Genomic DNA, 56,299 nt, shown 5'->3' with positions numbered 1-56,299 from the left:
ACGAGGTCGGTGGGGGTGAGGGCGTCGATCCAGTCGAGGGGGCGGTCGGGGGTGAGGCTCAGGCCGCCGCGGAGGGGGATCGGGGCGGCCGGGTCGGCGGCGGTGCGGCGGAGGTCGAAGGCGGGGACGCCGTGGCGGACGCGGTCGGTGCCCCAGACCTCGGTGACGACGGAGACGTCGAAGGCGCGGATGCCGGGGAAGGTGAGGAGGGCGATGCGCTGGGGGGCTGGCATGGTGTGGCAGTAAACCATCGATCGCCGGCTTCCGTACCTCTGGGGCGGGCGGTCGGGCCCCGGCAGGATCGTGGTCATGGAGATCGAGGAGAACGCGGCGCTGATCGTCATCGACGTCCAGAAGGGCTTCGCGTACGAATTCTGGGGACGGCGGGACAACCCGGAGGCGGAGGAGAACATGGCCGCCCTGATCGACCGGTGGCAGGAGACGGGCCGGCCGGTGGTGTTCGTACGGCACGACTCGCGGCAGGCGGGGTCGCCGCTGGCGCCGGGGACCCCCGGGAACGCGTTCAAGGACTTCGTCGAGGAGCGGCGGGGCCGGGGGGCCGGGCCCGAGGTGCTGGTGACGAAGACGGTGAACTCCGCCTTCTACGGGGAGCCGGACCTGGACGCGTGGCTGAAGGGCGCGGCGATCGAGCAGGTGGTGATCGTCGGGATCCAGACGAACATGTGCAACGAGACGACGGCCCGGATGGGCGGGAACCTCGGGTACGACGTGCTGTTCCCGCTGGACGCGATGCACACCTTCGACCTGGCGGGGCCGTTCGGGTGGACGCGGTCGGCGGAGGAGCTGACCCGGGCGACGGCGGTGTCGCTGCACGGCGGGAGGTTCGCCCGGGTCGTGACGACGGCGGAGGTGCTGTCCGCCGCTTAGCCGTTGCCGGAGGCGAGCTCGCGGCTGCGGTCGCGGGCGGCCTCCAGGGCGGCGATGAGGGCGGCGCGGACGCCGTGGTTCTCCAGCTCGCGGATGGCGCTGATGGTGGTGCCGGCGGGGGAGGTGACGGCCTCGCGGAGCTTCACCGGGTGTTCGCCGCTGTCGCGGAGCATCACGGCGGCGCCGATGGCGGCCTGGACGATGAGGTCGTGGGCCTGGGCGCGGGGCAGGCCGAGGAGGATGCCGGCGTCGGTCATGGCCTCGACGAGGAAGTAGAAGTACGCGGGGCCGGAGCCGGAGAGGGCGGTGGCGGCGTCCTGCTGGGACTCGGGGACGCGGAGGGTCTTGCCGACGCCGCCGAAGATCTCCTCGGTGTGGGCGAGGTGCTCGGGGGTGGCGTGGCTGCCGCCGGAGATCACGGACATGCCCTCGTCGACGAGGACGGGGGTGTTGGGCATGACGCGGACGACGGGGGTGCCGGGGCTGAGCCGCTCCTCGATGAAGGAGGTGGGGATGCCGGCGGCGGCGCTGACGACGAGGCGGTCGGCGGCCACGTGGGGGCCGAGTTCGTCGAGGAGGCGGCCCATGTCCTGGGGCTTGACGGCCAGGATGAGGGTGTCGGCGCGCTTGGCGGCCTCGGCGTTGGTGACGGCCTCGACGCCGTAGCGGTCGTGGAGCTCGGCGGCGCGCTCGGCGCGGCGGGTGGTGACCAGCAGGTGGGCGGGGCGCCAGCCGGCTCGGATCATGCCGCTGAGGAGGGCTTCACCGATCTTGCCGGTGCCGAGGACTGCGACGGTCTGGGTCATGGCTCTGTTCACCTCGCCGGAGGGGGTTACGTGCCGTCATCCTCGCACCGGCCGGGCGGCCGGTGCGCGGGGTGTCCGAGGGGCGGTCACGGGGTGCGGCGGCGGAGGGTGGCGGCGCCGAGGGCGAGGACGAGGACGGCGCAGCCCGCGACGACGAGGGCGTCGCGGACGAAGGCGGACGTCACGTCGGGGTGGCGGAGGACCTCGTTCATGCCGTCGACGGCGTACGACATGGGCAGGACGTCCGAGATCGCTTCGAGGGCGGGGGCCATCCTGTCGCGCGGGGTGAACAGGCCGCAGAGGAGGAGCTGGGGGAAGATCACGGCCGGCATGAACTGGACGGCCTGGAACTCGGAGGCGGCGAAGGCGGAGACGAAGAGGCCGAGGGCGGTGCCGAGGAGGGCGTCGAGGAGGGCGACGAGCAGGAGGAGCCAGGGGGAGCCGACGACGTCGAGGCCGAGGAACCAGACGGCGAGGCCGGTGGCGAGGACGGACTGGACGACGGCGACGAGGCCGAAGGCGAGGGCGTAGCCGGCGATGAGGTCGGCCTTGCCGAGGGGCATGGCGAGGAGCCGTTCGAGGGTGCCGGAGGTGCGTTCGCGCAGGGTGGCGATGGAGGTCACCAGGAACATGGTGATGAGGGGGAAGATGCCGAGCAGCGAGGCGCCGATGTCGTCGAAGGTCCCCGGGCTGCCGTCGAAGACGTAGCGGAGCAGGAAGAGCATCACGCAGGGGACGAGGAGCATCAGGGCGATCGAGCGCGGGTCGTGGCGGAGCTGGCGCAGGACGCGGGCCGCGGTGGCGAGGGTGCGTGCGGTGCTCATGGGCGGGGCTCCTCGTGGGCGGCGGGGCCGGCCGGCCGGGCGGCGTGGGCGGCTGCGGTGTCGACGAGGTGGAGGAAGGCTTCTTCGACGGTGTCCGTGCCGCTCCGGCGGCGGAGGGCGTCGGGGCTGCCTTCGGCGAGGATCTCGCCCTCGCGCATCAGGAGGAGGCGGTGGCAGCGCTCGGCCTCGTCCATGACGTGGGAGGAGACGAGGAGGGTGGTGCCCCGGTCGGCGGCGAGGCGGTGGAAGAGGTCCCACAGGTCGCGGCGGAGGACGGGGTCGAGGCCGACGGTGGGTTCGTCGAGGACGAGCAGGTCGGGGCTGCCGAGGAGGGCGACGGCGAGGGAGACGCGGCTGCGCTGGCCGCCGGAGAGGCGTCCGGCGAGGGCGTCGGCGTGGTCGGTGAGGTCGACGTCGGCGAGGGCGGCTTCGACGGCGGTGGCGCGGGCGGGGCGGTGGGCGCGGCCGGGGAGGAGGACGGCGGCGAAGTAGTCGAGATTCTGCCGGACGGTGAGGTCGTCGTAGACGGACGGGGCCTGGGTGACGTAGCCGATGCGGGGGCGGAGGCTCGGGTGTCCGGCGGGGCTGCCGAGGACGGTGAGGGTGCCGGTGACCTTGGCCTGGGTGCCGACGATCGTGCGAATGAGGGTGGTCTTGCCGCAGCCGGAGGGGCCGAGGAGGCCGGTGACGCGGCCGGCGGGGACGGTGAGGTCGAGGGCGCGCAGGACGGCGCGGTCGCCGCGTACGACGGTGAGGTCGCGGGCGGTGATCGCGGGTTCCCGGTCGGGGGGTTCGGGCTCCCCCGCGCTGTAATTCATCATGTGATGAATTGTGGGGACGGAGAAGCCCCCGCGTCAAGGATCGCGGGGGCTCGGGTGGGCCGGGTCCGGGCGCGCCGGACCGTGCCTCAGGAGCGCTTGGGCTTCTTGCGGGCGGCCGGGTTGCCGGTACGGGCGCCGCGGCGCTTCTCGTGGCGGGCGCGGGCCGTCTCGTACTCGGCGCGGCGGAGCTTCTCGCCGGGGGCCTCCATGAGGCAGCGCAGGGCGTAGGCGAGGAGCGTGCCGATGAAGCCGATGGCCTTGAGGCTCCGGAGGGAGTCCTCGCGGGCCTGGTCGGCGGGGCGGCGGCCGAAGCCCTCCCAGGTCTTGGTGAAGGCGATCGCCGAGCAGATCGCGAACATCAGGATGACCAGGGTGTTCACGAGGCCGCCCACCGCCGCGACCTGGAGTCCCTCGTAGGCGAAGCGCAGCACGAAGGCGCCCGCGACGGCCGCGGCGAGCGCGCCGGCGGCGAGGCCGGCGCGCCGCAGTCCGTAGTGGGCGCTGTGGTCGACCCAGGTGGTCCCGAAGAAACGGATCTCCTCGGGGCGGGGTCCGCTCGTGCCGGTTCCGGGGTGCTGCTTGTCCTCGCTCACGAGGTCGATTATCCCCGGTACGGCGCTGCGAGGGCCGAGGCGAAGGTCCTCAGGCGCAGCGCGGCGCCACGTAGTCGTCGCTGCCGGTCCTCACGTACGCGTCGGAGACGTACTGCCCCGGGGCGATGCTGTCCCAGATGCGGGTGGTGCCGTACGGCCCCGTGACCCACTCGCCGGGCTTCTGGCAGTGGACCGGGACGGTCGCTCCCTCGGAGAGCACCCGGACCACCGGGTACTGCGTGCTCGGGCCGGAGCGGACGTTGAGCCGGTAGCCCGGGGCGACCGGGTAGTACTTCACCGCCATGATGTTCTCCCCCTGGTTTCACTCTGTGCGACGCGCGCAGGCTAGCAAGCGCCGCCGACATCGCGGGGGCCATCGACTAGGCTCCGTCGCGTCGCGCAGGTGCGCGCGGACCGGACGGACGCGGAACCACACGGGGGTGGGAGATGCCGCCGTTGAGCAGGACCGATGCCGACCGGGACCCGGGGGGTCCCGAGTACGCCGGGGAGTACCGGCTGCAGGCGGTGCTCGGCGCGGGCGGCATGGGCGTCGTCCACCTGGCCTCCTCGCCCTCCGGGCTGCGGCTCGCCGTGAAGGTGGTGCACGCGCGCTATGCCGAGGATCCCGACTTCCGGGCCCGCTTCCGGCAGGAGGTGGCCGCCGCCCGCCGGGTCAGCGGCGCCTTCACCGCGCCCGTCGTGGACGCCGACCCGGACGCCGAGCGCCCCTGGATGGCCACCCTCTACGTCCCCGGCCCCACCCTCGCCGACCAGGTGCGCCAGCGCGGCCCCCTCTCCCCCGCCGAGCTGCGCCGGCTGACCGCCGGGCTCGCCGAGGCGCTGCGCGACATCCACCGCGCCGGGGTGGTGCACCGCGACCTCAAGCCGAGCAACGTGCTGCTCACCGACACCGGGCCCAAGGTCATCGACTTCGGGATCTCCCGGCCGGTCGACAGCGATCTGCGCACGGAGACCGGGAAGCTGATCGGCTCGCCGCCGTTCATGGCGCCCGAGCAGTTCCAGCGGCCGCGCGAGGTCGGACCGGCCGCCGACGTCTTCGCGCTGGGCTCGGTCCTGGTGCACGCGGCGACCGGGCACGGCCCCTTCGACTCGGACAGCCCGTACATCGTGGCCTACCAGGTCGTCCACGACGAGCCGGACCTCAGCGGGGTGCCCGGCGAGCTCGCGCCGCTGGTCGCGCGCTGCCTGGCGAAGGAGCCGGGCGACCGGCCGACGCCGGCGCAGATCATGGCGGCCCTGCTTCCGCCGTCGTACGAGGCCGAGGCCTTCATACCGACCCAGCGGCGGCGCCCGGTGCTGCCCGCCGACCCGTTCGCGCCCGACGGGCGACCGTACGCGCCCGACGGGCAGCCGTACGGGGCCGACGACGCCCTGGCCGCCCAGGGCGGCTCCGGCGCGACCATGACCCGGGCCGCCGTGCCCGCCCCGCCCGCGCGGCGCCGGCGGGGGCCGCGCGCCCCGCGGCTCACCGTCTCCGCCGCCGTCGTGCTCGTGCTCGCCGGGGCCGGGGTGTACGCGGCGCTGCGCCCGCCGGCCCGGCCCGCCACCGAGGCGCCCGCCCACCCCGCCGAGGTGGCGACCGCCTTCGACGGCTGGCACACCCGGCTCCAGGAGCACGGCGGGACCGCGGCGCCGGCCTGTCTGCACGAGGCCGGCTCCCTCTACTGCACGGCCCGGGGCGTCGCGCTCGCGCGGCTCGACCCGAGGACCGGCGAGGTGCTGTGGAAGCGGACCGGGCCGGTGGCGGCCGATCCGCCGCTCGCGCCGGTGCCGCTGGCCGGCGGGACGGAGCCGCTGGTCGGCGTCGCGACGGGGACCGGGCCGCTGCGCGCGCACGCCGTCGAGGACGGGGCGCCCGGCTGGACCGCGCGCGCCGACGTGGCCGAGACCTTCCGCCCTGCGGGCGGGGTGGTGGTCCTCACCGACGGCCACGGCGCGCTGCGCGGGATCGACGCGCGGACCGGGGCGGGGCGGTGGTCCCACCGCCTGACCGGGTTCGACAACCCCGTGCTCGGCGCCTACGACGCCCCGACCGGGCTCCTCACCGTCTCCGAGACGGCGGGGGACGGGCGGAGCAGCCGGATCGGGGCGGTGCTGCCGGCCACCGGCGAGCTGGTGTGGAGCCGGGTGGTGCCCGGGGACGCCGCTCCCGTCGGCCGCACCGGCGACGGCACGCTGGTGCTCGCCTCCCGCTACCAGGGCAGCCTGGTCGACGCGCTGGTGCTGCTCGCGCCGGGCGACCCGGACGCCCCGGGGAGCGGGCCGGACGCGGGCTCGGTGCGGCGGGTCGGGATCCAGGAGCGGATGCTGCTCGCCGGGGTCGCCGTGCGGGGCTCGGTGGCGTACCTGCTCTCCCTGGACGGGCGGCTCGTCGCCCTGGACACGGCGCCGGAGAAGGGCAGCCGGCGGTGGGAGCTGGAGACGGGGGCCTCCAACGTCTCGGCGCCCGTCCTCGGCCCCGACGAGCGGCTCTACCTCTCCGCGGCGGACGGGCGGCTGTTCGCCGTGGACACCGCGCGCGGCGCGGTCGTCGGGCAGACCCGGCCGCGCCTGGAGAACGGGCGGCTCGGGTACGCGCCCCAGGTGCCGGCGCCGCTGGTCGCCGGGGAGCGGGTCTTCGGGACGGCCCCGGACGGTTCGGTGTTCGCGGTGCACGCGCGCGTGGCGGAGTCCTGGTAGCCCGGTCCCCCGCGTGCGTCAGCCGCAGTGCTCCCAGGGGCTGGTGTACGTGTACGTGCCGACCCCGGCCTCGATCATGCCGCCCCAGCTGACGCAGCGGCCGGCGGCGTAGGCGCGGACCGGGCCCGCGTAGGAGCCGTACAGGCCCTGGTCCTTGCGGGTGGTGGATCCCTTCGGGGTGAGCCAGGCGCCGGTGGGCAGCCGGAAGCCGGCGGTGGCGTCGGTGTGCACGGTGACGACGCAGTTGTAGCCGGTGGCGGCGTTGTAGAGCAGGTGGACGCGGGCGAGGGCGGTGGTGGAGTTCCGCAGGGTCTCGACGTCGACCTGGGTGTAGCCGGAGCCGCAGAGCGAGGCCGGGGTGGCCGCGTGCGCCGGGACGGCGGCGAGGGCGGCGAAGGCCGCGGTGGCGGTCGCGAGGACGGCGGAGCGTCGGACCGTGCGGCGTACGGAGTCGCGCATGCGGATCCCCTCACTGGCAGGCGTGGACATGACACGTCATCGAGCGAGGCGCGAGCGTAGCGCGTGCGCACACGCGCGGGGAGCGGGCTTTTCGGCCCACCCGCGCGCGTGCGACGGGAAATCCCCCCTCACGCGCGCGTGAGGGGGGATTTCCTAGCGGCCCCCGGTGCGGGGCCGGTGTCAGCCGAGCTTCGAGACGTCTCGGACGGCGCCCTTGTCGGCGCTGGTGGCCATGGCGGCGTAGGCGCGCAGCGCGGCCGAGACCTTGCGCTCGCGGTTCTTCGGGGCGTAGACGCCGCCGAGGGCCTCGCGGCGGGCGGTCAGGGTCGCGTCGTCGACCAGGAGCTCGATCGAGCGGTTCGGGATGTCGATGCGGATCCGGTCGCCGTCCTCGACCAGGGCGATGGTGCCGCCCGAGGCCGCCTCCGGGGAGGCGTGGCCGATGGAGAGGCCCGAGGTGCCGCCGGAGAAGCGGCCGTCGGTCACCAGGGCGCAGGTCTTGCCCAGGCCCCGGCCCTTGAGGAAGGAGGTCGGGTAGAGCATCTCCTGCATGCCGGGGCCGCCCTTGGGGCCCTCGTACCGGATGACGACCACGTCGCCGTCCTCGACCCGCTTGTTCAGGATCTTCTCGACGGCCTCCTCCTGCGACTCGCAGACGACGGCCGGGCCCTCGAAGGTCCAGATCGACTCGTCGACGCCGGCGGTCTTCACGACGCAGCCGTCGACGGCGAGGTTGCCGTGCAGAACGGCGAGGCCGCCGTCCTTCGAGTACGCGTGGGCGGCGTCGCGGATGCAGCCGCCGGCCGCGTCGGTGTCGAGGCTCGCCCAGCGCTCGGACTGGGAGAAGGCGGTCGCGGAGCGGACGCAGCCGGGGGCCGCGTGGAACAGCTCGACGGCCTCCTCGGAGGCCGCGCCGCCGCGCACGTCCCAGGCGTCCAGCCACTCCTTGATGGAGCGGGAGTGGACGGAGTGGACGTCCTCGTTGAGCAGGCCCGCGCGGTACAGCTCGCCGAGGATGGCGGGGATGCCGCCGGCCCGGTGCACGTCCTCCATGTAGTACGTGCGGTCCTTGGCGACGTTCGGGGCGACCTTGGCGAGGCAGGGGACGCGGCGGGAGACCTCGTCCATGTCCGGCAGGCCGTAGTCCAGCTCGGCCTCCTGGGCGGCGGCGAGCAGGTGGAGGATCGTGTTGGTCGAGCCGCCCATGGCGATGTCCAGGGCCATCGCGTTCTCGAACGCGGCGCGGGTGGCGATGGAGCGCGGCAGGACGGAGGCGTCGTCCTCGTCGTAGTACCGGCGGGTGATGTCGACGACCGTGCGGGCGGCGTTCTCGTACAGCGCCTTGCGGGCGGTGTGGGTGGCGAGGACGGAGCCGTTGCCCGGGAGGGAGAGGCCGATGGCCTCGGTCAGGCAGTTCATCGAGTTGGCGGTGAACATGCCGGAACAGGAGCCGCAGGTCGGGCAGGCGCTCTCCTCGATGCGGGAGATGTCCTCGTCCGAGATGTTCGGGTTCACCGCGTCGGAGATCGCGTCGACCAGGTCGAGCGTGCGGACCGAGCCGTCGACGAGGGTCGCGCGGCCGGACTCCATCGGGCCGCCGGAGACGAAGACCGTCGGGATGTTCAGGCGCAGGGCCGCCATCAGCATGCCGGGGGTGATCTTGTCGCAGTTGGAGATGCAGATCAGGGCGTCGGCGCAGTGCGCCTCGACCATGTACTCCACGCTGTCCGCGATCAGGTCGCGGGAGGGCAGGCTGTAGAGCATGCCGCCGTGGCCCATGGCGATGCCGTCGTCGACGGCGATCGTGTTGAACTCGCGGGCGATGCCGCCGGCCGCCGTGATGGCGTCGGAGACGATCCGGCCGACCGGCTGGAGGTGGGTGTGGCCGGGGACGAACTCGGTGAAGGAGTTCGCCACGGCGATGATCGGCTTCCGCCCGATGTCCGCGCCCGGTACACCGGAGGCGCGCATAAGGGCGCGTGCGCCCGCCATGTTGCGGCCGTGGGTGACAGTGCGGGACCTCAGCTCGGGCATCGTCGCTCGCTCCTCGTGATGGATGTGCTTGCTTCGAGCGTACGCCGACGCTCCAAGATCTGGACAGCCCGTCCGGTATGCGGGACGGGATTCCAGGGGGCGGTCAGGGTCGGGCCGACGTCCCTCAGGCTTCCGTCAGGCCCCCGCCGGGCCCCCGCCGGGCCCCCGCCGGGCCCCGGTCAGGCTTCCGTCAGGTACCGCTGGAGCGTCGGGGCGACCTCCGCCACGATCGTCTCCGGGTCCGCCGAGGCCAGCGGCTCCACCTGGAGGACGTACCGCAGGATCGCGATCCCGATCATCTGCGAGGCCGCCAGCTCGGCCCGGAACTTCGGGTCCGGTACGGCGAGACCGGAGGCGACCCGCTCCAGGAGCCGGCGGAGCACGAAGGTCCGCAGCACCTTCGCCGCCGCCTCGTGGGTCACCGCGGAGCGGATGACCGCGAGGAGCGGGGCGCGGGTCGCCGGGTTCTCCCAGACGCCGACGAAGAAGCGGGCGAGGCGTTCGCCGACCTCCTCGCGCGGGCCGTCGAGGAGGGCGGGGACGACGAGCGTCGGTTCGAAGGAGACCTCGATCGCCGCCGCGAAGACCTCGTCCTTGGTGCCGAAGTAGTGGTGCACGAGCGCCGGGTCGACCCCGGCGGCCTTGGCGATGCCGCGGACCGAGGTCTTGTCGTAGCCGCGCTCCGCGAACTGGGTCCTGGCCGCCGTCAGGATGCGCTCGCGCGCGCCGGGGGCGGTGTCGTCTGCGGCGGCGCGGGCCGGGCGGCCGCGGCGCCGGGGGGAGGCCTCGCTCACGCGCGCGTGCCCCGGGCCGCCGAGGCGAGGTGGAGCCGGGTGAAGGCGAGCGCCTCGGCGAGGTCGGCCTCCCGTTCGGCGGCGGACATCGCGCGCCGGGTGTTGACCTCGATGACGACGTGCCCGTCGAAGCCGGTCACGGCCAGCCGCTCCAGGAGCTCGGCGCACGGCTGGGTGCCGCGGCCCGGCACCAGGTGCTCGTCCTTGGCGGAGCCGCGCCCGTCGGCGAGGTGGACGTGGCCGAGCCGGTCGCCCATGCGGTCGATCATCGCGAGGGTGTCGGTGCGGGCGGTCGCGGTGTGCGAGAGGTCGATCGTGAAGTGCCGGTAGTCGTCCTTGGTGACGTCCCACTCGGGGGCGTACGCGAGCATCTCGCGGTCCTTGTACCGCCACGGGTACATGTTCTCGACGGCGAAGCGGACGTCGGTCTCGTCGGCCATCCGCCAGATGCCGGTGACGAAGTCGCGGGCGTACTGGCGCTGCCAGCGGAACGGCGGGTGGACGACGACGGTGGACGCGCCGAGCTTCTCGGCGGCCGCCTGGGCGCGCTGGAGCTTGACCCAGGGGTCGGTGGACCAGACGCGCTGGGTGATCAGCAGGCAGGGGGCGTGGACGGCGAGGACCGGCACCTGGTGGTAGTCGGAGAGCCGGCGCAGGGCCTCGATGTCCTGGCTGACCGGGTCGGTCCACACCATGACCTCGACGCCGTCGTACCCGAGGCGCGCGGCGACCTCGAAGGCCGTCGCCGTCGACTCCGGATAGACCGAGGCCGTCGACAGGGCGACCTTCGCATCCGGGACGCGCACCGCTGGTTCTGCCACGACAGACAGGGTACGGGGCGCACCTGGGCGCGGGAGGGTGGTTCCGGTCACCCTCCGCACGCCGCGGCGGCGCCCCTTCGCGTCCCGCACGCGCGCGTGGCGCCGGCCGTACGCCCCCGGGGGCTCACGCGCCGGAGAGGACCTCCGGGAGGTGGTCGAGGCGGCGCAGGATCACGCCCTCGCGCAGGGCCCACGGGCAGATCTCCAGCTGCTCCACGCCGAGCAGGTCCATCGCGCCCTCGGCGACCAGGGCGCCGGCCAGGAGCTGGGCGGCGCGGCCCTCGGAGACGCCGGGCAGGGCGGCGCGCTCGCCGCCGGTCATGCCGGCGAGCCTCGGCACCCACTCCTCCAGGGAGGTGCGGGTCAGCAGCCGCTCCACGTAGAGGCCCTCGCCGGAGCCGGGGGCGCCGGCGATCCGGGCGAGCTGCTTGAAGGTCTTGGAGGTGGCGACGACGTGGTCGGGCTTGCCGAAGCGGCTGAACTCGCCGACCGTCCGGGCGATCTGGGCGCGCACGTGGCGGCGGAGTGCCTTGACGTCCTCGGTGTCGGGCGGGTCGCCGGGCAGCCAGCCGGCGGTGAGGCGGCCGGCGCCGAGCGGCAGGGAGACGGCCGCGTCGGGGTCCTCGTCGATGCCGTACGCGACCTCCAGGGAGCCGCCGCCGATGTCGAGGAGGAGGAGCTTGCCGGCGGACCAGCCGAACCAGCGGCGGGCGGCGAGGAAGGTGAGCCGGGCCTCCTCCTCGCCGGTGAGGACCTGGAGGTCGACGCCGGTCTCGTCCTTGACGCGGGCGAGGACGGCGTCGGCGTTGCCGGCCTCGCGGACGGCGGAGGTCGCGAAGGGCAGCACTTCCTCGCAGCCCTTGTCCTCGGCCGCCTGGAGCGCGTCGCGGACGGTCGCGACGAGCCGCTCGACGCCGCTGGGCGCGATGGCGCCGCGGGCGTCCAGGAGTTCGGCGAGCCGCAGCTCCGCCTTGTGGGAGTGGGCGGGCAGCGGGCGGGCGCCGGGGTGGGCGTCCACCACGAGCAGGTGGACGGTGTTCGAACCGACGTCGAGGACTCCGAGTCTCATGGCGGAAACGCTACTGCGCCGACCCGCATACGCTTGGTGTCGTGCCAAAGACGAAAAAGGCGAAGCCGGGCAAAGACAGTGCCGCCGGCGGCGACGGTGCCGCGCGCGAGGAGGTCCCGCACGACGTGCGGGACGTGAAGTACGCGCAGAACGTGAAGGGCGGGAAGCCGCCCGTCACGGGTGTGCGGAAGCAGCGCAAGGGCGAGGAGCCGGACGAGCAGGGGCTGGACTTCCCGCGCGCGTGGGTGGAGTTCGCCGACCCGGCCGACGAGGAACAGGTCTTCCGCTGCGACCTGACCTGGCTGACCTCGCGCTGGACCTGTGTCTTCGGCAGCGGCTGCCAGGGCATCCAGGCGGGCCGGGCGGCGGACGGCTGCTGCACGCTCGGCGCCCACTTCTCCGACGAGGACGACGAGAAGCGGGTGGCGGAGCACGTGGCGAAGCTGACGCCGGAGCTGTGGCAGTTCCACGACGTCGGCAGCGAGACGGGGTGGACGCAGGTCGACGAGGACGGCGACCGGCAGACCCGCCGCTGGCAGGGCTCGTGCATCTTCCAGAACCGGCCGGGCTTCGCGGGCGGCGCGGGCTGCTCGCTGCACATCCTGGCCCTGAAGGAGGGCCGGGAGCCGCTGGAGACCAAGCCGGACGTGTGCTGGCAGCTGCCGGTGCGCAGGACGTACGACTGGATCGACCGGCCCGACGACACGCGCGTGCTCCAGGTGTCCATCGGCGAGTACGACCGCCGGGGCTGGGGTCCCGGCGGTCACGACCTGCACTGGTGGTGCACCTCGGCGACCTCCGCGCACGGCGGCGGGGAGCCCGTCTACGTCTCGTACCGGCCCGAGCTGATCGAGATGATGGGCAAGGACGCGTACGACGTGCTCGTGGGGCTCTGCGAGGCGCGGCTCGCCTCGTCGCTGCCGATGGTGGCGCCGCACCCGGCCGACCCGAAGCCCTAGCTCCTCCTTTCAGGAGGAGGGCTGCGGGGCCGGTTCGTCCGTGGTCGGCGGGGGTGTCGGCTCCGTGGTGCCCGGGTCCGTCGTCGGGGGCGGGTCCGTGGTCGGCGGGGGCGTCGTCGGATCGGTCGTCGGGGGCGGGGTCGCGGGCTCCGTGGTCGGCGGCGGGGTGGTGGGTTCCTCCGTCGCCGGCGGGGTCGTCGGCGTCCGCGTGGGCTCCGTCGGATCGGTCGGGCCGGTCGGCTCCGGGTCCACCGGGCCGCTCGTGGGCGGCGCGGTCGGCGGGGTCGTGGGCTCCGTGGTGACCGGCGGGGGCGGGATCACCCGGTCGTCGATCGGGGCGACGGGCCCCTGGCCGTCGATCCGCAGCACCGCGCCGGTGGGGTCGACGCCGATCCGGGCGCTCCAGGGTCCGCGCGGTTCCCGCGCCGGGTCGACGCGTACGGCGACGGTGACCGTGTCGCCGGGGGCGAGGGTGCCGGAGGCGCGGGTCACGTACAGCCAGGGCGCGTCCGTCCACAGCGACCAGTCGACCGGGGTGCCGCCCTCCCCGCGCAGCGTGAGCAGGGTGACGCCGCCGACGCAGCGGGCGGTGACGCCGATCCAGCCCGGCGCCGCCTCGCCGGGGCCCGCGGGCGCGGCCGGGGCGGCGGTCCTGGCGGGGGTGACGACCTCGACGGAGACGTCGGGGGCGCGGCTGCCCCGGACGTAGCCGGGGGCGGGGGTCGCGCGGGCGTTCCCGGCGTTCTCGTACCGGTCGTTGGCGCGGCCGTCGCCGCCCGCCGCGTCCTCGCTCTCGCCGGCACTGACCCGGGTGGCGTCCCGGCCCGCCTCGGCGCCCGCCGGGACGCCCCGGTAGGAGGTCCACAGGGCGAGCACGGGGGCGGCGACGACGGCGGCGACCACGGTGGTGGTGAGCGCGCGGGCCCGCATCCGGTCGCGGCGGGCGACGAGATCCTTGGGGTCGATCGGGAAGCCGGTCGGGGCGAAGCGGGGGGCGCCGGCACGCGCGCGTGGGACGTGCAGCATCGCCATGTACGCGGCGGCCCGGGGGGCCTCGACGAGCGCCGGGCCGCCTTGGACCGGGCGCGGCCCGCCACCGGGCCAGGGCGCGGCGGCGCCGACCCGCTCGGCGGCGCGGCGGCAGACCGGGCAGTCGTCGACGTGCCGGACGAGCTCGGCGCGCAGGGCCGCCGAGAGGATCAGCCGCTGGTCGCCGGTGAGGAGGCGGGCGACGGTGGGGCAGCTGCCGGTGGAGACGACGGCGAGCGCGGCCCGGGTCCGTTCGACCTCGCAGGCGGCGGTGGCGAGGAGCTCGCGGGCGGCCTGCGGGTCGAGGGCGAGGACGGCGGCGACCTGGCGCGGGCTCAGTCCGTGCCGGACGGCCAGTTCGAGGGCCTCGCGCTGTTCGGGGGTGGTGCCGGCGGCCTCGGGCCAGGCGAGGGTGGCCAGTTCGGCGCGGCGGCGCTCGGCGGTCTCCGCGGAGACGGGCGGCGGCCCGGGCGGGGTGACGGCGGGGCGGCCGGTGTGCGCGCCCTGCCGCCGGCGGCGCTGCTCACCGAGGCTGCGCAGGCAGGCCCAGCGGGCCAGCGCGTACAGCCAGGCGGTGCGGCCCTCCTCGTCGGAGGGGCAGCGGCCGTGGTGGCGTTCGGCGGCGGCGAGGACGTCGCCGAGGACGGCGGTGGCGGTGTCGTGGTCGCAGAGGACCGAGAGGCAGTACGTGAAGAGTCCGTCGAGGACGTCCTCGTAGCGGGCGGGGGGTCGCTGGCCGAGCGTGCGCGGTCCCTGCTGCGGGCCGCGGCGCGCCCGGTGGGCGCCCGGGGTGCGGGAGGAGTCCAGCCTGCTGCTCGTCACTGGGCGACCGTAGGCGCGCGAGGGGGCACTCTTCATACCGGATCCGCCCTTCTCAGCCTTACGGGTGAAGCCATCACTCGAAAGAGGACAGGAGCGGGGTGTGAAGCTGCCGCCGTCCACAGCCGTGGGGCGTCCGTCCACAGGCCGGGAGCGGGCGGCGGTCCGCTGTCGGTGGCGGCGGCTACGGTGTGGGGCATGGCTGCCCGTACGAAATCCGCCAAGGACCGTCCGTCGTACCGCTGCACCGAGTGCGGCTGGCAGACGGCCAAGTGGCTCGGCCGCTGCCCCGAGTGCCAGGCCTGGGGGACGGTCGAGGAGTACGGCGCGCCCGCCGTCAGGACCACCGCCGCCGGCCGGGTCTCCACGGCCGCGCTCCCCATCGGGCAGGTCGACGGCCGGCAGGCGACCGCCCGGACCACCGGCGTCGACGAGCTGGACCGGGTCCTCGGCGGCGGCCTGGTGCCCGGCGCGGTCGTGCTGCTCGCCGGCGAGCCCGGCGTCGGCAAGTCGACGCTGCTCCTCGACGTGGCGGCGAAGGCGGCGAGCGACGCGCACCGCACGCTGTACGTGACGGGCGAGGAGTCCGCGAGCCAGGTCCGGCTCCGCGCCGACCGGATCGACGCGCTCAGCGACCACCTGTACCTGGCGGCGGAGACGGACCTGTCGGCGGTCCTGGGGCATCTGGACGAGGTGAAGCCCTCGCTGCTGGTCCTGGACTCGGTGCAGACCGTCGCCTCGCCGGAGATCGACGGCGCCCCCGGCGGCATGGCGCAGGTCCGCGAGGTCGCGGGCGCGCTGATCCGGGCCTCCAAGGAGCGCGGGATGTCCACGCTGCTCGTCGGCCACGTGACGAAGGACGGGGCGATCGCCGGACCCCGGCTCCTGGAGCACCTGGTCGACGTCGTCCTGCACTTCGAGGGCGACCGGCACGCGCGCCTGCGTCTGGTCCGGGGCGTGAAGAACCGGTACGGGGCGACGGACGAGGTCGGCTGCTTCGAGCTGCACGACGAGGGGATCACGGGTCTCGCCGACCCGTCCGGGCTGTTCCTGACCCGCCGTGACGTGGCCGTGCCCGGCACCTGCCTCACGGTCACCCTGGAGGGCCGCAGGCCGCTGGTCGCCGAGGTGCAGGCGCTGACCGTGGACTCCCAGATCCCCTCGCCCCGCCGGACGACGTCAGGCCTGGAGACCTCCCGGGTCTCGATGATGCTGGCCGTCCTGGAGCAGCGGGGGCGGATCAGCGCGCTGGGCAAGCGGGACATCTACAGCGCCACCGTGGGCGGCGTGAAGCTGTCCGAGCCGGCCGCCGACCTGGCGATCGCGCTCGCCCTGGCCTCCGCCGCGAGCGACACCCCGCTGCCGAAGAACCTGGTCGCGATCGGCGAGGTCGGGCTCGCGGGCGAGGTGCGGCGGGTGACCGGCGTACAGCGCCGCCTCGCCGAGGCCCATCGCCTCGGCTTCACGCACGCGCTGGTCCCCGGGGACCCGGGGAAGGTGCCGCCCGGCATGAAGGTGACGGAAGTGGCGGACATGGGCGACGCCCTCCGGGTCCTGCCCCGGAGCCGCCGCCCGGCCCGGAAGACGGAGGAGGCGGAGGGCCAGGGCTGACGGTCTCCGGGCCCGGGCCCGGGGGCCGTCGCCAGTGCTCCGGTGGGGGTGTGGAGGGGTAGGCGGGGGGTCGAGCGGGTAGGGCGGATCGCGACCGGGGCGCCCCGGCGGGGCGCGTCCGGAGCGCCCCGGACCGGCGTGCGGCCCAGGGCCGCGGGGTGGTGTCGCTAGACTTTGCCCTGGTCTCGCCCATCCGTACGAGCCGGAGGAGTGCAGTGGCAGCCAAGGACGGGGCAGCAGCTCCCGGGAAGTCCGGCGCGGGCTCCGGCAACGAAGCGCTGATGCGCGCGGCGCTGAGCGCGGTCGCGCCCGGCACCGCCCTGCGCGACGGCCTGGAGCGGATCCTCCGAGGGAACACCGGTGGTCTGATCGTCCTCGGCATGGACAAGACGGTCGACTCGATGTGCACCGGCGGTTTCGTGATCGACGTCGAGTTCGCCGCGACGCGCCTGCGCGAGCTGTGCAAGCTCGACGGCGCGATCGTCCTCGACAAGGACATCACCAAGATCCACCGGGCCGGTGTGCAGCTGGTCCCGGACGCCTCCATCCCCACCGAGGAGACCGGCACCCGCCACCGCACCGCGGACCGGGTCTCCAAGCAGTGCAACTTCCCGGTCGTCTCCGTCTCCCAGTCGATGCGCCTGATCGCGCTCTACGTGAACGGCGAGCGGCGGGTCCTGGAGGAGTCGGCCGCCATCCTGTCCCGGGCCAACCAGGCGCTCGCGACCCTGGAGCGGTACAAGCTCCGCCTCGACGAGGTGGCCGGCACGCTCTCCGCCCTGGAGATCGAGGACCTGGTGACCGTCCGGGACGTCACCGCCGTCGCCCAGCGCCTGGAGATGGTCCGCCGGATCGCCACCGAGATCGCGGAGTACGTGGTCGAGCTCGGCACCGACGGCCGGCTGCTCTCGCTCCAGCTCGACGAGCTGATCGCGGGCGTGGAGCCGGAGCGCGAGCTGGTCGTCCGCGACTACGTGCCGGAGCCGACGGCGAAGCGTTCCCGCACGGTCGCGGAGGCGCTCACCGAGCTGGACGCGCTCTCCCACACCGAGCTCCTCGAACTGCCCGTCGTCGCACGGGCCCTGGGCTACAGCGGCTCCCCCGAGACGCTCGACTCGGCGGTCTCGCCGCGCGGCTACCGGCTCCTGGCCAAGGTGCCGCGGCTGCCCGGCGCGATCATCGAACGCCTCGTGGAGCACTTCGGCGGGCTGCAGAAGCTGCTCGCGGCGAGCGTGGACGACCTCCAGACCGTGGACGGCGTCGGCGAGGCCCGGGCCCGCAGCGTCCGCGAGGGCCTGTCGCGGCTCGCGGAGTCGTCGATCCTGGAGCGGTACGTCTGACGGTGGGCGCGCTCAGCCCTTCAGCCTTCAGTCCTTCGCGAGGCTGAACGGCGTCGCGACCGTCCGGCCGCCCGCCACGGTCGCTTCGGCCAGGTAGTTGCCCGGCCCCGCCGTGCCCGCGGGGGCGGTGGCGCACTGCGGGGCGCTGCGCCGGAGGTCCCACTCCACGGTGTGGGTGATCGTGGCGCGCGCGGGGAGCCTCAGGAGCACCGGGTCCGCGGGGCGGGGACAGTCGTCGGAGGACCAGAGGCGGTCGCTCTGCGGGTTGCTGATCTTCAGCACGGCGGCGCGGGGACCGAGGTCCGCCTTGCAGTCGGCGTCCGAGGTGTTCTTGAGAACCAGGTGGAAGCGGGGCTTCTCGCCGGGCTCGTACGTGAGCTTGGCGCTGCGCAGCGTCAACTCCACGGATCCGGCAGGGCAGTTCGGGAGCGGGGAGTCGGCCGGGAGGCGCTGTCCCGCGCCCGTGCCGGCTCCGCCGTCGCCGCCCGCGCCGTCGGTGTCGCCGTTCTTGCCCGCCGTACCGGAGCCGCCGTCCGCGCCGTCGCCGTCACCGGAGCCCGAGCCCGTGCCCGCGTCGGAGCCGGAACCGGAGCCGGAGCCGTCACCCGTACCGGACTCGCCGGAGTCCCCCGAGTCGCCCGACTCGTCGCGCCCGCCCGGCTGTTGGCTGATGGCGGGGCCGGTACCGCCCGGTCCCGGGGTGATGGAGGGCGCGGGGGACGAGCCGCTGGCCGCGTCGTTCGCCTTCTTCCCGTCACCGTCGCCGGAGGTGACGGCCCATAGGGTCAGCAGGGCGAGGAGCGCGCACAGGCACAGCGCGACCGCCCTCCGTCGCCAGTAGATGGTGGAGGGAAGCGGCCCGACCGGATTGCGCAAAGATCCCACGCCCCGAACCTTACGAGAGATCCCGCCCAACTCCCGCCCCACCCGCCGCCCGAGAGCCCAAGTTTTGCCGATGATCACATCCTGCGGGAACGGGAACTCTCCACGCGGCGGCCGGAAATCACCGCTCCCGCCACTCATCCCCCACTTTCGTCAGGGGTCGGTCCGTCCCTTGGCCCGGGGCACGGCGCTCCGGATTCCGGTTAGCGTCATGTCCCATGGAAACCCTCCTCGACCTCTCCGACCGTCTCTATCTCGACGTCCTCGACTTCGCGCACTCCACACCGCACTGGTTCCAGTGGCTCGCCGAAGTGTGGACGGAGCTCGGACTCCTGCTCTTCGGCGCGCTGTTCCTGGCCGGCTGGTGGCGTTCGCGGACCGGATCGAGCCCGGCGATGGCGGTCGCCTTCCTCGCCCCGCTCGCCACCGCCTTCGGTTACGTGGTGAGCGAGGCGCTGAAGTCGCTGATCGACGAGGAGCGCCCGTGCCGGGCCGTCGCCGGGGCGCCCGCCGCGCTCATCGACTGCCCCGCGTACGGCGACTGGTCCTTCCCCAGCAACCACTCCGCGATCGCCGGCGCCGCCGCGATCGCGCTCGCCCTCTCCTGGCGCGGGATCGTCTGGCTGACCGTGCCGATGGCGGTCCTCATGGCCTTCTCCCGCGTCTTCGTCGGCGTCCACTACCCGCACGACGTGACCGCGGGCCTGCTCCTCGGCGGCCTGGTCGCCTTCCTCTTCATGCGGGCCGCGCGCCGGCCGATGACGGCGCTGGTGGGGACGGCCCGGTCCAGCCGGAGCGCGGCGGTCGTGTGGTGCGCGGGGCGGGGGCCCGCGACCCCGGCGCACGCCTCCGCGCGCCCCGAGCGCCGCTCTCGCGCGCGTCACGGCGCGTACTGATCGTCCCCGGGACGTGCCAGGATCGGGGGTGCCATGACTTCCATCGATGCCCCCGCCTCCCTGTCCCTTCCCTCCGTCGGCCGTCCCGCGCCCCGCGCCTCCACGGCGCCGGCCGCGGTCGACCCGGCCGAGCTGCACGGGCCGGTCCTCGCCTGGTTCGACCGGCACGCCCGCGACCTGCCCTGGCGCCGCCCCGAGGCCGGTGCCTGGGGCGTCATGGTCAGCGAGTTCATGCTCCAGCAGACGCCCGTCGTCCGGGTGCTGCCGGTGTACGAGCAGTGGCTGGCGCGCTGGCCGCGCCCGGCCGACCTGGCCGCCGAGCCGCCCGGCGAGGCCGTCCGCGCCTGGGGCCGGCTCGGCTACCCGCGCCGGGCCCTGCGGCTGCACGCGGCGGCCGTGGCGATAAGGGACCGGCACCGCGGCGACGTGCCGAGCGACCACGGACAGCTCCTCGCGCTCCCCGGCATCGGCGAGTACACCGCCGCCGCCGTGGCCTCCTTCGCGTACGGGCAGCGGCACGCGGTCCTCGACACCAATGTGCGCCGGGTCCTCGCCCGCGCGGCCGCCGGCGTCCAGTACCCGCCGAACGCCACCACCGCCGCCGAGCGGCGCCTGGCCCGGGAGCTCCTTCCCGACGACGAGGCCACCGCCGCCCGCTGGGCCGCCGCCTCCATGGAGCTGGGCGCCCTGGTCTGCACGGCGAAGAACGAGGACTGCGGGCGCTGCCCGGTCGCCGACCGCTGCGCCTGGCTGCTCGCCGGCAAGCCGGCCCACGACGGCCCGCCCCGCCGCGGCCAGACCTACGCGGGCACCGACCGCCAGGTCCGCGGCCGGCTCCTCGCCGTGCTCCGTGACGCCCCGGGGCCCGTCCCGCAGTCCGCGCTCGACGCCGTCTGGGACGAGCCGGTGCAGCGCGGCCGGGCCCTGGACGGCCTGGTCTCGGACGGCCTGGTGGAACCACTGGACGGCGGCCGGTACCGGCTCCCGCTGACCTGAGGCATCCGCCGGGACCTGAGGCACCGGCTACCCCGAGGCGGCCCGGTATACCCACCCTCCGCCTTCCTGAAACCCCCACCCCGCCGCCGCTGTTACACAACCGATGGGTAGCCGTGCGTCCACCGACGGCTGCCTCGCACAGGCCCGTGACAAGCGCTCCGTAGCGTCGTCGACGACACGGAGGACATGCAGGTCACGGGGATGTGGAGGCAGCCGGGATGAGCCAGGGCGAGGTGCTCGACTTCGAGGAGTACGTCCGCACGCGGCAGGACGCGTTGCTGCGCAGCGCGCGCCGGCTCGTCCCGGATCCGGTCGACGCGCAGGACCTGCTCCAGACCGCGCTGGTCCGTACGTACGGCCGCTGGGACGGGATCGCGGACAAGTCGCTCGCCGACGCCTATCTGCGCCGGGTCATGATCAACACGCGTACGGAGTGGTGGCGGGCGCGCCGCCTCGAAGAGGTGCCTACCGAGCAGCTGCCGGACGCGCGCGTGGAGGACCTGACCGAGCAGCACGCCGACCGGGCCCTGCTCATGGACGTCCTGAAGGTGCTCGCGCCCAAGCAGCGCAGCGTCGTGGTGCTGCGCCACTGGGAGCAGATGAGCACGGAGGAGACCGCGGCGGCCCTCGGCATGTCGACGGGTACGGTGAAGTCGACGCTCCACCGCGCGCTCGCCCGGCTCCGCCAGGAGCTGGAGAGCCGCGACCTGAACGCCCGCACCCTGGGGCGGCCCGTGGAGCGGACCGGTGGACAGCGGTCGGCCACGGCGGCCGTGCGAGGTGACGAGGGAGGACGCGAGCGGTGCGCGGCCTAGACGACGGCGACGGCGACGGCGCCAGAACCCACGACGGCGGGACCGCGGGTCCCGGCGGTGGGTCGGCGCGGACGGTGGGTCCCAAGGCGGCGGGTGTCACGGCGATGGCCGGTCTCGCCGCCCTCGGCCTGTTCGTGGCCGCGTGCTCCACGGGCGGCACCGGCTCGCGCGACGAGGGCGCGGCCCGCGCCGACGCGACGGCCGCCGCCGCCCCCACGCCGACCGCCACCGCCTCGGGCTCCGGTCCGGGCTCGGACGCGGCGAAGGCGGCGCCCCGGGTGGACCCGGTCGCGCTCCTGAAGGGCGATCCGAAGATCGGCGCGCGGATGAAGGCCGACCTGAAGCCGTGCGTGGCCGACGCGTACCCGGTGGACACCTCGTACGGCAATCTCACCGACGGCCCCGTGCCCGACGTCGTGGTCAACGTGATGACCTGCGGCGACGCGGTCGGGATCGGTACGTACGTGTACCGCGGCAAGAGCGGCGGCGGCACCGGCGCCGACGGCTACGAGAACGTCTTCATGGCCGAGGACGCGGCGGTCTACGGCACCATCGACCGCGGCGACCTGATCGTCACGAAGCAGGTGTACGCGGAGGGCGACCCGGTCGCCTACCCGTCGGGCGAGGACGTGATCACGTACCGCTGGTCGGGGAAGCGGTTCGCCCAGCACGACTGGGTGCACAACGACTACAGCCGCGGTGTCGGCGAGGGCGGCGCCGGGGCCGGCGAGGTGTCGGAGCCGGTACCGAGCCCGTCCGCCGCCGGCTGACCCCCGCCCCCCCTGACCACAGCCCCGCCCACCACCCCCGAAGGACCCGCACGATGGCCGAGACCCATGTCCTGTTCGTCGAGGACGACGACGTCATCCGTGAGGCCACCCAGCTCGCCCTGGAGCGGGACGGCTTCCGCGTCACCGCGATGCCCGACGGGCTCTCCGGCCTGGACGCCTTCCGCGCCCACCGGCCGGACATCGCGCTCCTCGACGTGATGCTGCCGGGCATGGACGGGGTCAGCCTCTGCCGCCGCATCCGCGACGAGTCGACCGTTCCGGTGATCATGTTGTCGGCGCGCGCCGACTCCATCGACGTCGTCCTCGGCCTGGAGGCCGGGGCGGACGACTACGTCACCAAGCCCTTCGACGGCTCCGTGCTGATGGCCCGCATCCGGGCCGTGCTGCGCCGCTTCGGCCACGCGGCCGGCAACGGCGCGGGCGACGCGGCCGGGGCGACGGCCGGCGACGGCGGGCCGCTGGTCTTCGGCGACGGGGACCTGGAGGTCGACACCGAGGGCATGGAGGTCCGCCGGGGCGGTACGCCGGTGGCGCTGACGCCGACCGAGATGCGGCTGCTCCTGGAGTTCTCCTCGGCACCGAACACGGTGCTCTCCCGCGACAAGCTCCTGGAGCGGGTCTGGGACTACGGCTGGGGCGGCGACACCCGGGTCGTCGACGTCCACGTGCAGCGGCTGCGCGCCAAGATCGGCCAGGACCGGATCGAGACGGTCCGCGGCTTCGGCTACAAGCTCAGGGGCTGATCGGTGAGAGCGCTTCCGCTCCGCACCGGCGTCCGCTGGAAGATCGCCCTGGCCATCGCGGCGGTCGGTGCGCTGATCGCGGTCACCCTCAGCGTGGTCGTGCACAACGCCGCCCGGATCTCGATGCTCGACAACGCGCGCGAGGTGCAGATGGAGCGGCTGCTCTTCGCCCAGCGCCTCTACGAGACCTCCAAGCCGAAGGAGCCGCGCTTCGGCGCCAAGATCAACGACCCGGCGCTGCCGGACCAGCTCGACCAGCTGATGCGGGCCCAGCGGCGGGGCACGTACGTGCAGGAGCACCGGCACGGCGGGCCGCCGGACGTGTGGGCGGCGGTGCCGCTGGCCAACGGGGACGTGCTCTCGCTGCACATCCCCTTCGCCGACCGCAGCGCCACGATCATGAAGGACCTCGACCGGGCGCTGGTCATCGGCTCGGTCTCGGTGGTCTTCGGCGGCTGCGCGCTGGGCATCCTCGTCGGCGGGCAGCTGTCCCGGCGGCTGCGGAAGGCCGCGGCGGCGGCCGGGCGGGTCGCCCAGGGCAACGGGGACGTCCGGGTGCGGGACGCCGTCGGCGGAGTCGTACGCGACGAGACCGACGACCTGGCGTGGGCGATCGACTCGCTCACCGACGCGCTGAACGAGCGGATCGAGGCCGAGCGGCGGGTCACCGCGGACATCGCGCACGAGCTGCGCACCCCGGTGACCGGGCTGCTCACGGCGGCCGAGCTGCTGCCGCCGGGCCGCCCGACCGAGCTGGTACGGGACCGGGCGCAGGCGATGCGGACGCTGGTCGAGGACGTCCTGGAGGTGGCCCGGCTCGACGGGGCCTCGGAGCGGGCGGAGCTCCAGGAGATCGCGCTCGGCGAGTTCGTGGACCGGCGGGTGCGCTCGATGTTCCCGGACGCGGAGGTCCGGGTGGTCCACGAGTCCTGGGTGGCGACCGACCCGCGCCGGCTGGAGCGGATCCTCGGCAACCTGCTGGCGAACGCGGCCAAGCACGGCAAGGGCCCGGTGGAGGTCACCGTCGAGGGCCGGGTGCTACGGGTGCGGGACCACGGCCCCGGCTTCCCCGAGGCACTGCTCCGCGAGGGCCCGAGCCGCTTCCGTACGGGCACGAGCGACCGCGCGGGCCAGGGCCACGGCCTGGGCCTGACGATCGCGGCCGGTCAGGCGCGGGTCCTCGGCGCCCGGCTGACCTTCCGGAACGTCGCCGCGGAGGGCTCGCCGGAGGGCGTCGGCGGGGCGGTCGCGGTGCTGTGGCTGCCGGACCACGCGCCGACGAACACGGGGAGCTTCCCGATCCTGCGGCTGCCGGAGTAGGGCGGCCAGGGGGCGGGGGTACGCGCGCGTGGGGGCCGGGTTTCTTCGGAAACCCGGCCCCACGCGCGTGTGCACCGCTTCTAGACCGTCTCGGCGACCTTGGCCGTGCCCTCGTCGGCCGGCTTCTCCGCCGTCGCGGGGCCGGCGCCGCGCAGCGCCACCTCCTTGACGAAGAAGGCGAGGACGAAGCCGATCACCGCGACCGCCGAGCCGACGAGGAAGGCGGAGTGGGTGCCGCCGGCGACGGCGTGCTGGTAGGCCTCGCGGAGCGCCTCCGGCAGCTTGGCCAGGCTCGCGGCGTCGAGCTGGGCGGTCCGCTCGGTGAGGGCGGAGCCGCCGCGGGTGGCCATCTCGTCCTGGACCCGGCTGGTGAAGAGGGCGCCCATGATGGCGACGCCGAAGGAGGAGCCGAGGGTCCGGAAGAGGGTGGTGGAGCTGGAGGCCACGCCCATGTCCTTCATCTCGACGCTGTTCTGCGCGACGAGCATGGTGATCTGCATGAGGAAGCCCATGCCGGCGCCGAGCAGGGCCATGTAGACCCCGGAGAGCAGGCGGCCCGTGCCGGTGTCCATGGTGGAGAGCAGGAAGAGGCCGGCGATCATCAGGGCGCCGCCCGCGATGGGGAAGACCTTGTACTTGCCGGAGCTGGTGGTGACGCGGCCGACGACCAGCGAGACGACCATCATCGACAGCAGCATCGGCAGGAGCAGCAGGCCGGAGTTGGTGGCCGAGGCGCCCTGCACGGACTGCTGGAAGATCGGCAGGTAGAGCACGGCGCCGAACATGACGAAGCCGGTGATGAAGCCGATCAGCGACATGAGGGTGAAGTTGCGGCTGCGGAAGATGTGCAGCGGCATGATCGGGTCGCTCGCGCGGGTCTCCACGTACAGGAAGGCGGCGAGGGCGAGCGCGCCGCCGACGGCGAGGCCGACGATGGTGGCCGAGCCCCAGGCGTACTCGGTGCCGCCCCAGGTGGTGACGAGGACGATCGCGGTGATGCCGACGGTCAGCAGCCCGGCGCCGAGGAAGTCGATCCGGGTGCCGGCCGCCCGCCGCTTCTTCGGCAGGTGGAGGACGGCGGTGACCATCGCGAGGGCGACGGCGCCGAGCGGCAGGTTGATGTAGAAGGACCAGCGCCAGCCCCAGTGGTCGGTGATGGTGCCGCCGACCAGCGGGCCGCCGATCATGGCGAGGGCCATCACGCCGGCCATCATGCCCTGGTACTTGCCCCGCTCCCGGGGCGGGATCAGGTCGCCGATGATCGCCATGACGCCGACCATGAGACCGCCGGCGCCGAGGCCCTGGACGGTGCGGAAGCCGATGAGCTGGCCCATGTCCTGGGCCATGCCGCTGAGCGCCGAGCCGATCAGGAAGATCACGATCGAGGTGAGGAAGACGCCCTTGCGGCCGTACATGTCGCCGAGCTTGCCCCAGATGGGGGTGGAGGCGGCGGTGGCCAGGGTGTAGGCGGTGACGACCCAGGAGAGGTGCTCCAGGCCGCCGAGCTCGCCGACGATGGTCGGCATCGCGGTGCCGATGATCATGTTGTCCAGCATCGCGAGGAGCATCGCGATCATGAGGGCGAGGAGGACGACACGCACGCTGCGCTGTGGTCCCTGCTCCCCCTGTGCCCGTTTCGATGGCGCGGTGTCCGTCATGGCCGTCCCCTTACTTGCCGCCCGGCTAGTTACTACACTGGGGACGGTAGGCGTGGCACTTGCCGGTCGTCAAGTAAGTTTGTTGGAAAGTGGGAGTGAACAGCCATGGCCCGAGGCAACACCCGCCAGCGCATCCAGGACGTGGCTCTCGAACTCTTCGCCGAGCAGGGCTACGAGAAGACCTCGCTGAGGGAGATCGCCGAGCACCTCGACGTCACGAAGGCGGCGCTCTACTACCACTTCAAGACCAAGGAAGACATCATCATCGGGATCTTCCAGGACCTGGCCCGGCCGATCGACGAGCTCGTGGCCTGGGCGGCCGAGCAGCCGCGCACCCTGGAGACCAAGCAGGAGATCCTGCGCCGCTACCAGAAGGCGCTGCTCGCCGCGGCCCCGCTCTTCCGCTTCATGCACGAGAACCAGGCGACCGTGCGGGACCTCAGCATCGGCCTGACCTTCAAGGAGCGCTTCATGGCGCTCAACGAGTTCATCCAGGAGCCGGACGACCCGATGAAGGACAAGGTCCGCGCCGTGAGCGCGATCTTCGCGCTGCACGCCGGCTCCTTCTTCATGCAGAACGTCGAGGGCGACCCCGAGGAGAAGCAGCAAGCCGTCCTCGAAGTCGCCCTCGATCTGATCGGTCAGGCCCACGCGGGCCGGTAGACCGCCAAGCGTCAGATGGTGACGCCGTGGGTCCGCAGGAACGCGGCCGGGTTGATGGCGGAGCCGTAGTTCGGGGTCGTACGGATCTCGAAGTGCAGGTGCGGGCCGGAGGAGTTGCCGGTGTTGCCCGAGAGGGCGATCCGCTGGCCGGCGGCGACCTTCTGGCCGATGTGGACCTTGATCTTCGACAGGTGGGCGTACTGCGAGTACGTGCCGTTGGCGTGCTTCACCACGATGGCGTTGCCGTACGCGGGGCCGTCGCCGCCGCCGTTCGGGCCGGCCTTCACGACGGTGCCGGCACCGGCGGCCTTGACCGGGGTGCCGGTCGGGACGGCGAAGTCCTGACCGGAGTGCTTGTGGGCCCACATGGCGCCGCCCTGGTTGAAGCTGGCGCTGAGGGCGTACGAGGTGACCGGCTTGACCCAGCCCTTGGCCTTCTTCGCGGCGACGGGCTTGGCGGCGGCCTTCTTGACGGCGGCCTTCACGTGGGCGGCGGCCTTGGCCTGGGTCTCGGCCTGCGCCGCGACGGCGGCGGCCGCGGTACCGGCGACCGGGGCGGCCTTGCTCTCGGCGGCGAAGGCGGACCCGGCTCCGGCCACCAGCGTCGCTCCCAGACCAGCGGTGGCGAGGGCGACGGCGGCGGTGCGGACGGCGGGGTTCATGACGCGCTTCGACATACGGGGGAAGACCTCCGGACAGAACGGGACCCGACGCGATCGGTGCGTTGCGCCGGGCTGGCTGTTCCTTGGTAACCCGCCACCCAGGCCATCCCAAAACACCCCATCTACGACACGAGGTCGTAGCGATCTCCCCAGGAATACGACTCTTGACGCCCCGGAGGAGGGCCCCTCAAATCGGACATAACAACCGAAGATTCCGGGTTTAGCACCACGTCACCCAGGCCGGGAAAGCCCCGGAACGCTACGCCGTGCCCGATTCGGGCCACTCGGGACCTTCGCCCCGATGGTTGACCCCCGAACGTCCCGATTCGCCCTGTATCGACACTACGATCCCGTCTAGTACCCCTCGAAACCCCTGTGCCGCTTGTCACCGCGCTCCCCCCGCCCTTGCGACCTGGGTCACGCAACCGGAGCCCCCCGGACCACGTCCCGCACTACGCTGACGGCATCCGGGGACGTACGGGGGGACAGGCATGGAACCGGCACTCATCGGCACGCGTCTCGCGTCGGCCGCGATCGGCCCGCTGCTGAGGAAACTCCTGGCCGGCGACGTACCGGGGGCCGGACTCACCGGCACCGACCGCCCCGTCCGGCTCGCCTCCCTCCTCTCCTTCCGCGGCGAGAAGCGCACCCTCACCGAGAAGGACGTCGGGAAGCTGGCCGCGACGCTGGTGGCCCGCACCTGCGAGGGCCCCGGCGAGCGGCCCTTCCCCGCCGACGAGACCGAGGCCGTCACCGACGCGCTCACCGCGAACCTGCTGGCCCTCGGCGACCTCGACATGGACGACGTCCAGGCCGTCCACCTCGGCCACGAAGCCCTCGCCCGCCGCCTGCGGGCCGCCGCGCCCGCCCCCGACGGCCTCTCCGCGGACTCCGTCCACTACCTGGAGGCCGCCACCGCCTGGGCCTGCCGCCACATCCTGGAGTTCTTCACCACCCGCCCCTCCTTCATCGCCCGCACCCTGGTCGAACAGACCCGCGGCCAGGCCGCGCTGTCCGCCAGGCTCGACGCGGTGGCCGCCGCGAACCCCGGCACCCTCGCCGAGGACGCCGCCTTCGAGCGCCGCTACCTCGCCCACCTGGCGAAGAAGCACGGCCGGCTCACGATCTACGGCGTCGACCTGCGCGACGCGGCGGAGGAGTGGCCGCTCGACGTGGCCTACCTGTCCCTGGAGGCGGCGGGCGAGACCGCCGGCCCCCACCACGACCACCGGGAGCCGCACTCCCTCCGCGCCGACCTCGCCCTCGCGGCCCACGACCGGGTACTGCTCCGGGGCCAGGCCGGCTCCGGCAAGACGACCCTCGTCCAGTGGCTGACGGTCTCGGCGTGCGGCACGCCCCCGGCCGACGGCATGGACTACCTCCACGGCCGCATCCCCTTCGTCCTCCCCATGCGCACCCTCACCCGCCACGGCGAGCGGCTCCCCGACGCGGAACGGTTCCTCTCCGCCGCCGACTGCCCGCTCACCCCGCCCGACGGCTGGGCCGACCGGGTCCTCGCCGCCGGCCGGGGCCTCGTCCTCGTCGACGGCATCGACGAGATCCCCGAGACGGAACGCGGCCGGGCCCGCGACTGGCTGCGCGGGCTGCTCACCGCGTACGGGGCCGGCAACCGCTGGCTCGTCACCTCCCGCCCCACCGCCGTACGCGACGACTGGCTGGCCCGCGACGGCTTCACCGAACTGACCCTCTCCCCCATGTCCCCCGCCGAGGTCGCCACCTTCGTCCGCCGCTGGCACCGCGCGGCGGGCCCGGCCGCCGCGCCGTACGAACAGCAGCTCCTCGACTCCCTGCGCACCACGGAACACGTGGCCGAGCTCGCGACGAACCCCCTCATGTGCGGCCTGATCTGCGCCCTCCACCACGACCGCCGCGGCTACCTCCCCCGGGGCCGCAAGCCCCTCTACGACGCGGCACTCTCCATGCTCCTCGCCCGCCGCGACCGCGAACGCGGCATGGGTGCGCCCTACGGCGTCGAGCTCGACGAGGCCCCCCAGATCCAGCTGGTCCAGCGCCTGGCGTACTGGCTGACGCTCAACGACCGCCTCGTCATGGACCGCGCCCACGCGCAGGCCCTGGTCACGGAGGCCCTCCCGGCGATGGGCCTCACGGGCCACGCCCCGGACCAGGTCTTCACCCACCTCCTCCACCGCAGCGGCCTCCTCCGCGAGCCCACCGCCGACACCGTCGACTTCGTCCACCGCACCTTCCAGGACTACCTGGCGGCGAAGGCCCTGGTCGACCACTGGGACATCGGCGTCCTCGTCCGCCACGCGACGGACGACCGCTGGGAAGACGTCATCCGCATGGCGGTGGGCCACGCCCGCCCCCGCGAGGCGGCGGAGATCCTGCGGGAGCTGCTGAGCGCGGCGGACGCGATGCCGGAAGGGCGCACCCGACTGCGGCTCGTCCTGCTGGCGGCGACGGCCCTCGGCCACGCGACAGAGGTCGCCCCCGAGGTACGGGAGGACATCCTGCGGCGCACCGGCGAGATCATCCCGCCCCGCGACCCGGAGGAGGCCCGCGAGCTCGCCCGGGCGGGACGCATGGTCCTGGACCTGCTGCCCGGCCCGGAGGGGCTGGCGGAGGACACCGCGCACCTGGTCGCGATCGCCGCGACGCACGTCTCCGCCGACGCGGCCCTCCCCTTCCTGGCCCGCTACGCCGACCACCCCTCGCTCCTCGTGCGGGCCCAGCTCGTCTGGGCCTGGCAGCGCTACGACGCGCGCGCCTACGCGGACGAGGTCATCGCCCGCCTCGACCTCACCGAGCTGCGCCTCCAGGTCCTGGACGACGACAGGGCGGCGGAACTACTCCGCCTCAACCTCACCCCTGAGCTCCTGGACCTCGCCACCTCGGTGTCGGCCCAGCGGGCGACCGACGTGCTGGCGCGGTGCGATCCCCGGGAACTGCGACTGCTGCCTTCCGAGCCCGCTCCGAACCTGACGCCCCTTGGTTCCCTCGGCCGACTGGAGTACCTCTCCCTGCCCGCGGGCATTCCGTGGCGGACCGGCGACCTGCCGCGGGACACCCCTCTGCGGAAGCTGGACTTCCCGAACCTGCCCCTGGACGGCCTTGCGGGGCTCGCCCGCTACCCCCGCCTGAACGAGCTGCCGTTCGTCGCCCTGCCGCCTCCCGCCCTCTGGCGTGACCTGATCCTGCTCCCGCAGGTCACGCGGCTGACGTTCGACATCGAGGTGCTCGCAAGGTGCCCGGAGGACATCACGCTGCCCAGCGTGACCTTCCTGACCTGCTACGGCGACGGTCGCGGGCATGCACTGGAAGACGTCGTACGCGTGTTCCCCAACCTCCAGCTGCTCCATCTGGCCGGGGGCACGTTCGACGTCTCCGCTGCGGGCGAGCTCACCGCGCTGGAGGCGATCCGGACCAGCCACGCCCTGCTCACCGGCGCCGGGGACCTTCCCTCCCGCATCCGCGTCTCCGCCTGAGCCCACGGCAAAGGGGCGGCCCCGGCACCATCAGGTGCCGGGGCCGCCCCTTTCAGACCGCTACACGCTCAGCGCGTGCGTCACGCGTCCTTGGAGAGGTTCGGGCCCGTGTCGCCCGCCGTGACCGGCGGGGCGTCGGGGAGGGCCGACTTCTCCTCGCCGCGGAAGGTGAACTTCTGCTCGTCGCCTTCGCCCTCGGTGTCCACGACCACGATGTGGCCGGGGCGCAGCTCGCCGAAGAGGATCTTCTCGGAGAGCGAGTCCTCGACCTCGCGCTGGATCGTCCGGCGCAGCGGCCGGGCGCCCATGACCGGGTCGTAGCCCTTCTTGGCGAGGAGCTCCTTCGCGGACTGGGAGAGCTCGATGCCCATGTCCCGGTCCTTGAGGCGCTCGTCGACGCGGCCGATCATCAGGTCGACGATCTGGAGGATGTCGTCCTGGGTCAGCTGCGGGAAGACGATGATGTCGTCCACACGGTTGAGGAACTCGGGGCGGAAGTGCTGCTTCAGCTCCTCGCTGACCTTCGCCTTCATCCGCTCGTAGTTGGACTTCGTGTCACCCTGCGCGGCGAAGCCCAGGTTGAAGCCCTTCGAGATGTCCCTGGTCCCGAGGTTGGTCGTCATGATGATGACCGTGTTCTTGAAGTCCACGACCCGGCCCTGGGAGTCGGTCAGGCGACCGTCCTCCAGGATCTGGAGCAGGGAATTGAAGATATCGGGGTGGGCCTTCTCGACCTCGTCGAAGAGGACGACGGAGAACGGCTTGCGGCGCACCTTCTCGGTGAGCTGGCCGCCCTCTTCGTAGCCGACGTATCCGGGCGGCGAGCCGAAGAGACGCGAAACCGTGTGCTTCTCGCTGAACTCCGACATGTCGAGGGAGATCATCGCGTCCTCGTCGCCGAAGAGGAATTCGGCGAGGGCCTTCGAAAGCTCGGTCTTACCGACACCGGACGGACCGGCGAAGATGAACGAGCCACCGGGACGCTTCGGGTCCTTCAGGCCGGCACGGGTACGGCGGATGGCCCGCGAGAGGCCGATGACGGCGTCCTTCTGGCCGATGACGCGCTTGTGGAGCTCGTCCTCCATGCGGAGCAGACGCGAGGACTCCTCCTCGGTCAGCTTGAAGACCGGGATGCCGGTGGCGGTCGCGAGGACCTCGGCGATCAGCTCGCCGTCGACCTCGGCGACGACGTCCATGTCGCCGGCCTTCCACTCCTTCTCCCGCTTGGCCTTCGCCGCAAGGAGCTGCTTCTCCTTGTCGCGGAGAGAAGCCGCCTTCTCGAAGTCCTGGGAGTCGATCGCGGACTCCTTGTCGCGGCGGACGCCGGCGATCTTCTCGTCGAACTCGCGGAGGTCCGGCGGCGCGGTCATCCGGCGGATGCGCATCCGGGAGCCGGCCTCGTCGATCAGGTCGATCGCCTTGTCCGGGAGGAAGCGGTCCGAGATGTACCGGTCGGCCAGGGTCGCGGCCTGGACGAGGGCCTCGTCGGTGATGGAGACGCGGTGGTGCGCCTCGTACCGGTCGCGCAGGCCCTTGAGGATCTCGATGGTGTGCGGCAGCGACGGCTCGGCGACCTGGATGGGCTGGAAGCGGCGCTCGAGCGCGGCGTCCTTCTCCAGGTACTTGCGGTACTCGTCGAGCGTGGTGGCACCGATGGTCTGGAGCTCGCCGCGGGCCAGCATCGGCTTGAGGATGCTGGCGGCGTCGATCGCGCCCTCGGCGGCGCCCGCACCCACGAGGGTGTGGAGCTCGTCGATGAACAGGATGATGTCGCCGCGGGTGCGGATCTCCTTGAGGACCTTCTTCAGGCGCTCCTCGAAGTCACCGCGGTAGCGGGAGCCGGCGACCAGCGCGCCGAGGTCGAGGGTGTAGAGGTGCTTGTCCTTGAGGGTCTCGGGCACCTCGCCCTTGACGATGGCCTGCGCCAGGCCTTCGACGACGGCGGTCTTGCCGACGCCGGGCTCGCCGATGAGGACCGGGTTGTTCTTGGTGCGGCGGGACAGCACCTGCATGACCCGCTCGATCTCCTTCTCGCGCCCGATGACCGGGTCGAGCTTGGACTCGCGAGCGGCCTGCGTGAGGTTGCGGCCGAACTGGTCGAGGACCAGGGACGTCGAGGGGGTGCCCTCGGCAGGGCCGCCGGCGGTGGCGGCTTCCTTGCCCTGGTAGCCGGAGAGCAGCTGGATGACCTGCTGCCGCACCCGGTTGAGATCGGCGCCCAGCTTCACGAGGACCTGGGCGGCGACGCCCTCGCCCTCGCGGATCAGGCCGAGCAGGATGTGCTCGGTGCCGATGTAGTTGTGGCCGAGCTGGAGGGCCTCACGGAGCGAGAGCTCCAGGACCTTCTTGGCACGCGGGGTGAAGGGGATGTGCCCGGACGGGGCCTGCTGCCCCTGCCCGATGATCTCCTCAACCTGCTGGCGGACCGCCTCGAGCGAAATCCCGAGGCTCTCCAGGGCCTTAGCGGCGACACCCTCACCCTCGTGGATAAGGCCCAGAAGGATGTGCTCGGTGCCGATGTAGTTGTGGTTGAGCATCCGGGCTTCTTCCTGAGCCAGGACGACAACCCGCCGCGCGCGGTCGGTGAACCTCTCGAACATCGTTAATCGCTCCTCAGAGCGGTCAGTCAGTTAGGGGTCGATCCCCTCCCTGTCCTTCCGCAGCTTAGTCCCGCAAGCGGGGACCGCTCATTCCAACTGCCGACATCCGTCCGGATCACCCCCTTGTCCCTGGGGTGTCCCGCTGCCGAACAGCCGACAAATGCTCCAACTCGATGGTGCGAGACGATGTTCCCGCAGGCCAAGTAGTTACCCCCGCCTTGAGTACGCCGATGGCGAACGCGAGACGGACCGGCCGTACGAGTCACCCCTCTCCACTAGGAATGTCTTACCCGCAGGGTCCGACACTCCATGCGGCACACCCGGGTTCCCTCCGCTACCAGCGAACAGAGTTGCGTCGCCGAATGCGCTCGTACGCCCCATTACCGGACACCTCGGGTCCCCGGACCGGAACGTTACGTCACCGGTGGCGCCCGGGGCCGTAACCTCCCCGGCCCCCCGGGAGTTCCCCGGGCATGGCCTTCACCGTCCCGTCTCCCCGCTCGCCGATCGACGGCGGCCGGGAGCTCGCGCTCTGGTACGAGCGGGAGCTCGGGTGGGCGACGGTGCCGGGCCCGCCGGCGCTGCTGGTGACGGGGCTCCGCTTCGACGTCCTCGAACTGCCCGCCGCGGCCGGCCGGGGGGTGCTGCGCCGGGTCGGTGCGGCGACCGGTCCCGTGGCCCTCATGGGGCGCCGGATGCGGCTGCTCGTGGCCGCGGGGAGCGCCGAGGAGCTGCCCGGCCTGCTGGAGTGGCTGGAGTGGGGCGGGATCTCACTGGACCTGGTGGCGCTGGGCGCCGACGGCCGGATGACCGCTCCCCCGCCGCCGGGGCGGGGCGGATCCGGCGCGCCGGGCGCCGCCGTCTGGCTGCGGGCCCCCGAGCCGGGGCGCGAGGTGGAGTCCTCGCTGCCGGCTCCGCGGTCCGGGCCGTGGGGTCGTGCGGACGCCCCGTGTCTGACGCGCCTGGTGGCCGCGGCCGCGGTGGAGTGCCACCGGCTGCGGCTGCTGAGCGCCCGGGCCGACGGGCCGACGGCTCAGCGGGGGACGCCTCAGCGGTTCGCGTCCTCGTAGGCCGCCTTGACGTCCGCCGGGACGCGGCCGCGGTCGTTGACCTTCATGCCGTTCTCCTTGGCCCAGGCGCGGATCTTCGCCGTGTCCTGGCTGCCGGACGCGGCCACACGGCCCTTGCCGCGGCCCGCCGCGGTGCGGCCGCCGGTGCGGCGCCCGCTCGTGGTGTACGGCTCGAGCAGGCCACGGAGCTTCTCCGCGTTGGCGGTGGTGAGGTCGATCTCGTAGGTCTTGCCGTCCAGCGCGAACGTCACGGTCTCGTCCGCCTCGACGCCGTCGAGGTCGTCGACAAGAAGGACCTGAACCTTCTGTGCCACCGGATTTCCTTTCATCGAAAATGCAGTACGCGGAAAGGAAACCGCTTTTCCCGGAAAAACACAAACCCCTGGGAGAGGTTCAGATCCCCGGCAACGCGGGAAACATGCGCGATTCGGACATAGGGTTCCACCAGGCTTCCCGCGGGGTTCCGCCGGGGGGATAGGTCACAGGTGCAGAAGCATCCGGCTGTTGCCCAAGGTGTTCGGCTTCACTCGTTCGAGACCGAGGAACTCGGCGACGCCCTCGTCATAGGAACGGAGGAGCTCGGCGTAGACATCTCCGTCGACCGGGGTCTCGCCGATCTCGACGAAGCCGTGCTTCGAGAAGAACTCGACTTCGAAGGTGAGACAGAAAACCCGGCGCACACCGAGCCAGCGCGCGGTCTGCAACAACTTGGTGAGCAGCTGATGACCGACGCCGGCGCCCTTGAACTCCGGATCGACGGCGAGCGTGCGGACTTCCGCGAGGTCTTCCCACATGACATGCAGGGCGCCGACTCCGACGACCTCCGCGTCCTCGTCGCGTTCCGCGACCCAGAACTCCTGGATGGCCTCGTAAAACGTCACCGTCGCCTTGTCGAGGAGGATGCCGCGGCGCGCGTAGGGGTCGACCAGACGTCGCACGGCGGCGACGTCGGAGGTGCGGGCGCGGCGTACGGTGACGGCTTTCGACATGGGGGGACGGTACCCCTAGGAGGGCGTCGGTTCCCCCCCGCCCTCCTCGGGCGGCGCGGGGAGCGGGCTGTCGCGCTGGACGATCCGGATGGCGTCGTTCAGGGACTCGCGCTGTTCCGACGACATCATCCCGAAGAAGGCGACGAGGGCGGCCGCGGGGTTGTCGCTCTGCGCCCAGGCCTCGTTCATGAGGGCGGCCGAGTAGGCGGCGCGGGTGGAGACCGCCGTATATCGATAGGCGCGGCCTTCGACTTCCCGACGCACCCAGCCCTTCTGATGGAGATTGTCCAGGACGGTCATGACGGTGGTGTACGCGATGGAGCGTTCCTGCTGGAGGTCTTCCAGGACTTCCCGGACGGTCACCGGGCGGTTCCATTGCCAGATGCGCGTCATGACGGCGTCTTCGAGTTCTCCCAAGGGGCGCGGCACAGGCTCACCCTAGTGGGAGATAACGGGAATAACGGTTATTGGAGGGCGAAGCGCGGCGGTAGCCCGCCATAGCATGACGAAAGGGGCGCCGACCGTTGCCTTGGTCGTACGCCCCTACGGAGTCCTGCGGGTGCGGCCGCGTGCGTTACGCGTCGGGGCCGTCCGACTGGCGGGTGGCCTCCGCGCGGGCCAGGGCCGCGTCCACCACGGCGTCCTCCTTGGCCTTGTTCGGGCCGCCCTGCGTCTTGACGATCACGACGATCAGGGCGATGAAGAACGCGGCCATCACGACCGGCGGCACGAGCGCGGAGACGTAGTCCATGCCGACCAGGGTAGCTAGCCCGCGACCCGTTCCTCGGGTGGGGGCGGGGGTACCGGGCGGCGGCGTGGCGGGAAGACCTCGGAGGGCTTGGGGACCGGGCGCTCGGAGGGGGTCGGGGTCGGCGGCTTGGGGCGGGGCTCCTGGGCCGCGCGGCCGCCGGGCAGGGCGAGCAGCCGGGCGCGGGAGGCGGCCGGGGCGCTCGCGGTGGCCTGGGAGACGCGCGCGAGGCGGGCCCGCACGGAGCGCTCGGCGAGGACCTGGCAGCGGTCGAGCAGCCGGGCGGCGGCCGCGTTGGCACGCAGGGCGCGCAGGGCGGCGAGGTCGTCGACCCCGGGGTCGTACCCGCCGGCCAGGGCCTCCTCCAGGCGTTCCAGGTAGCCGGTGAGCGAGCCGGGGAGGCTCTCGCGGTAGCGGACCAGGTCGGCGAGGAGGAAGGCGCGCAGCCGGTCCGCCTCGCGCACCGCCTCGTCCACGGAATCGGCCAGACGGAGGGCGTCGCGAACGGCCTCGTCCGGGAGGGGGGCGGGGTGGAGGGCGTTGGCGAGGGCGCGTCGGAGCACACGCAGCTCGTCCGCACTGAACGCCATGCCGCCGCGGGATCCGTAGGGCGTGGGCATGGGGCGACGATACGCGCTAATCGGACAAACTTCGCGCAACGATCACCCGGCGCGTCGCCCCCACCTGCAGATTCCCCCACATGCCGCCCGCCGGACACCCACCGCCCGGCACACGGCCGACGGGGGCGGCCGAGGCACGCGGCCCCGCACCCCGCACGTTCCCGACACCCACGCGCGCGTGCGGACGGATCGCCGGGTCGCGGCGCCCGACGCCCGGCGGACGCAGGCGGCCGGGGCCGAGCCGGCGCAGGCGCGGTCGGCCGAACGGCCGGAGCCCCGCGCGCGGGCGGGGTCCGTACGTCTGGGGTGTTCGGGAGGGTCACATGCGGGAGACGTTGCGTTCGTAGACGAGGCGGAGGCCTATGAGGGTGAGCCAGGGTTCGTGGCGGTCGATCTCGGCGGAGTCGCGGAGGACCATGGGGGCCAGGCCGCCGGTGGCGATCACCGTGACCGTGGAGGGGTCGCCCTTCGGGCCCACCAGTTCGCGCTTCATGCGGGCCACGACGCCGTCGACCTGGCCCGCGTAGCCGAAGACGATGCCGGACTGCATCGCCTCGACCGTGTTCTTCCCGATCACCCCGCGCGGCCTGACCAGCTCGATCTTGCGGAGCATCGCGCCCTTCACGCCCAGCGCCTCGACCGAGATCTCGATGCCGGGGGCGATCGCGCCGCCCGCGTACTCGCCGCGCGCGGTGACCGCGTCGTACGTGGTCGCCGTGCCGAAGTCGACGACGATCGCCGGGCCGCCGTAGAGCTCGACGGCGGCGACCGCGTTGATGATGCGGTCCGCGCCGACCTCCTTCGGGTTGTCGGTGAGGATCGGCACGCCCGTCTTCACACCGGGCTCCACGAGGACCGCCGGCACGTCCCCGTAGTAGCGGCGGGTCACCTCGCGCAGCTCGTGCAGGACCGAGGGGACCGTGGCGCAGATCGCGATCCCCTCGATCCCGTCGCTCAGCTCCGCGCCGAGCAGCGGGTGCATGCCCATCAGGCCCTGGAGCAGGACCGCCATCTCGTCGGCGGTCCTGCTGGGATCCGTGGAGATCCGCCAGTGCTCGACGATCTCCTCGCCGTCGAAGAGCCCGAGGACCGTGTGCGTGTTGCCGACGTCGATGGTGAGGAGCATCAGTCGCGCACCTCGCGCAGGTCCAGGCCGATGTCGAGGATCGGGGAGGAGTGCGTGAGGCCGCCGACCGCCAGGTAGTCCACGCCGGTCGCCGCGTACGCCGCCGCGTTCTCCAGGGTCAGCCGGCCGGAGGACTCCAGGGCCGCGCGGCCGCCGACCAGGGCCACGGCCTCCTCGGTCTCGTCCGGGGTGAAGTTGTCGAGCAGGATCAGGTCGGCGCCCGCGTCGAGGACCTCGCGGACCTGGTGCATGGTGTCGACCTCGACCTCGATCGGCAGCTCGGGGAAGGCCTCGCGCACGGCCTGGAAGGCCTCGGCGACACCGCCGGCGGCCACCACGTGGTTGTCCTTCACCAGCGCCGCGTCCGAGAGCGACATCCGATGGTTGACGCCGCCGCCGCAGCGGACCGCGTACTTCTCCAGGGCGCGCAGCCCCGGCGTCGTCTTGCGGGTGTCGCGGACCCTGGCCTTCGTGCCCTCCAGGACGTCCGCCCACGCGCGCGTGGCGGTGGCGATGCCGGAGAGGCGGCACAGGATGTTCAGCGCGCTGCGCTCGCCGGTGAGCAGGTCGCGGGTGCGGGCGGTGACGCTGAGCAGCAGGTCGCCGGGCTCGACGCGCTCGCCGTCCTCACGGTGCCGCTCGACCTCGAACTCCTCGGTGCAGACGATCGACAGGACCGCCTCCGCCACCCGCAGGCCGGCGACCACGCCGGCCTCCCGGGCCACGAAGTCGGCGGTCGCGACGGCGTCCTCGGGGACGGTCGCCACGGTCGTCACGTCGACGCCGCCGTCGAGGTCCTCGGCGATCGCCAGGTGGGCGATGTCCTCGACCTGTACGGGGTCGAGGCCGGCGTCGGCGAGCAGCTGGGCGAGCGCGGGGTCGAGCCCGCACTCGTACTCCTCCGCGTCGCCGCAGCCGCAGCCGTCGCCGCAGCCGCCGGACTCCTCGTGCGAGCTGATCTGGATGAGAGGGACGTCCACGGGCTCGGGACGGGATTCCTCGGGCGTGCTCACGGCTGCTGCTCCCTGGGGGTGACGGGGCTTCGGGGGAAAATCACGGGGCTTCGGGGGTCACGGGCGGGAAGTCCGCGCCTTCGGTGACGCGGACCACCGGGCGGCGGTCGGCGGCGATCCGGACGACCAGGTGGCGGCGCCACTTCTCGTCGTCCCGGTCCGGGCGGTCCTCCCGCCAGTGGCAGCCGCGCGTCTCCTCGCGGGCCAGGGCGGCCGCGGCCAGGACCCGGGCGACGCACAGGAGGTTGGTGGTCTCCCAGGAGTCGACGCCCGGCTCGGCGGCCTTGCGCTCCTCCTCGGTGTCCTGCCGCAGCGCCTCCAGGGCGTCGCAGGCGGCCGTCAGGGAGGCGGCCGACCGCAGCACGCCCGCGTCCCTGGTCATGATCCGCTGGATCTCGCGGCGGGCCTCGGGCGCGACGAGGGTCAGCACCTCGCCGTCCTCGTTCTTCGCCACGCCCTCGCGGTGCGGGCCGTGCTCGGCGATGTCGGCGGCGATCCGCTCCGCGAAGACCAGGCCCTCCAGGAGCGAGTTCGAGGCCAGCCGGTTGGCGCCGTGCACGCCGGTGCAGGCGACCTCGCCGCAGGCGTACAGGCCGGGGACGGTGGTGCGGCCGCCGAGGTCGGTGCGGATGCCGCCGGAGGCGTAGTGCGCGGCCGGGGCGACCGGGATCGGGTCGGTGACCGGGTCGATGCCGTGCGCCCGGCAGGCGGCCAGGATCGTGGGGAAGCGGTGCTCCCACATCTCGGCGCCGAAGTGCCGGGCGTCGAGGTACATGTGCTCGGCGCCCTGCTCCGCCATGCGGCGGGTGATCGCCTTGGCGACGATGTCCCGGGGCGCGAGCTCGGCCAGCTCGTGCTGCCCGAGCATGAAGCGGACGCCGTCCGCGTCGACCAGGTGGGCGCCCTCGCCGCGTACCGCCTCGGAGACGAGCGGCTGCTGGCCCTCGGCGCCGGCGCCGAGGAACAGCACGGTCGGGTGGAACTGGACGAACTCCAGGTCGGAGACCTCGGCGCCGGCGCGCAGCGCGAGGGCGACGCCGTCGCCGGTGGAGACGGACGGGTTGGTGGTGGCGGAGAAGACCTGGCCCATGCCGCCGGTGGCGAGGACCACGGCGGGGGCGCGGACGGCGCCGACGCCGTCGTGCTGGCCCTCGCCCATGACGTGCAGGGTGACGCCGGCCGTGCGCCCCTCGTCGTCCTTGAGGAGGTCGAGGACGAGCGCGTGCTCGATGGTGCGCACCCCCCGCTCGCGGATCGCCTCGACCAGGGCCCGGGAGATCTCGGCGCCGGTGGCGTCGCCGCCCGCGTGGGCGATCCGGCGGCGGTGGTGGCCGCCCTCGCGGGTGAGGGCGATCTCGCCGTCGTCGGTACGGTCGAAGTCGGCGCCGGTGGCCATGAGGCGGCGGACGGCGTCGGGGCCCTCGGTGACGAGGAGGCGGACGGCCGGCTCGTCGCAGAGCCCGGCGCCGGCGACGAGGGTGTCGTCCAGGTGCTGCCCCGGGGTGTCGCCCTCGCCGAGCGCGGCGGCGATGCCGCCCTGGGCCCAGCGGGTGGAGCCGTCGTCCAGGTTGGCCTTGGTGACGACGACCGTACGGAGCCCGGCGGCGGTGCAGCGCAGGGCGGCCGTCAGTCCGGCGACGCCCGAGCCCACCACGACGACGTCGGCGTCGATGGCCCAGCCGGGCGCGGGGGCGTGCAGTCGTATTCCGGTCACGAGGCGGCTCCCTGGGTGGCTCCGAAGGTCATCGGGATGTTGTCGATCAGCCGGGTGGTGCCCACGCGCGCGGCGAGCGCCAGGATCGCCTCGCCCCGGTGGCCGTCCTCGACCTCGGTGAAGTCGGCGGGGTCGATCAGCGCCAGGTAGTCGAGGACGAGCGGCGGCTCGGCCTTCGCGGCCTCGTCGAGGACGCCCCGGGCCGCGGCCCGGACGGCCTCGGCGCCGCCGCCCTCGGCGGCCTGCGCGACCGCGTGCGCGTCGGCGGCGGCCCGGGCCTCGCCGAGCCGGGACAGCGCCTCGGCGCGGTTCCCGGCCCGCCCCTGGGCGCCGGGCAGGGCGACGGCGCGCGCGTGCAGCGCCTCCTGCGCGGCGAGCCGGTCGCGGGCGGCGAACAGGGCCCGGGACAGCGCGAGGGCGGTGTGCCGCTCGGCGGCCGACAGGTAGCGGTTGCGGCTCGACAGGGCGAGGCCGTCGTCCTCGCGGACCGTGGGGACGCCGACGATCTCGACGGGGAAGTTCAGGTCCCGCGCCATGCGCCGGATGACGGCCAGCTGCTGGGCGTCCTTCTGGCCGAAGAAGGCCAGGTCGGGCCCGGTGAGGTGGAGGAGCTTGGCGACGACGGTGAGGACGCCGTCGAAGTGCCCGGGGCGGGAGGCGCCCTCCAGGCGGTCGCCCATGGGGCCCGCGGTGATCCGGACCTGCGGCTGCCCGCCGGGGTAGACCTCGTCGACGGAGGGCGCGAAGACGGCACTGGCGCCGGCGGCGAAGGCCAGCTCCAGGTCGGCGTCGAGGGTGCGCGGGTAGCGGTCGAGGTCCTCGCCCGCGCCGAACTGGAGCGGGTTGACGAAGACGGTGACGACGACGAAGCCGTCCGCGCCGACCCGCTCGCGGGCGGCCCGGATCAGGGTGGCGTGCCCCTCGTGGAGGGCGCCCATGGTCATGACGACGGCGTTGTGCCCCGGCGGGCCGCCGAAGCTCGCACGCGCGCGTGCCAGTTCCGCGACCGTGGAGACCAGCTCCGCCGGCGCGTGCCGCCCGGGGTTCTTCCGGTCGGTCAGGGTCATCGGTCGTCTCCTCGCGGCCCGTCGTCGGGGCCGGTCGTGTCTGCGGGGCCGGTCGTGTCTGCGGCGGGGTCGGCGGCGAGGACGCCCAACAGATCCTGGGCCAGCTCCGGCTTGAGCAGGCCGTGCGCCAGCGCCCGGTCGGCGGTCGTCCGGGCCATCGCCAGGTAGCCGGCGACGGTGCCGGGGGCGTGCTTGCGGAGCTCGGCGACGTGGGCGGCGACCGTGCCGGCGTCGCCGCGCGCGACGGGGCCGGTCAGGGCCGCGTCGCCGGACCGCAGCGCGTTGTCGAGGGCGGCGCCCAGGAGGGGGCCGAGCATCCGGTCGGGGGCGGCGACGCCGGCCGTGCGGAGCAGTTCCATCGACTGGGCCACCAGGGTGACCAGGTGGTTCGCGCCGAGGGCGAGGGCCGCGTGGTAGAGCGGCCGGGCCTCCTCGGCGATCCACTCGGGCTCCCCGCCCATCTCGATGACCAGCGCCTCGGCGGCGAGCCGCAGCTCCTCCGGCGCGGTCACCCCGAAGGAGCAGCCGGCGAGCCGCTGCACGTCCACGGCGGTGCCGGTGAAGGTCATCGCCGGGTGCAGGGCCAGCGGGAGCGCGCCCGCGCGCCGGGCCGGGTCCAGGACCCGGGCGCCGTACCGCCCCGAGGTGTGCACGATCAGCTGGCCGGGCCGGACGGCGCCGGTCCCGGCGAGTCCCTCGACGAGGCCCGGCAGGGCGTCGTCCGGGACGGTCAGCAGGACGAGGTCGGCGAGCGCGAGCACCCGCGCGGGCTCCACCACCGGCACGTCCGGCAGCAGCGCGGCGGCCCGGCGCCGGGAGGCGTCGGAGACCGCGGAGACGGCGACGGGGCGGTGTCCGGCGAGCCGGAGGGAGGCGGCGAGCGCGGGGCCGACGCGGCCTGCGCCGACGACCCCGACGGTCAGCCGGGCGGGCCGGTCCTCGGCCCTGGGCTCTGGCGCTGCGGGTGCGTTCACGGTGGTTACGGGCCTTCCGTTCCAGTCCTCGGCGGGTACCGGACGATTTCTCGTCATGCTACGCCAGCGTTTCGCGCCTCCTCCCGGCTGCCCGAAACCCGCGGGCGGGGGTGCGGGGGGCGGTGTGATGATCGCTCCATGAACAGGGATCAGCTGCCACCGGAGACGCCCGAAGCGGTGACGGGAGAGGTGACCGGAGACGTGACCGGCGGGGTGTCGGACGAGGTGACCGGGAAGGACCTTGACGAGGGGGCGGCGCGGCGGTACCGGACCCAGGTGTGGGGCGGGGCCGCGCGCACGCTGTGGCGCCCGTCCGTGGACGGCACGGTCGGCGCGCGGCTGCGCGAGCTCGCCGACTGGACGGACGCGGCGGACCTCGCGGACGCGCTCCCCGACACGTACGGCGACGGTCTCGTGGAGGTCCTGGAGCGGCGGGTCGCCGAGGAGCTGGGGATGGAGGCCGCCGTCTTCCTCCCCACCGGCACCATGGCCCAGCAGGTGGCCCTGCGCTGCTGGGCCGGGCGCACCGGCAGCCCGGTCGTCGCGCTCCACCCGCTCGCCCACCCCGAGGTCCACGAGGACGACGCCTTCGGGACCGTGTCGGGGCTGCGGACGGTCCACCCGACGGACGCGCCCCGGCTGCCGACGGCCGAGGAGGTACGGGACCACCCGGAGCCCTTCGGGACGCTGATGCTGGAGCTGCCGCTGCGGGACGCGGGCTTCGTGCTGCCGTCCTGGGAGGAGCTGACCGCGACCGTCGAGGCGGCCAGGGAGCGGGACGCGGTGGTCCACTTCGACGGCGCCCGGCTGTGGGAGTGCCCGACGCACTTCGGGCGTCCGCTCGCGGAGATCGCCGGGCTCGCGGACAGCGTGTACGTGTCGTTCTACAAGTCCCTCGGCGGGATGTCCGGGGCCGTGCTGGCCGGGCCCGAGGAGCTGGTGGCGGAGGCCAGGGTCTGGCTCCACCGGTACGGGGGCCTGGTCTTCCAGCAGTACGCGACCGCGCTCTCGGCGCTGCGCGGCCTGGACACCGAGCTGCCCCGGCTGCCCTCGTACGTGGCCCACGCGCGCGTGGTGGCGGAGGCGCTGCGCGAGGCGCTCGCCGGGAAGGACGGTCCCGGCTGGTTCCGGGTGCACCCGGAGGTGCCGCACACCCACCAGTTCCAGGTGTGGCTCCCGTACGAGCCCGACGTCCTGACGGCGGCGGCGCTCGCGCTGACCGAGCGGACCGGGACCTGCCTCTTCCGCCGCTGGTTCGCACCGGTCCCCGGCGGCCCGCCGGGGACCGCCGTCACCGAGGTGACGGTGGCCGGGGAGGGCCTGGAGTGGACGCCCGAGGACGTCAGAAAGGCCGTACGCGACTTCCTGACGCTCATCGAGGCCTGAAGGCCCGGCCCGGGGGCCGTACGAGATCCGAGGCCGGGGGCGGCCATGCGGCGGCCCGAGGCGACCCGAGGCCGGGGACCGTACTGCGGCCCGAGGCCCGGGGCCATACGGCGGCCCGAGGCCCGCGGGCCGTACGAGACCCGAAGCCGGGGGCTGTACTAGATCCGAGGTCCGGAGCCGTACGGCGGCCCGAGGCTGCCCGGGGCCGGGGGGGGGGCTGTACGGCGGCCCTGACCGGCGGCCGTACGAGATCCGAGGCCGGGGGCCGTACGAGACCCGAGGCCCGGGGCCGTACGAGACCCGGGGCCGGGGCCCGTACGGCGGCCCGAGACCCGAGGCCGTACGAGGACCGGGGCCGTACGAGACCCGAGGCCCGGGGCCATACGGCGTCCGGAGACCCGACGCCGTACGAAGCCCGGGGCCGTACGAGGGCCGTTCGTTTCGTCCGTGTGGGGCTTGCTCGTGGGGGTCGTGCGTGTGCCGTCGGCCGTCGGGGCCGGTCAGGGGCGGTCCGTGGGGCCGGTCTGCGGGCGGCGGAGGCCGAGGCGGGACCGGAGGGCGGCGAGGGTCCTGCCGAGGGGGCCGGTCGCGGGGCGGCCGGCGAGCACGCGCGCGAAGCGGCGGTGGTCGCGGAGTTCGCGGAGCACGGCCAGGTCGTGGGTGCCGGGGGCGGGCGGCGCGGGCTCGCCCCGCCGCGCGGCCCGGTAGCTGTCGAAGAGGTGCTGTTGCAGCGCGTCCATGGGCTCACTCTGGGCCCGGTCGGGACCGTCCCGCGCGCCGATTGACGAGGGCCGTCAATCGGCGCGACGGCCGCACGGGGGCATCCCGCACCATGGGGGCGTGAGCGTGACCATCGACATCACCGGCGTGCCGCCCGAGCGGATCGCCTTCAGCCCCTCGCCGCTGGCCGAGCTCGGCAACGCCGTCCACGTCCTCGCCGAACCGGGCCACCACCCCGCCCACCACGCGTGGGCGACGGCGACCGGCGCCGCGCTCGAACCCGGCCTCGCGGACCGCCTCCTGGAAGCCGACTTCATGTGGCGGTCGACCCGCTCGGACTTCCTGCTGCCCGCCCGGCCCCGCGAGACCCTGGCCGAGGAGCTCGACGACCTCGACCGCATCGACGACGAGACCTTCGTCGGCGCCGCCCTGGAGATCGCGTGCAGCCCCCGCCACGCCCGGGGCGGCATCCCGTCCCCGCTGGTCGACGAGGCGTCCCGGCGGCGCGCCCTGGACCTGGCCGCCGCGCGCGGCCCGCGCCAGGCCGCGTTCGCGGAGCGGATGATCTGCGCGCCCACTGCCACGCGCGCGTGGCTCCGGCGGCTCCTGGAGGACTGCGACGAGGCCTTCTTCGCCGACACCTGGAAGCGGGTCCGGGTGCAGCTCGCCGCCGACGCCCGCCACAAGACGGAGCTGATGCGCCGCAAGGGCCTGGCCGACGCCCTCGCGGACGCCTCCCGGGCGCTGAGCCTGGAGCAGGACCACGAGGGCACCCGGATCGTGGTCGACAAGCTGGTGGAGGCCCGGACGGAGGCCAGGGCCGGGTCCGTGACGCTGGTGCCCAGCGCCTTCGGCCGGCCGCACCTCATCGCCCTCTACGCGCCCGGCTGGCAGCCGGTGATCATGTATCCGGCGGCCAGTCGCGAGCTCGGCGGCCTGGAGCCCGTCGGCACCGTGGGGCTCCGCCTCGAAGCGCTCGCCCACCCGGTGCGGATGCGGATGTGCCGGAGCCTGGCGCGCGGCCCGTACTCGACGAGCGAGCTGGCGGAGACGTACGGCATCACCGCCCCCGAGGTCTCCCGCCACCTGGCCGTCCTGCGGAAGGCGGGCCTGCTCACCACCCGCCGCCGAGGCCGCTACGTCCTGCACCAGCTCGACTTCTCCGTCGTCGCCCGCCTGGGCAGCGACTTCCTGGAGTCGGTGCTGCGCTGAGCGGCCGGGCCGGGGGCTCAGCCCTTGGCGCCGCCCGCGCGGACCAGGCCCGTCTCGTACGCGAGGACGACGACCTGGACGCGGTCGCGCAGGCCCAGCTTGGTGAGGATGCGGCCCACGTGGGTCTTGACCGTCGCCTCCGACAGGACGAGACGGGCGGCGATCTCGCCGTTGGACAGGCCCTGGGCGACGAGGAGCATGACCTCGCGCTCGCGCTCGGTCAGCTTCTCCACCTCGCGGTGCTCGGGCTCGCGGCCGGAGGACGGCAGCATCGGGGAGAAGCGGTCCAGGAGGCGGCGGGTGGTCGAGGGGGCGACGACGGCGTCGCCGCTGTGCACCGAGCGGATCGCGCCCAGCAGCTCGGCCGGCGGCACGTCCTTCAGCATGAAGCCGCTCGCGCCCGCCTTCAGGCCGGAGAAGGCGTACTCGTCGAGGTCGAAGGTGGTCAGGATGAGCACCTTCGGGGCGTCGGGCACCGCGCAGATCCGGCGGGTCGCCTCCACCCCGTCGAGGCGCGGCATCCGGACGTCCATGAGGACGACGTCGACCTCGGTGGACCGCAGCACCTCCAGGGCCTCCGCGCCGTCGCCCGCCTCGGCCACGACCTCCATGTCCGGCTGGGCGGCGAGCACCATGCGGAAACCGGTGCGCAGCAGCACCTGGTCGTCGACGAGCATCACGCGGATGGACATGGGGTTCCTTCGGTGGGTGGGGACGGAGCACGGGCTGTCGGGGTGCGGACTCTCCGTACGGGCGGACTCTCCGTACGCACGGACTCTCCGTACGCACGGACTCTCAGTGTGCGGGCTTGAGCGGCAGCAGGACGCTGATCCGGAAACCGCCGCCCGGGCGCGGACCCGCGTCCAGGGTGCCGCCCACCATGCCGACCCGCTCCCGCATGCCGATGAGACCGTGACCGCGCCCGTCGGCGCCGCCGTCCTCGTACATCTCCTGGGGCGCGCCCCGGCCGTCGTCCTCGACGAGCAGGCCGAGGCCGTCGTCGAAGTAGACGAGCCGGACGCTGGCGCCGGCGTCGGGGCCGCCGTGCTTGCGGGTGTTGGTGAGGGCTTCCTGGACGATCCGGTAGGCGGTCAGTCCGACGCCGGTGGGCAGCTCGCGCGGGGTTCCCTCGACGGCGAGGTCGACGGTGAGCCCCGCGCCCCGCACCTGCTCGACGAGCTCCTCGATCTGCTCCACGTCCGGCTGCGGCACGTACTCCCCCGCCTCCTGGTGCTCGCCGGTGCGCAGGATGCCGAGGAGGCGGCGCATCTCGGCGAGCGCCTGCCGGCCGGTGGTGGAGATGGTCTCCAAGGCCTGCTTGGCGGTCTCCGGGGAGGAGTCCATGACGTAGGCGGCGCCGTCGGCCTGCACCACCATCACCGACACGTTGTGCGCGACGACGTCGTGGAGCTCGCGGGCGATCCGGGCCCGCTCGGCGGCCACCGCGACCTTGGCCTGCGCCTCCCGCTCCCGCTCCAGGCGGGCGGCCTTCTCCTCCAGCTGGGCGAAGTAGGCGCGGCGGGTGCGCAGCGAGTCGCCGAGGACCCAGGCGAGGGCGAACGGCACGGCCATGATCACCGTGAAGAAGACCCGGGCGGGCACCGAGACCGTCTCCTCCAGCGGCCATCTCAGCTGGGAGAGCGGGGCGGCGCACAGTCCGCCGACGAGGGCGAGCCGGGAGGCCCAGCGGGGGCCGTCGTGCGCGGCGACGGTGAAGATGATGACGAGCATGGCGAAGTCCGCCATGAAGGTCTGGATGTCGAGGACCAGCTGGACGACGCCGAGGGCGACGGCCAGGACCAGCATCTTCTCGGGCGCCCGCCGCCGCAGGGCGACGACCAGGGAGAAGAGCGTGGCGACCGCCCCGTAGCCGGCGGCGTGGTCGAGGGCCGGGGACATCGACCCGATCCACAGCCCGGAGAACCCGAGGAGGACGACGGCCCAGAAGACGTCGACGCCCGTCGGGTGGCTGCGGATGAAGTCGTAGAGGCGCTGCACGTAACCCAGAGTAGGGAAAGCCCACGGGCGGGGGATCAACCGAGCGGTCGATCCTTGCGGCGGGACCCGTACACCCCGGGGTGGAGACTGGGGCGCGTGACGGATGAGGGGACGCACGAGGTGAGGGGTCGGACGAGGTGACGGGACGGACGAGGTGACGGGCGGGACGGGACGGACGCGGGGCGGCCGGGAGTGGCGGGGCTGGCGGGAGGCCACCGAGGAGGCGCTGTACGGCCCCGGGGGCTTCTTCCTGCGCCCCGAGGGCCCCGCGGGCCACTTCCGCACCTCGGTGCACGCCTCGCCGCTCTTCGCGGCGGCGGTGGCCCGGCTGCTGGTCGCGACGGCGGAGGAGCTGGGCACCGACGAGGTCGGCCTGGTGGACGTGGGCGCGGGCCGGGGCGAGCTGCTGGCCGGGGTGCTGGCCGCGGTCCCGGCGGGGCTGCGGGTGCGGGCGTACGCGGTGGAGCGGGCCCCGCGGCCGGACGGGCTGCACGCGCGCGTGGAGTGGACCGACCGGCTCCCCGAGGGCGTGCGCGGCCTGCTCTTCGCGAACGAGTGGCTGGACAACGTGCCGGTGGACGTCGCCGAGGTCGGCGAGGACGGCACGGTCCGGTACGTGGAGGTCCGCGCCGACGGTACGGAGCGGCTCGGCGCCCCGGTCACGGGTCCGGACGCGGAGTGGCTGGCCCGCTGGTGGCCGCTGGCCGAGCCGGGCGCGCGGGCCGAGATCGGCCGGCCCCGGGACGAGGCGTGGGCGGCGGCGGTCGGCTCGCTGGCGGCGGGCCTGGCGGTGGCCGTGGACTACGGGCACGTACGGGACTCCCGGCCGCCCTTCGGCACGCTGACCGGCTTCCGGGCGGGCCGGGAGGTCGCGCCGGTCCCGGACGGCACCGGCGACCTGACCTCCCACGTGGCCCTGGACGCCTGCGCGGCGGCGGTCCACGCGCGCGTGCCGGCGGAGCTGACGACCCAGCGCGAGGCGCTGCACGGCCTCGGGGTCTCCGGCGCCCGCCCGCCCCTCGCGCTCGCCTCGACGGACCCGGCGGCGTACGTGCGGGCCCTGTCCGGCGCCGGCGAGGCGGCCGAACTGACCGCGCGCGGCGGCCTGGGCGACTTCCTGTGGCTGAGCCAGCGGGTGTGAGGAGCCCGACCTCCCGCGCGGAGCCGCCGGGTTGTCCACAGGCTGGGGGCTCGCCCGTCGGCGGGGCGCGCGGCGGGGGATACTGTCCGGCATGACGGAGACCACGGTCGGCATCGGCGGCGCGGCGGAGAGCACCGACATGGTGCTGAACATCGGCCCGCAGCACCCCTCCACGCACGGCGTGCTGCGGCTGCGGCTGGTGCTCGACGGCGAGGTGATCCGGCATGCCGAGCCCGTCGTCGGCTACATGCACCGGGGTGCCGAGAAGCTCTTCGAGGCGCGCGACTACCGCCAGATCGTCATGCTGGCCAACCGTCACGACTGGCTCTCCGCCTTCTCCAACGAGCTCGGCGTGGTGATGGGCGTCGAGCGGATGCTCGGCATGGAGGTGCCGGAGCGGGCGGTCTGGCTGCGGACGCTGCTCGCGGAACTGAACCGGGCCCTGAACCATCTGATGTTCCTGGGGTCCTACCCGCTGGAGCTGGGCGGGATCACGCCCGTCTTCCACGCCTTCCGGGAGCGCGAGGAGCTCCAGACGGTGATGGAGGAGGTCTCCGGCGGCCGGATGCACTACATGTTCAACCGGGTCGGCGGCCTCAAGGAGGACCTGCCGGCGGGCTGGCTCGGCCGGGCCAGGCAGGCGGTCGCGGACGTGCGGTCGCGGATGGACGTCTACGACCGTCTGGTCCTCGGGAACGAGATCTTCCGCGCCCGCACGCGCGGGGTCGGCGTCCTGGCCCCGGAGACCGTGCACGGCTTCGGGGTGTCCGGGCCGATCGCCCGCGCCTCCGGCGTCGACTTCGACCTGCGGCGCGACGAGCCGTACCTGGCCTACGGGGAGCTCCAGGACACCCTGCGGGTCGTGGTCCGCCAGGAGGGCGACTGCCTGGCCCGCTTCGAGTGCCTCCTCGACCAGACGCACAACTCCCTGGAGCTGGCGGACGCCTGCCTGGACCGGCTCGACGCGCTGCCGCAGGGGCCGGTCAACCAGCGGCTGCCGAAGGTCCTGAAGGCGCCGGAGGGGCACACGTACGCCTGGACCGAGAACCCGCTGGGGCTGAACGGCTACTACCTGGTGTCGAAGGGCGAGAAGACCCCGTACCGGCTGAAGCTGCGCTCGGCCTCGTACAACAACATCCAGGCGCTGGTGGAGCTGCTGCCGGGGACGCTGGTCTCGGACATGGTCGCGATCCTGGGGTCGTTCTTCTTCGTCGTCGGCGACATCGACAAGTGAGTCCCGCTCAGGGGCGGCGCATCACCGCGTAGTCCCTGGTCTCCCGGTCGGGGCGGCGGCGGTCGGCGACCGTCCAGCCCCAGCGGGCGTACCGGTCCGTCAGCTCCGGCACGTCGAGGGTCATCAGGAGCGCGGGCCCGGCGCCGGCCCGGGCCAGGAGGGCGTCGTGCAGCGCCCGGCCGAGGCCGCGGCCCCCGCCATGATCCGTCGGACAGGCCCGAGGGCGGCCTCCGCGCGGAAGTCGGGGCGCCGGGCGGCGGAGTCGGGCAGCCGGTCCGCGGTCCGTACGGCGCCGAGCGGCGGCTCGTGCCAGGGGGCGCCGCCGAAGGCCTGGGCGCACAGGGCGATCGGTTCGTCCCGGCGGGCCCGGGCCTCCTCCGGGAGGAGGAGGCCGACGGCACGGCTCACTGGTTGACGGCCCCGCGCAGTTCGGCGAGGTCGAGCTGCTCGGTCTCGTCGTGCGCGGTCAGGTCGATGACCTGGCCGATCGGACCGGCGGCGGAGGAGCGGGACACCACGGGCTCCTCCTCGGCGGGCTCCTGGGCGGGCTCGTCGGCGCGCTCCGGGCGGGGGCCGACGGCGGCCGAGGCCGGGACCGGGGTGAGGGCGGGGCCCTGCGCCGGGAGGGCGTCGGCCGCGCGGGCCTCCTCCAGGACCTCCTCGCCCACCACGTCGGCGAGGTCGGTGTCCTGGACGGCCTCGATGGCCGCCTTGTGCGTACCGGTCTGGGTGCCGGCCTGCGTGCCGAAGAAGTCGAAGCCGCCCTCGGTGCGCGGGGCGGGGCGGCGGGCCGCGTACGGGGCGATCGCGCTGGCCGCCGGGACGGCCGGGGTCCGGTCCTGCGCCGGGGCCGCCGGGGGCAGCGCCTTCGCGGTGGCCGCGGGGGCGAGGGCCGCCGGGGCGTCCTGGCCCGGCGGGTGGGCGTGCTCGGCGGCGTGCCGGCCGCGCGGCTCCTCCGCCTGCGCGGCGCGCTCGGCGAGGTCGCGGGCGCGGGCCGCCTCGGCGGTGCGGCGGGCCTGCTGGGCGGCGGCGTTGCGGGGCAGGTCGCGCAGGGCCTGGGCGGCGCGGCGGTACGCCTCCGGGGTGGGCGTCGACCCGGCGGCGGGCAGCTCCTTGGGGGCCTCGGCGCCGGCCTGGGCCAGGACGCGCTGTCCTTCGAGGGCGCTGGCGCGCTCGGTCTCGGCGGTCGCGTAGCGGCGCAGCAGGTCGGCGTGCTCGCCGCGCAGTCCGGCGAGTTCGACGCGCTTGGCACGGAGCTTGGCGTCGAGGCGGATGCGCAGGGCGCGGGACTCCTCCAGGTCCGCCTCCAGTTCGGCGAGGCGCTCCTCGGCCTTCCACTGGTCGGCGGTGCGGGCGCGGGTCAGCTCGGCGACCTGGCGGCCGGCGCTGCGGTCCCAGCCGCGCATGAGGACGGCGCCGGTGACGGCGGCGGCCGACGCCGCGACGGCGAGCAGCCGGACGACCACGAGTTCCCCGGGGATCCAGGCCGCCGCGGCGCAGACGACCGCGGCGCCGGCGACCGCGGAGGGCGGCATCAGCTTGTGCAGAGGCGGGGAATGGCGGTGGCGTCCACGTGGCATGGCCTGAAATTTACCGTGCGTAGGCACGGAGTGGGGGGTCGGCCCGGCAATCATTTGGCCACTTCTCGACAACGGAATCGGGCAGACCGCGTTCCGCTTCCGCTTCGGGCCGACTCCCCCTCTTCGGCGGCTACTTGCCGACCAGCCCCTTCTCCTTCAGATAGGCGGCGGCGACATCCTCCGGCTTCGCCCGCTCGGCGTCGACCTTGCGGTTGAGTTCGGCGAGATCCGCGGTGGTCAGCACCTTGGTGATCTTGTCGAGGGCGGCGGCGACCTCGGGCGCGCCGGCCTCCTTCGCGTTCACCACCGGCAGCACGTTGTCCGCGTTCTGCAGGTGCTTGTCGTCCTCCAGGAAGACCAGGCCGAAGCCTTCGATCGTGGCGTCCGTGGTGGTGGTGAGGACCAGCTGGTCCACCCCGTCCTTGACGGCCTGCTTGGCCTGCGGGGTGCCGACGCCCTTGGGGTCGACGCCGGCCACGTCGATGCCGTAGGTCTTCTTCAGACCGGGGGCGCAGAAGGGGCGGACCGTGCATTCGTCGCCCGCCGCGATCTTCACCTTCAGCTTCGACGCGCCGAGATCCGAAAGGGTCCGCAGCTTGTTCTTCTCGGCGAATTCCTTGGACACCGCGAAGGCGTTCTGGTCGACCGCCCCGCCGACTTCCAGGACCTTCAGTCCGCGCGGCTCCGCGAGCTTCCGCAGCGCGTCCACGGTGGCCTTCGCGTCACCGGAGGCGACCGGCTTCTCCTCGGGCGCCTTCGGGCCGTTCGCCTTCGCGTTGAGGAATTCCGCGAGCGTCGCCGCGTATTCCGCCACGACGTCGATCTCGCCCTTCTCCAGCGCGGGCTCGTACAGCTCGCGGTTCTTCACGGTGGTGACCGAGACCGAGTAGCCCGCGTCGCGCAGCGCCTGCGCGTACAGCTCGGCGAGCACCTTCGACTCGGTGAAGGCGGCCGCGCCCACCACCAGGGAGCCCTTGTCGCCGCCGGAGCCGCCGGAGCTCGTCTCCTTGCCCTTCTCCAGGCTGTCGCCGCCGCACGCGGTGAGCGAGACGGCCAGTGCGGCGGCACCCAGCAGCGCGCCGGTGGCGCGCGAGATCCTGTTCACGTCTTTCCGTCCTTCTCTCTTCGGTGTACCGAGTACGTCAAGTCCGAGGCGGCCGGGGCACCAGGAGCCGGTCCACGCCGACCAGCACGCCCTCCACCGCCAGCGCGAGCAGCGCCACCAGGACGGCGCCCGCGACCACCTGCGCGGTGTCGTACAACGCGAAGCCGGCGGTGATGATCCGGCCGAGGCCGCCCTGGCCGACCATGGCGGCGATCGTCGCGGTGGCGACCACCTGTACGGCGGCGGAGCGTACCCCCGTCATGACCACCGGGGCCGCCAGCGGCAGCTCGACCCGGCCGAAGACCTGAGCGCCCGTCATCCCCATGCCCCGGGCCGCCCGGACGGCCGCCCGGTCGACCTCGCGCACGCCCACGTACGCGTTGGTCAGCAGCGGCGGTATCGCGAAGAGGACCAGGGCGGTCACGGTCGGCACATAGCCCGCGTTCCGCAGCGGGGAGACCATGAAGAGGGCGAGGACCGCGAAGACGGGGACCGCCCGCCCCACGTTCGACACGTTGACCGCGAGCGCGCCGCCGCGCCCGAGGTGGCCGAGCCAGAGGCCGAGGGGCAGCGCGACAGCGCCGGCGATCAGCAGCGCGAGCCCGCTCACGTACACGTGCTCGGCGAGGCGGACCCCGATGCCCTCCTCGCCGGTCCAGTGCGCGCCGGTGGTGAGCCAGGTCCACGCGTCCGTCACGACCCCCACCTCACTCACCCCCCGGCGCGCCCTGGGCCCTGGACCAGGGCGTGAGCAGCCGCTGGACGCCCAGGAGCAGCAGGTCGGCGGCGACGGCGAGGAGCACGCAGAGCACCGCGGCGGCGAGCACCTGGGCCTTGAAGAAGGTGGGCAGGGCGTCCTCGATGAGATTGCCGAGGCCGCCGCGGCCGACGACCGAGCCGATGGTGGTGAGCGCGATGGTGGAGACCGTGGCCATCCGGACGCCGGCCATCAGGACCGGCAGCGCGAGGGGCAGTTCGACCTGCCAGAGGAGTCTCCAGGGGCCGAAGCCGAGGCCCCGGGCGGCCTCCCGGGTCTCGGTCGGCACGGCTTCGAGTCCGGCCAGCGCGTTCCGCACCAGGATCGTCAGGGCGTACAGCACGAGACCGGTGACGACGAGCGCGGAGGAGAGCCCGAAGACGGGCAGCAGCAGCGAGAACATGGCGAGCGACGGCACCGTGTAGAGCAGGGTGGTGAGCCCGAGGACGGGGGTGGCCAGGCGCGGGCGGGCCCGGACGAGGAGGGCGAGCGGCACGGCGACGAGCAGCGCGATCGCCACGGAGGCGGCGGTGAGGCCGATGTGCTGGACCAGGGCGTCGGTCAGCTCGTCGCGGCGGGTGCGCAGATACTCCCCGCAGATCCAGTCGTTGGCGACCAGACAGTTCGGTGCGCTCATCCGGACCTCCCCCGGGCCGCCGCCGCTAGAACGTGTGTCTGACGTCGACCCTAACCCGCTCCACCGACAACACGGCCGGTCCACGGCCTCGTGGCGGCCATCCGCCACCTCGCCGCAACACCTCCTTCACCCACACCGGATGACGAGGGGACACAATGGGCCCCATGATCCGGTTCGAACAGGTGACCAAGCGCTATCCGGACGGCACCACCGCGGTCGACGACCTCTCCTTCGAGGTCGCCGAAGGTGAGCTCGTCACGCTCGTGGGCCCCTCGGGCTGCGGCAAGACGACCACGATGATGATGGTGAACCGGCTGGTCGAGCCGACCGCCGGCCGCGTCCTCGTCGACGGCGAGGACATCGCCGGGGTGGATCCCGTCGCCCTCCGCCGCAAGATCGGCTACGTCATCCAGCAGGTCGGGCTCTTCCCCCACCGCACGGTCCTCGACAACACCGCGACCGTCCCCGCCCTGCTCGGCTGGAAGAAGGCCGCCGCACGCGCGCGTGCCGCCGAACTCCTCGAACTCGTCGGCCTCGACCCCGCCGTCCACGGCCCCCGCTACCCCGCGCAGCTCTCCGGCGGACAGCGCCAGCGCGTCGGCGTGGCCCGCGCGCTCGCCGCCGACCCGCCGGTCCTCCTCATGGACGAGCCCTTCGGCGCCGTCGACCCCGTCGTCCGCGAACGGCTCCAGAACGAGTTCCTCGCCCTCCAGGCGACCGTCCGCAAGACCGTCCTCCTCGTCACCCACGACATCGAGGAGGCCGTCCGGATGGGCGACCGCATGGCCGTCTACGGACAGGGCCGCATCGAGCAGTTCGACACCCCGGCCACCGTCCTCGCCTCCCCCGCCACCCCGTACGTGGCCGACTTCGTCGGCGGCGACCGCGCCCTCAAGCGCCTCGCCGTCACCCCCGTCACCCCCGAGGACCTCGACCCGCTGCCGGACGGAACCCCCGCCCCCGGCCCCGCCCCTGTACCGGAGTCCGGCCCCGCACCCCGCTCCGTACCCCTCGGCGGCAGTCTCAAGGAAGCGCTCGCGCTGCTCCTCCAGGAGGACTCCGGGCACCTCACCGTCACCGGCGCCGACGGAGCGCCGCTCGGCACCCTCACCCCCGCCGGGGTCCACCGGGCGCTGCGCCGCGCCAGCGCGTAGGGAGGCGTCAGCCCCCGGAGCTTCCCGGGGGTTCAGTCCCCCCGGAGCTTCCCGCTCATCCACACCAGGCCGGGCGGGATCTCCCGGTTCCACGTCGTGAAGTTGTGCCCGCCGGACTCCAGCGTGATCGAGGAGACCCGCGCCGGGCTCTTCACCTTGCCGATGAACTCCCGGGTCCCCTTCAGGTTCCCCTCCCCGGACTTCGACGTCGTCACCAGGAACGACGACGCCGGCTGCGGCCGGTGGTCCAGGCTCCACAGCAGGTCGGCCCGGCGCCGCAGCTCCCGGTCCCCGTGGAACAGGTCACCGGTCGTCACGTCCTCCGCCGCCCGGTAGTACGCCGAGAACCCCGCCCCCGCCACGAACCGGTCCGGGTGGTGCAGCGCGATCTTCAGCGCGCAGTAACCCCCCGTCGAGTTGCCCATGAACCCCCAGTTCCGCGGCTTCGACCCCACCCGGTACGACTCCGAGACCGCCCGCGGCAGGTCCTCCGCGAAGAAGGTCTCCGTCTTCGGACCGCCCGGCACGTCCACGCACTCGGTGTCCCGCGGCGGCGCCACCGTCGGCCGCAGCATCACCAGGACCATCGGCTGCATCCGCCCCTCCTTCGCCTGGAGGGACGCCGTCCGGGGGTACTTCAGCCCCTTGATCAGGTTCTCCGCCGTGCCCGGATACCCCGTCAGCACCACCGCCGCCGGGAACGACCGCTTCGCGTACCGCTCCTGGAAGTACTCCGGCGGCAGATAGACGAACGCCGGCGAGGTGATCCCCGACCGGTCGCCCCGCACCACCACCTCCTGGATCTGCCCGCCCACCGACGGCCGCGCCCCGCCCGGCACGTCCACCGCCCGCGTCCCCACCACCCGGACGTCCTTCGCGGCGGCGCCGTGGTCGACGACCACCCCCATCTCCTGCTCCTGGCCGAACAGATCGGCCCAGGAGCCGTAGAAGAGGAAGGAACGGTTCGCCGCCAGCCCCACCGCCGCGAACAGCG

54 protein-coding genes (2 of these 54 running past the window's edge) are annotated in these 56,299 nt (G+C 73.8%); 19 read left to right on the top strand and 35 right to left on the bottom strand.

Annotated features, from left to right (window positions below; genetic code table 11):
- On the bottom strand, positions 1–233 hold the start of the coding sequence (locus HHL19_RS28475) for a helix-turn-helix domain-containing protein (RefSeq protein WP_169093202.1). It extends 766 nt beyond the left edge of the window; the window shows 233 of its 999 coding nt (coding positions 1–233); its start codon is at positions 231–233; its stop codon lies beyond the left edge, outside the window.
- A 76-nt stretch (positions 234–309) separates the two neighbouring features.
- On the opposite strand from HHL19_RS28475, the gene HHL19_RS28470 reads away from it, so the two are divergent.
- On the top strand, positions 310–888 hold the full coding sequence (locus tag HHL19_RS28470; protein WP_169093201.1) for a cysteine hydrolase family protein: 579 nt from the start codon (positions 310–312) through the stop codon (positions 886–888).
- On the opposite strand, the gene proC is transcribed toward HHL19_RS28470, so the two are convergent.
- From proC to HHL19_RS28445, 5 genes are all read right to left on the bottom strand, one after another.
- The gene (proC, locus tag HHL19_RS28465) at positions 885–1,694 is read right to left on the bottom strand and encodes a pyrroline-5-carboxylate reductase (protein ID WP_169093200.1); all 810 of its coding nucleotides are present in this window, start codon (positions 1,692–1,694) and stop codon (positions 885–887) included. The two genes, HHL19_RS28470 and proC, sit on opposite strands and share 4 nt — an antisense overlap.
- Positions 1,695–1,780: 86 nt before the next feature.
- Positions 1,781–2,518, bottom strand: a complete 738-nt coding sequence (locus HHL19_RS28460) for an ABC transporter permease (RefSeq protein ID WP_169093199.1) — start codon at positions 2,516–2,518, stop codon at positions 1,781–1,783.
- Positions 2,515–3,339 (bottom strand): ABC transporter ATP-binding protein, encoded by an 825-nt coding sequence (locus HHL19_RS28455; RefSeq protein WP_169093198.1) that lies wholly within the window; start codon positions 3,337–3,339, stop codon positions 2,515–2,517. The genes HHL19_RS28460 and HHL19_RS28455 overlap by 4 nt, the downstream gene beginning before the upstream one ends.
- 86 nt (positions 3,340–3,425) lie before the next feature.
- Complete coding sequence (locus HHL19_RS28450; protein ID WP_169093197.1) at positions 3,426–3,932, bottom strand: hypothetical protein; 507 nt, start codon at positions 3,930–3,932, stop codon at positions 3,426–3,428.
- Between the two features lie 49 nt (positions 3,933–3,981).
- Positions 3,982–4,236: an SH3 domain-containing protein gene (locus tag HHL19_RS28445; RefSeq protein WP_169093196.1), complete on the bottom strand. Its 255-nt coding sequence runs from the start codon at positions 4,234–4,236 to the stop codon at positions 3,982–3,984.
- 143 nt (positions 4,237–4,379) lie between these two features.
- Here HHL19_RS28445 and HHL19_RS28440 point away from each other — a divergent pair, with 143 nt between their 5' ends.
- Positions 4,380–6,632, top strand: coding sequence for a serine/threonine-protein kinase (locus tag HHL19_RS28440; protein WP_169093195.1), 2,253 nt, complete (start codon positions 4,380–4,382; stop codon positions 6,630–6,632).
- A gap of 18 nt (positions 6,633–6,650) precedes the next feature.
- Here HHL19_RS28440 and HHL19_RS38265 read toward each other — a convergent pair whose 3' ends face one another.
- From HHL19_RS38265 to HHL19_RS28415, 5 genes are all read right to left on the bottom strand, one after another.
- The gene (locus HHL19_RS38265; protein WP_169093194.1) at positions 6,651–7,091 is read right to left on the bottom strand and encodes an acetyltransferase; all 441 of its coding nucleotides are present in this window, start codon (positions 7,089–7,091) and stop codon (positions 6,651–6,653) included.
- A 180-nt stretch (positions 7,092–7,271) separates the two neighbouring features.
- Positions 7,272–9,125 (bottom strand): dihydroxy-acid dehydratase, encoded by a 1,854-nt coding sequence (gene ilvD, locus HHL19_RS28430; RefSeq protein ID WP_169093193.1) that lies wholly within the window; start codon positions 9,123–9,125, stop codon positions 7,272–7,274.
- Between the two features lie 179 nt (positions 9,126–9,304).
- Positions 9,305–9,919, bottom strand: coding sequence for a TetR family transcriptional regulator (locus HHL19_RS28425; protein ID WP_169093192.1), 615 nt, complete (start codon positions 9,917–9,919; stop codon positions 9,305–9,307).
- Positions 9,916–10,740: a sugar phosphate isomerase/epimerase gene (locus HHL19_RS28420; protein WP_169093191.1), complete on the bottom strand. Its 825-nt coding sequence runs from the start codon at positions 10,738–10,740 to the stop codon at positions 9,916–9,918. The genes HHL19_RS28425 and HHL19_RS28420 overlap by 4 nt, the downstream gene beginning before the upstream one ends.
- 124 nt (positions 10,741–10,864) lie before the next feature.
- Positions 10,865–11,809 (bottom strand): Ppx/GppA phosphatase family protein, encoded by a 945-nt coding sequence (locus HHL19_RS28415; RefSeq protein WP_169093190.1) that lies wholly within the window; start codon positions 11,807–11,809, stop codon positions 10,865–10,867.
- Between the two features lie 152 nt (positions 11,810–11,961).
- On the opposite strand from HHL19_RS28415, the gene HHL19_RS28410 reads away from it, so the two are divergent.
- A complete protein-coding gene (locus tag HHL19_RS28410) occupies positions 11,962–12,768 on the top strand; it encodes a hypothetical protein (RefSeq protein WP_346768423.1) in 807 nt (268 codons plus the stop codon).
- 9 nt (positions 12,769–12,777) lie between these two features.
- On the opposite strand, the gene HHL19_RS28405 is transcribed toward HHL19_RS28410, so the two are convergent.
- The gene (locus HHL19_RS28405) at positions 12,778–14,619 is read right to left on the bottom strand and encodes a sigma-70 family RNA polymerase sigma factor (protein WP_169093188.1); all 1,842 of its coding nucleotides are present in this window, start codon (positions 14,617–14,619) and stop codon (positions 12,778–12,780) included.
- A 195-nt stretch (positions 14,620–14,814) separates the two neighbouring features.
- On the opposite strand from HHL19_RS28405, the gene radA reads away from it, so the two are divergent.
- Both radA and disA read left to right on the top strand, forming a co-directional pair.
- Complete coding sequence (gene radA, locus HHL19_RS28400; protein ID WP_169093187.1) at positions 14,815–16,227, top strand: DNA repair protein RadA; 1,413 nt, start codon at positions 14,815–14,817, stop codon at positions 16,225–16,227.
- A gap of 215 nt (positions 16,228–16,442) precedes the next feature.
- Positions 16,443–17,567 carry a DNA integrity scanning diadenylate cyclase DisA gene (gene disA / locus HHL19_RS28395; RefSeq protein WP_169093186.1) on the top strand — a complete coding sequence of 375 codons (1,125 nt, stop codon included), beginning with the start codon at positions 16,443–16,445 and terminating at the stop codon, positions 17,565–17,567.
- Between the two features lie 27 nt (positions 17,568–17,594).
- On the opposite strand, the gene HHL19_RS28390 is transcribed toward disA, so the two are convergent.
- Positions 17,595–18,452, bottom strand: a complete 858-nt coding sequence (locus HHL19_RS28390; protein ID WP_169093185.1) for a hypothetical protein — start codon at positions 18,450–18,452, stop codon at positions 17,595–17,597.
- A gap of 215 nt (positions 18,453–18,667) precedes the next feature.
- On the opposite strand from HHL19_RS28390, the gene HHL19_RS28385 reads away from it, so the two are divergent.
- The 6 genes from HHL19_RS28385 (at position 18,668) to cseC (ending at position 24,010) form a co-directional block, all read left to right on the top strand.
- On the top strand, positions 18,668–19,345 hold the full coding sequence (locus HHL19_RS28385) for a phosphatase PAP2 family protein (RefSeq protein ID WP_169093184.1): 678 nt from the start codon (positions 18,668–18,670) through the stop codon (positions 19,343–19,345).
- Between the two features lie 33 nt (positions 19,346–19,378).
- Positions 19,379–20,341 carry an A/G-specific adenine glycosylase gene (locus tag HHL19_RS28380; protein WP_169093183.1) on the top strand — a complete coding sequence of 321 codons (963 nt, stop codon included), beginning with the start codon at positions 19,379–19,381 and terminating at the stop codon, positions 20,339–20,341.
- Between the two features lie 218 nt (positions 20,342–20,559).
- Positions 20,560–21,156 carry a SigE family RNA polymerase sigma factor gene (locus HHL19_RS28375; RefSeq protein WP_169093182.1) on the top strand — a complete coding sequence of 199 codons (597 nt, stop codon included), beginning with the start codon at positions 20,560–20,562 and terminating at the stop codon, positions 21,154–21,156.
- Entirely contained in the window at positions 21,144–21,926 is a 783-nt protein-coding gene (locus tag HHL19_RS28370; RefSeq protein ID WP_169093181.1) for a hypothetical protein, read from the top strand. The genes HHL19_RS28375 and HHL19_RS28370 overlap by 13 nt, the downstream gene beginning before the upstream one ends.
- A gap of 53 nt (positions 21,927–21,979) precedes the next feature.
- Entirely contained in the window at positions 21,980–22,690 is a 711-nt protein-coding gene (gene cseB / locus HHL19_RS28365) for a two-component system response regulator CseB (RefSeq protein ID WP_169093180.1), read from the top strand.
- A gap of 3 nt (positions 22,691–22,693) precedes the next feature.
- Complete coding sequence (gene cseC / locus HHL19_RS28360) at positions 22,694–24,010, top strand: two-component system sensor histidine kinase CseC (protein ID WP_169093179.1); 1,317 nt, start codon at positions 22,694–22,696, stop codon at positions 24,008–24,010.
- A gap of 80 nt (positions 24,011–24,090) precedes the next feature.
- On the opposite strand, the gene HHL19_RS28355 is transcribed toward cseC, so the two are convergent.
- Entirely contained in the window at positions 24,091–25,668 is a 1,578-nt protein-coding gene (locus HHL19_RS28355) for an MDR family MFS transporter (RefSeq protein ID WP_169093178.1), read from the bottom strand.
- A gap of 105 nt (positions 25,669–25,773) precedes the next feature.
- Here HHL19_RS28355 and HHL19_RS28350 point away from each other — a divergent pair, with 105 nt between their 5' ends.
- A complete protein-coding gene (locus HHL19_RS28350) occupies positions 25,774–26,331 on the top strand; it encodes a TetR/AcrR family transcriptional regulator (RefSeq protein ID WP_169093177.1) in 558 nt (185 codons plus the stop codon).
- 11 nt (positions 26,332–26,342) lie between these two features.
- On the opposite strand, the gene HHL19_RS28345 is transcribed toward HHL19_RS28350, so the two are convergent.
- Positions 26,343–27,008 carry a M23 family metallopeptidase gene (locus HHL19_RS28345; protein ID WP_169093176.1) on the bottom strand — a complete coding sequence of 222 codons (666 nt, stop codon included), beginning with the start codon at positions 27,006–27,008 and terminating at the stop codon, positions 26,343–26,345.
- Between the two features lie 476 nt (positions 27,009–27,484).
- Here HHL19_RS28345 and HHL19_RS28340 point away from each other — a divergent pair, with 476 nt between their 5' ends.
- Positions 27,485–30,460, top strand: a complete 2,976-nt coding sequence (locus tag HHL19_RS28340; RefSeq protein ID WP_169093175.1) for an NACHT domain-containing protein — start codon at positions 27,485–27,487, stop codon at positions 30,458–30,460.
- A gap of 80 nt (positions 30,461–30,540) precedes the next feature.
- Here HHL19_RS28340 and HHL19_RS28335 read toward each other — a convergent pair whose 3' ends face one another.
- On the bottom strand, positions 30,541–33,060 hold the full coding sequence (locus HHL19_RS28335; protein ID WP_169093174.1) for an ATP-dependent Clp protease ATP-binding subunit: 2,520 nt from the start codon (positions 33,058–33,060) through the stop codon (positions 30,541–30,543).
- Positions 33,061–33,533: 473 nt separating this feature from the next.
- On the opposite strand from HHL19_RS28335, the gene HHL19_RS28330 reads away from it, so the two are divergent.
- Positions 33,534–34,130: an SCO3374 family protein gene (locus HHL19_RS28330; RefSeq protein ID WP_169093173.1), complete on the top strand. Its 597-nt coding sequence runs from the start codon at positions 33,534–33,536 to the stop codon at positions 34,128–34,130.
- Here the strand turns inward: HHL19_RS28330 and HHL19_RS28325 are convergent.
- The 10 genes from HHL19_RS28325 to HHL19_RS28280 form a co-directional block, all read right to left on the bottom strand.
- Positions 34,109–34,444 carry an Lsr2 family protein gene (locus tag HHL19_RS28325; protein WP_169093172.1) on the bottom strand — a complete coding sequence of 112 codons (336 nt, stop codon included), beginning with the start codon at positions 34,442–34,444 and terminating at the stop codon, positions 34,109–34,111. The two genes, HHL19_RS28330 and HHL19_RS28325, sit on opposite strands and share 22 nt — an antisense overlap.
- Before the next feature lie 165 nt (positions 34,445–34,609).
- Positions 34,610–35,119: an amino-acid N-acetyltransferase gene (locus HHL19_RS28320; protein ID WP_169093171.1), complete on the bottom strand. Its 510-nt coding sequence runs from the start codon at positions 35,117–35,119 to the stop codon at positions 34,610–34,612.
- 15 nt (positions 35,120–35,134) lie between these two features.
- Positions 35,135–35,548, bottom strand: coding sequence for a BlaI/MecI/CopY family transcriptional regulator (locus HHL19_RS28315; RefSeq protein WP_169093170.1), 414 nt, complete (start codon positions 35,546–35,548; stop codon positions 35,135–35,137).
- 145 nt (positions 35,549–35,693) lie between these two features.
- The gene (locus tag HHL19_RS28310) at positions 35,694–35,870 is read right to left on the bottom strand and encodes a hypothetical protein (RefSeq protein WP_169093169.1); all 177 of its coding nucleotides are present in this window, start codon (positions 35,868–35,870) and stop codon (positions 35,694–35,696) included.
- 14 nt (positions 35,871–35,884) lie between these two features.
- Complete coding sequence (locus HHL19_RS28305) at positions 35,885–36,457, bottom strand: hypothetical protein (RefSeq protein ID WP_169093237.1); 573 nt, start codon at positions 36,455–36,457, stop codon at positions 35,885–35,887.
- Positions 36,458–36,806: 349 nt separating this feature from the next.
- A complete protein-coding gene (locus HHL19_RS28300; protein ID WP_169093168.1) occupies positions 36,807–37,613 on the bottom strand; it encodes a type III pantothenate kinase in 807 nt (268 codons plus the stop codon).
- Positions 37,613–38,626: a carboxylating nicotinate-nucleotide diphosphorylase gene (gene nadC / locus HHL19_RS28295; protein ID WP_169093167.1), complete on the bottom strand. Its 1,014-nt coding sequence runs from the start codon at positions 38,624–38,626 to the stop codon at positions 37,613–37,615. Before nadC ends, HHL19_RS28300 begins: the two co-directional genes overlap by 1 nt.
- Positions 38,627–38,666: 40 nt before the next feature.
- The gene (locus tag HHL19_RS28290) at positions 38,667–40,340 is read right to left on the bottom strand and encodes an L-aspartate oxidase (protein ID WP_169093166.1); all 1,674 of its coding nucleotides are present in this window, start codon (positions 40,338–40,340) and stop codon (positions 38,667–38,669) included.
- Positions 40,337–41,407: a pantoate--beta-alanine ligase gene (panC, locus tag HHL19_RS28285; RefSeq protein WP_169093165.1), complete on the bottom strand. Its 1,071-nt coding sequence runs from the start codon at positions 41,405–41,407 to the stop codon at positions 40,337–40,339. Before panC ends, HHL19_RS28290 begins: the two co-directional genes overlap by 4 nt.
- Complete coding sequence (locus HHL19_RS28280) at positions 41,404–42,381, bottom strand: DUF2520 domain-containing protein (RefSeq protein WP_169093164.1); 978 nt, start codon at positions 42,379–42,381, stop codon at positions 41,404–41,406. The genes panC and HHL19_RS28280 overlap by 4 nt, the downstream gene beginning before the upstream one ends.
- 138 nt (positions 42,382–42,519) lie before the next feature.
- Here HHL19_RS28280 and HHL19_RS28275 point away from each other — a divergent pair, with 138 nt between their 5' ends.
- Positions 42,520–43,767, top strand: a complete 1,248-nt coding sequence (locus tag HHL19_RS28275) for a beta-eliminating lyase-related protein (RefSeq protein ID WP_169093163.1) — start codon at positions 42,520–42,522, stop codon at positions 43,765–43,767.
- Positions 43,768–44,267: 500 nt separating this feature from the next.
- Here the strand turns inward: HHL19_RS28275 and HHL19_RS28270 are convergent, their stop codons facing one another.
- Positions 44,268–44,507: a hypothetical protein gene (locus HHL19_RS28270; protein WP_169093162.1), complete on the bottom strand. Its 240-nt coding sequence runs from the start codon at positions 44,505–44,507 to the stop codon at positions 44,268–44,270.
- A gap of 100 nt (positions 44,508–44,607) precedes the next feature.
- On the opposite strand from HHL19_RS28270, the gene HHL19_RS28265 reads away from it, so the two are divergent.
- Positions 44,608–45,699 (top strand): DUF5937 family protein, encoded by a 1,092-nt coding sequence (locus HHL19_RS28265; RefSeq protein ID WP_169093161.1) that lies wholly within the window; start codon positions 44,608–44,610, stop codon positions 45,697–45,699.
- 17 nt (positions 45,700–45,716) lie between these two features.
- On the opposite strand, the gene HHL19_RS28260 is transcribed toward HHL19_RS28265, so the two are convergent.
- Entirely contained in the window at positions 45,717–46,391 is a 675-nt protein-coding gene (locus HHL19_RS28260) for a response regulator transcription factor (protein ID WP_169093160.1), read from the bottom strand.
- A gap of 103 nt (positions 46,392–46,494) precedes the next feature.
- Positions 46,495–47,697 (bottom strand): sensor histidine kinase, encoded by a 1,203-nt coding sequence (locus HHL19_RS28255; protein WP_169093159.1) that lies wholly within the window; start codon positions 47,695–47,697, stop codon positions 46,495–46,497.
- A gap of 154 nt (positions 47,698–47,851) precedes the next feature.
- On the opposite strand from HHL19_RS28255, the gene HHL19_RS28250 reads away from it, so the two are divergent.
- Both HHL19_RS28250 and HHL19_RS28245 read left to right on the top strand, forming a co-directional pair.
- Positions 47,852–48,838: an SAM-dependent methyltransferase gene (locus HHL19_RS28250; protein ID WP_169093158.1), complete on the top strand. Its 987-nt coding sequence runs from the start codon at positions 47,852–47,854 to the stop codon at positions 48,836–48,838.
- Positions 48,839–48,929: 91 nt separating this feature from the next.
- Positions 48,930–50,072 carry an NADH-quinone oxidoreductase subunit D gene (locus HHL19_RS28245; protein WP_169093157.1) on the top strand — a complete coding sequence of 381 codons (1,143 nt, stop codon included), beginning with the start codon at positions 48,930–48,932 and terminating at the stop codon, positions 50,070–50,072.
- 123 nt (positions 50,073–50,195) lie between these two features.
- Here HHL19_RS28245 and HHL19_RS28240 read toward each other — a convergent pair whose 3' ends face one another.
- The 5 genes from HHL19_RS28240 to HHL19_RS28220 all read right to left on the bottom strand — a co-directional run bounded on the left by HHL19_RS28240 (position 50,196) and on the right by HHL19_RS28220 (position 54,151).
- Positions 50,196–50,480: a hypothetical protein gene (locus HHL19_RS28240; protein WP_169093156.1), complete on the bottom strand. Its 285-nt coding sequence runs from the start codon at positions 50,478–50,480 to the stop codon at positions 50,196–50,198.
- Positions 50,477–51,652, bottom strand: a complete 1,176-nt coding sequence (locus HHL19_RS28235) for a hypothetical protein (RefSeq protein WP_169093155.1) — start codon at positions 51,650–51,652, stop codon at positions 50,477–50,479. The genes HHL19_RS28240 and HHL19_RS28235 overlap by 4 nt, the downstream gene beginning before the upstream one ends.
- 130 nt (positions 51,653–51,782) lie before the next feature.
- Positions 51,783–52,757: an ABC transporter substrate-binding protein gene (locus HHL19_RS28230; RefSeq protein ID WP_169093154.1), complete on the bottom strand. Its 975-nt coding sequence runs from the start codon at positions 52,755–52,757 to the stop codon at positions 51,783–51,785.
- A 37-nt stretch (positions 52,758–52,794) separates the two neighbouring features.
- Positions 52,795–53,463 (bottom strand): ABC transporter permease, encoded by a 669-nt coding sequence (locus tag HHL19_RS28225; RefSeq protein ID WP_169093153.1) that lies wholly within the window; start codon positions 53,461–53,463, stop codon positions 52,795–52,797.
- Position 53,464: 1 nt separating this feature from the next.
- A complete protein-coding gene (locus HHL19_RS28220; RefSeq protein ID WP_169093152.1) occupies positions 53,465–54,151 on the bottom strand; it encodes an ABC transporter permease in 687 nt (228 codons plus the stop codon).
- Between the two features lie 164 nt (positions 54,152–54,315).
- Here HHL19_RS28220 and HHL19_RS28215 point away from each other — a divergent pair, with 164 nt between their 5' ends.
- Positions 54,316–55,305: an ATP-binding cassette domain-containing protein gene (locus HHL19_RS28215; RefSeq protein ID WP_169093151.1), complete on the top strand. Its 990-nt coding sequence runs from the start codon at positions 54,316–54,318 to the stop codon at positions 55,303–55,305.
- 32 nt (positions 55,306–55,337) lie between these two features.
- On the opposite strand, the gene HHL19_RS28210 is transcribed toward HHL19_RS28215, so the two are convergent.
- Positions 55,338–56,299, bottom strand: the 3' portion of a protein-coding gene (locus HHL19_RS28210; protein WP_169093150.1) for an alpha/beta hydrolase-fold protein. Its footprint extends 151 nt past the window's final position; 962 of the gene's 1,113 nt are visible here — the last part of the coding sequence; the start codon falls outside the window, past its right edge; the stop codon is at positions 55,338–55,340.

This window comes from Streptomyces sp. R302, assembly GCF_012927245.1.
Taxonomy (GTDB): Bacteria; Actinomycetota; Actinomycetes; order Streptomycetales; family Streptomycetaceae; genus Streptomyces.
The sequence above is the reverse complement of the archived record's forward strand: the minus strand, read 5'-3'. Positions and strand labels throughout refer to the sequence as shown.

Coding starts and splice junctions, on each gene's coding strand:
- HHL19_RS28275 (WP_169093163.1), top strand. CDS start 42,520: ATGAACAGGGATCAGCTGCCACCGGAGACGCCCGAAGCGGTGACGGGA.
- proC (WP_169093200.1), bottom strand. CDS start 1,694: ATGACCCAGACCGTCGCAGTCCTCGGCACCGGCAAGATCGGTGAAGCC.
- HHL19_RS28460 (WP_169093199.1), bottom strand. CDS start 2,518: ATGAGCACCGCACGCACCCTCGCCACCGCGGCCCGCGTCCTGCGCCAG.
- HHL19_RS28355 (WP_169093178.1), bottom strand. CDS start 25,668: ATGACGGACACCGCGCCATCGAAACGGGCACAGGGGGAGCAGGGACCA.
- panC (WP_169093165.1), bottom strand. CDS start 41,407: ATGACCCTGACCGACCGGAAGAACCCCGGGCGGCACGCGCCGGCGGAG.
- HHL19_RS28300 (WP_169093168.1), bottom strand. CDS start 37,613: ATGCTCCTCACCATCGACGTCGGCAACACGCACACGGTCCTCGGGCTC.
- HHL19_RS28415 (WP_169093190.1), bottom strand. CDS start 11,809: ATGAGACTCGGAGTCCTCGACGTCGGTTCGAACACCGTCCACCTGCTC.
- HHL19_RS28260 (WP_169093160.1), bottom strand. CDS start 46,391: ATGTCCATCCGCGTGATGCTCGTCGACGACCAGGTGCTGCTGCGCACC.
- HHL19_RS28270 (WP_169093162.1), bottom strand. CDS start 44,507: ATGGACGCGCTGCAACAGCACCTCTTCGACAGCTACCGGGCCGCGCGG.
- HHL19_RS28345 (WP_169093176.1), bottom strand. CDS start 27,008: ATGTCGAAGCGCGTCATGAACCCCGCCGTCCGCACCGCCGCCGTCGCC.
- radA (WP_169093187.1), top strand. CDS start 14,815: ATGGCTGCCCGTACGAAATCCGCCAAGGACCGTCCGTCGTACCGCTGC.
- HHL19_RS28215 (WP_169093151.1), top strand. CDS start 54,316: ATGATCCGGTTCGAACAGGTGACCAAGCGCTATCCGGACGGCACCACC.
- HHL19_RS28340 (WP_169093175.1), top strand. CDS start 27,485: ATGGAACCGGCACTCATCGGCACGCGTCTCGCGTCGGCCGCGATCGGC.
- HHL19_RS28470 (WP_169093201.1), top strand. CDS start 310: ATGGAGATCGAGGAGAACGCGGCGCTGATCGTCATCGACGTCCAGAAG.
- HHL19_RS28335 (WP_169093174.1), bottom strand. CDS start 33,060: ATGTTCGAGAGGTTCACCGACCGCGCGCGGCGGGTTGTCGTCCTGGCT.
- HHL19_RS28350 (WP_169093177.1), top strand. CDS start 25,774: ATGGCCCGAGGCAACACCCGCCAGCGCATCCAGGACGTGGCTCTCGAA.
- HHL19_RS38265 (WP_169093194.1), bottom strand. CDS start 7,091: ATGCGCGACTCCGTACGCCGCACGGTCCGACGCTCCGCCGTCCTCGCG.
- HHL19_RS28330 (WP_169093173.1), top strand. CDS start 33,534: ATGGCCTTCACCGTCCCGTCTCCCCGCTCGCCGATCGACGGCGGCCGG.
- HHL19_RS28375 (WP_169093182.1), top strand. CDS start 20,560: ATGAGCCAGGGCGAGGTGCTCGACTTCGAGGAGTACGTCCGCACGCGG.
- HHL19_RS28380 (WP_169093183.1), top strand. CDS start 19,379: ATGACTTCCATCGATGCCCCCGCCTCCCTGTCCCTTCCCTCCGTCGGC.
- HHL19_RS28305 (WP_169093237.1), bottom strand. CDS start 36,457: ATGGCGTTCAGTGCGGACGAGCTGCGTGTGCTCCGACGCGCCCTCGCC.
- HHL19_RS28455 (WP_169093198.1), bottom strand. CDS start 3,339: ATGATGAATTACAGCGCGGGGGAGCCCGAACCCCCCGACCGGGAACCC.
- HHL19_RS28235 (WP_169093155.1), bottom strand. CDS start 51,652: ATGCCACGTGGACGCCACCGCCATTCCCCGCCTCTGCACAAGCTGATG.
- HHL19_RS28445 (WP_169093196.1), bottom strand. CDS start 4,236: ATGGCGGTGAAGTACTACCCGGTCGCCCCGGGCTACCGGCTCAACGTC.
- ilvD (WP_169093193.1), bottom strand. CDS start 9,125: ATGCCCGAGCTGAGGTCCCGCACTGTCACCCACGGCCGCAACATGGCG.
- HHL19_RS28385 (WP_169093184.1), top strand. CDS start 18,668: ATGGAAACCCTCCTCGACCTCTCCGACCGTCTCTATCTCGACGTCCTC.
- HHL19_RS28440 (WP_169093195.1), top strand. CDS start 4,380: ATGCCGCCGTTGAGCAGGACCGATGCCGACCGGGACCCGGGGGGTCCC.
- HHL19_RS28310 (WP_169093169.1), bottom strand. CDS start 35,870: ATGGACTACGTCTCCGCGCTCGTGCCGCCGGTCGTGATGGCCGCGTTC.
- HHL19_RS28320 (WP_169093171.1), bottom strand. CDS start 35,119: ATGTCGAAAGCCGTCACCGTACGCCGCGCCCGCACCTCCGACGTCGCC.
- cseB (WP_169093180.1), top strand. CDS start 21,980: ATGGCCGAGACCCATGTCCTGTTCGTCGAGGACGACGACGTCATCCGT.
- HHL19_RS28245 (WP_169093157.1), top strand. CDS start 48,930: ATGACGGAGACCACGGTCGGCATCGGCGGCGCGGCGGAGAGCACCGAC.
- HHL19_RS28220 (WP_169093152.1), bottom strand. CDS start 54,151: ATGAGCGCACCGAACTGTCTGGTCGCCAACGACTGGATCTGCGGGGAG.